The organism is Defluviimonas sp. D31, assembly GCF_033436765.1.
Classification (GTDB): domain Bacteria; phylum Pseudomonadota; class Alphaproteobacteria; order Rhodobacterales; family Rhodobacteraceae; genus Albidovulum.
Window position 1 is genome coordinate 54807 of the sequence record NZ_JAWQFN010000006.1, and the last position, 55934, is coordinate 110740.

Consider the following 55934-nt stretch of genomic DNA (forward strand, 5'->3'; position numbering starts at 1 on the left):
CATCGCCTCTATCCGTCACGCGCTTTCCGTGCGCCGCCGCGGCCCCGCGCGGCACTGAGGGCGCCGGGAAGGCGGCGCTTCGTGCTATCCTTCTCCCTGACCGAAACCGCGAAGGAGGGGCAAGAATGGCTGGAACCGATCCCTGGAACGGCACCGACCGGCTCGACGAGGCGACGCTCGACGTGATGGTGGCACGGCTCGAGGCGCGCGGAGAGAACGCCGAGTTCGTCGGCATGCTCGACGACTATCTCGACGCGATGGAGATCGACGCCGCGGCCACGGTCCTTGATCTAGGCTGCGGCACCGGCCTCGTCTCGCGGCGGATCTGCGCCCGGCCGGATTTCGTCGGCACCTGCCACGGCATCGACCTCAGCGACTACCTCGTGTCGGCAGCGCGCCGTCTCGCGGATGCCGAGGGCGCAGGCGAACGGGTCCGGTTCGAGGCCGGCGACACCCACTCGCTGAACCTCGCCGACGCCAGCTACGACGCCGTCATCGCCCACACACTCTTCAGCCATCTCGACGATCCCGGCGCGGTTCTGAGCGAGATGGCGCGCGTGGTCCGGCCGGGGGGGCGGATCGCGATCTATGACGGCGACTATGCCTCGCTCACCTTCGAGGAGGCGGACCCCGTGCAGTCGCGGCAGAACTCCGACCGGGTGATCGAGGCGCTCGTCACCCAGCCGCGGGTGCTGCGCCAGATGCCGCGGATCGCCAGGCGCCACGGCCTCGTGCTCGACGGCATGTTCTCCTATGTCCTCACCGAGGCCGGCCGCGCCGATTTCTGGGTCAGCGCGGTCGAGGGGTTCCGCGTGCTCGGGCCGCGCTCGGGCGTCGTGACCGAGGCCGAGGCCAACGCCTGGGCCGACGCGCAACTCGCCGCCTCGGAAGAGGGCGTGTTCTTCGGATCGAGCAACTACTACACCTATCTGTTCCGCCCCGCCTGACCGCTTCAGAGGGGCGCAGATTCCGGTTGTGGCCGCCTCCGGTTCCGGTAATTATGCAAGCGTATAATTTCCGCACCGAATCCGGGGAGCCGATGTCCGAACCGCGCCGCAGCTTCACCCGCGAGGATCCCGACAGCCGTCGGGCGGCGCTGATCCGCGCGACGCTGGAACTGATCGCCGAGGCCGGTCCGCAGGCCGCCACGGTGCGGGCGATCGCCGCCGAGGCGGGGCTCACCCAGGGCATGATCCGGCACTATTTCTCGACCAAGGAAGAGCTCGTCAACGCCGCCTACGAGGCGCATATGCAGGCCCAGACCGAAGCCTCCGAGGCCTCCGCCGGCGGTGCCGGCACGGCGCGGGCGCGGCTCGCGCATTTCGTCGCGGGCTCGGTCACGCCGCCGGTCGCCGATCCGCGCGCGGTGTCGCTCTGGGCCGGCTTCATCCACATGATCCGCCGCGTCCCGGCGATGCACGCCACCCACCGCGACAGCTACCTGCGCTACCGCGAGCGCCTGCAACGGCTTCTCTCCGACGCGCTGGCCGAATCCGGCCGGCCCGTGCCCGAGGCCGAGGCGCGCCGCCTCGCCATCGCCTGCAACGCGGTGATCGACGGTCTCTGGCTCGAAGGCGGTGCGCTGCCCGAGGCCTTCGGGTCCGGTGAACTTGAAGGGATCGCCCGCGCTTCGGTCGGCGCGATCCTTGGTCTTTCCCTTTTGCGCGATGAGGCGTCCCTATGAAATATTCCCCGGTTCTCGACCGCCTCTCCGGTCTCGGAGGCGCGAAATGGGAGATCCACGCCCATGCCCGCGCCCGCGCCCGGCAGGGTCATGACGTGATCGAGCTGACGATCGGCAATCCCGACGTGGCCGCCCCCGCCGAGCTGATCGAGGCGGCCACCGCGGCGATGCGCGCCGGCCGCACCCAGTATTCCAGCGGCCGCGGCGAGGAGGGGCTGCGCGAGGCGCTCGCCGCGCGCTACACGGAAAGCGCCGGCCGCCCGATCGGCGCCGATCAGGTGCTCTGCTTCCCCGGCACCCAGACCGCGCTCTACGCCGTCCTGATGGGCCTCGCCGAGCCCGACACCGAGGTTCTCGTCGGCGACCCGATGTACGCGACCTACGAGGGCGTGGTCGCCGCGAGCGGTGCTGCGCTCGTGCCGGTGCCGCTCCGGTCCGAGCGCGGCTTCCGCATCGCCGCCGAGGACATCGCGGCCCGGATCACGCCGCAGACGCGGGCGGTGCTCCTCAACACGCCGCACAACCCGACCGGCGCGGTGCTCCGCCCCGAGGATATCGACGCCATCGGCCGGCTCGCGGTCGCCCACGATCTCTGGCTGATCGTCGACGAGGTCTACGAGGAGCTTGTCTTCGACGGCGTCGCCTTCACCTCGCCGCTCGCGCGCGCCGATCTCGCCGAGCGGGTCGTCGTGGTCTCCTCGATCTCCAAGTCCCATGCCGCGCCCGGCTTCCGCTCCGGCTGGTGCATCGGCTCCGCCGCCTTCACCGAACGGCTGCTGCCCCTGTCGGAATCCATGCTCTTCGGCAACCAGCCCTTCATCGCAGACATGACCGCGCTCGCGGTCTCCGGCCCCTCGGAGGCCGCCGCAGGGATGCGCCACCGCTTCGCGGCGCGGGCGAAATACCTCGCCGAACGGCTCACGCAGGAGACGCGGCTCCGCGTCCACCGCCCCGAGGCGGGCATGTTCGCGCTGATCGACGTCGCCGCCACCGGCATGAGCGACCGCGACTACGCGCTCGACCTGATCGAATCCGGGGTCGCGGTGATGCCGGGCTCGGCCTTCGGCCAGTCGCTCGCCGGCTGGGTCCGTGTGGCGCTCACCGTCGATGACGACCGCTTCCGGCGCGCCTGCGACCGGATCGTGACCCATGCCAACGCCAAGTGCCGGATAGGAGCCTGAAATTGACGACGATTGGTGAAGCTTTGGTCCGCGCCCTCGAGGCGCGCGGAGTCGACGTGGTCTTCGGCATCCCCGGCGTCCACACGGTGGAGCTCTATCGCGGGCTTGCAGGATCCTCGATCCGCCACGTCACCCCGCGCCACGAACAGGGGGCGGGGTTCATGGCCGACGGCTTTGCCCGCGTCTCGGGCAAGCCCGGCGTCGCCTTCGTGATCACCGGGCCGGGGGTCACGAACACGCTGACGCCGATGGGCCAGGCGCGGGCGGATTCGGTGCCGATGCTGGTGATCTCGGGCGTGAACCGGCGAGCGACGCTGGGGCGTGGCCTCGGCTGCCTCCACGAACTGCCCGACCAGCTCGGGCTGACCGCGCTCGTCGCCCGTACCGCCGACCGTGTGGAAAGCGCCGAGGCGCTGGCCCCGGCCCTAGACCGCGCCTTCGCGGGCTTCGCCTCCGACCGGCCCGGCCCGGCCCATATCGAGGTGCCGCTCGACGTGATGGGTCTGCCCGCGCTCCCGGTCCCCGCGCCGGCCGATGCCGCGCCGGTGCTGCCCGATCCCGACGCGATCCGCCGCGCCGCCGCGGCGCTCGGCCAAGCCGCGCGCCCGCTGATCCTCGCCGGCGGCGGCGCGAAGCAGGCCGACGGCGCGCTCACCGCGCTTGCCGAACGGCTCGACGCCCCTGTGGTGCAGACCGTGAACGCCCGTGGCCTGATGCACCGCCACCCGCTCGCGGTGCCCGCGAGCCCCTGCCTCGATGCGGTGCGCGACCTGATCCGCGCCGCCGACGTCGTGCTCGCCGTCGGCACCGAGTTCGGCCCCACCGATTACGAGATGTATGGCGGCGCGATGCCGGTCCCGGCGCGGCTCGTCCGGATCGACATCTCGGCCGGGCAGCTTGCCCTCCACCCGGCCGAGATCGCGCTCCGGGGCCATGCCGAGGCGGTGCTGCCGGCGCTGACCGGGGCGCTGCCGGAACGGGCGCCCCGTGACGGCGCGACGCGCGCGGCTGAGGCGCTCGAAGCCGCCCGCGCCGGGCTCGACCCGGTGATGCTGCCGCAACTCGCCATCCTCGAAGCGGTCCGCGACACGGTTCCGGGCGCGATCTTCGTCGGCGACTCGACGCAGGCGATCTACGCCGGCAACCTGATTTACGACCACGACCGCCCCGGCGGCTGGTTCAACGCCGCGACCGGCTTCGGCGCGCTCGGCTTCGCGATCCCCGCCGCGATCGGCGCAGCGCTCGCCGATCCCGACGCGCCGGTCGTCTGCCTCGCCGGCGACGGCGGCGCCCAGTTCTCGCTGCCCGAGCTGATGACGGCGGTGGACGAGAAGCTGCCGATCGCCTTCCTGATCTGGAACAACCACGCCTATCAGGAGATCGCGGACTCAATGGCGAATGTGGGCGTCGCCGTCACCGGCTGCCACCCGACGCCGCCCGACTTCGCCGCCGTAGCGCAGTCCTGCGCCATGCCCTTCGCCCGCGTTCCGATGACGCCCGAGGCGGTGGCCGCGGCGCTGAAGGACCTGCGCCGCCCTGACGGGCCGGTGATGATCGAGATCGAGGTGGGTTGAACTGGCGGCCTAGCCGCCGTTCTTCCAGCCCTCGATGATCTCCACCGCCTCCTCGGCGCTTTCGACGAAGGAGAAGAGGCCAAGGTCCTCGGGCGAGATCGTGCCGGCCTCGGCCAGGGCCTGCCAATTGATGATGCTGTCCCAGAAGGCGCGGCCGAACAGTAGGAACGGCACCTTCTTCATCCGCCCGGTCTGGATCAGCGTCAGGCTCTCGAACATCTCGTCCAATGTGCCGAAACCGCCGGGGAAGATGCAGATCGCCTTCGCGCGCATCAGGAAATGCATCTTGCGGATCGCGAAGTAGTGGAAGTTGAAGCAGAGGTCGGGCGTCACATAGACGTTCGGCGCCTGCTCGTGCGGCAGCACGATGTTGAGGCCGATCGAATGGCCGCCCGCATCCATCGCGCCGCGGTTCCCGGCCTCCATGATGCCGGGGCCGCCGCCGGTCACGATCACGTCCTCGCGGCCGTAGCTCCTGAGGCTCTTCTCGGTCATGATCCGGGCGAGCTTGCGCGCCTCGGCGTACCATTTCGCAAGCGCCGCCGCGCCGGTCGCCGCCTCGGTCTTGCCGCCCGCGGCGGTCTCGATGACAGGCGGCTCGGGCTGCTCGGCGGTGCCGGTCGGATCAGGGATCCGCGCGCTGCCCATCATCACGATCGTCGACTCGATGCCGCGCTCGTCCATGATCATCTGCGGCTTCAGAAGCTCGAGCTGCAGCCGCACGGGGCGCAGTTCCTCGCGGCACATGAAGTCGGGATCGGTGAAGGCGAGCCGGTAGGCCGGCGCCCGCGTCTGCGGCGTGTCGGGAATGCGGTCGGCGGTCTCCACATCCTGGTGGCTGTGGCGAAACGGGTGGCGGCGGGGATCTTCTTTCATGAGCGTCCTCGAGGTCCTGTTACCCTAAGGCGTAGCCCCTTTGCAGGCTGGATGCCAGCATGGCCGCGCAAGATGGCGCAACTGTGACGCGCATGGTCGCATTGCTTCGCGGGCCGAGCCGCCCTATAGGCCATGGTCACGCGACGTCAGATTCCGAGGGAACGCCCATGTCCAATGCCGCACTTGAGACCGCCATCGAAGCCGCCTGGGAGGCGCGCGACACGATCACGACCGCGACCGGGGGCGAAACCCGCGAGGCGATCGAGGCGACGCTGACCGCGCTCGACAGCGGCACGCTCCGCGTTGCAGAGCGTCAGGCCGACGGCAACTGGCATGTGAACCAGTGGGCCAAGAAGGCGGTGCTTCTCTCGTTCCGGCTCAACGACATGGAGCCGATCTCCGGCGGCAACGGCGGCACCACCTGGTGGGACAAGGTGCCGTCCAAGTTCCACGGCTGGGGCGAGCATGAATGGCGCGCCGCGGGCTTCCGCGCGGTGCCCGGCTCGATCGTCCGCCGCTCGGCCTTCATCGGCAAGGGCGTGGTGCTGATGCCCTCCTTCGTCAACATCGGCGCCTATGTCGATGAAGGGTCCATGGTCGACGGCTGGGCCACCGTCGGCTCCTGCGCGCAGATCGGCAAGAACGTCCACCTTTCCGGCGGCGTCGGCATCGGCGGCGTGCTGGAGCCGATGCAGGCTGGACCGACGATCATCGAGGACAACTGCTTCATCGGCGCCCGGTCGGAAGTCGTCGAGGGCTGCATCATCCGCGAGGGCTCGGTCCTCGGCATGGGCGTCTTCATCGGCAAGTCGACGAAGATCGTCGACCGCGAGACCGGCGACGTCTTCTACGGCGAGGTGCCGGCGGGGTCGGTCGTGGTCGCGGGTTCGATGCCCTCGAAGGGCGGTATCAACCTCTACTGCGCGGTGATCGTGAAGAAGGTCGACGCCCAGACCCGGGCCAAGACCTCGATCAACGATCTCCTGCGCGACTGAGGCCGGGCGCGGGAAGAAAATTCAGTAATTTTCTTCCCGAAAATCCTTGAAGGATTTTCGGTAGGCGCGGTTGGAGAGCAAAATGACCGACAAGCCGAAACGACCCCAGCAGGTCTACACCCTCGTGGTCGAGGTCGGCCGCAAGGCCGGCGACGGGTTGCCCAAGGGCGCGAGTGGCGCGGCGCTGATGATCTATGCCTCGGGCGTGGACGAGGACGAGGCGGTGCGGGAGACGGTGGCGATCCTCAAGCAGGCCGACATGGCGCCGCTGGACGTCACCGGCTACGGCACCGCCGAGGAACGCGCGGCCCAGGGCCACGAGATCGAGGACGACGAGCGCGCGCTGATGGAGCGCGCGCTCGCCGAGAACTCGGTGATCGTGGCGCAGGTGACGCCGTTCTTCGACAAGGGCTGAGCCATCGCCCAGGCCGGGCGGCGGATGCCTCCGGCGGGGATGTTCCGGTCAAGACGAAGATCGTGCCGGGGGGCGGGATGCCCCTTGGCCTTTCGCCTCCGGGCGCTCATATAGGGGGCGACACGAGACAACGGGGGCAGACATGCTCGAATTCGGCCAGAAACAGGACGCTCCGGCGGCCGGGGACCTGATCCGCGACGTGACCGAGGCGGATTTCATGAAGGAAGTCATCGAGGCGAGCCGCGAGGTTCCGGTGATCGTCGACTTCTGGGCGCCCTGGTGCGGGCCTTGCAAGACGCTCGGGCCGGCGCTTGAGGCCGCGGTGACCGCGGCCAAGGGCAAGGTCCGCATGGCCAAGGTCAACGTGGACGAGAACCAGATGATCGCGGCGCAGCTGCGCATCCAGTCGATCCCGACGGTCTACGCCTTCTGGGAGGGCAAGCCGGTGGACGGGTTCCAGGGCGCGGTCCAGGGCTCCGAGATCAAGGCCTTCGTCGACCGGCTCACCGGGCTCGCCGGGGACGGCGGGCTGTCCGAGGCGCTCGACGCCGCCGAGCAGATGCTTGCCGAAGGGGCTGCGGCCGACGCCGCCGAGACCTTCGCCGCGATCCTCGGCGAGGAGCCGGAGAACGCCCGCGCCTATGGCGGGCTGGTGCGCGCCCATCTCGCCGTCGGCAACGAGGCCGAGGCCGAGGGGCTGCTCTCTGCGGTGCCGGCCGCGATCGCCAACACGGCCGAGATCGACGCCGCCCGCGCGCAGCTCGCGCTCGCCCGGCAGGCCGCCAGCGCCGGGCCGGTCGCGGAACTGCTCGACCGGGTGCTCTCGCATCCCGACGACCACCAGGCGCGGTTCGACCTCGCCCAGGCGCTCCATGCCGCCGGCAAGGTCGAGGGTGCGGTCGAGGAGCTTCTGGAACTGTTCCGCCGCGACCGCGAGTGGAACGACGGCGCGGCGAAGGCGCAGCTCTTCACCATCTTCGAGGCCTTGAAGCCGACCGACCCGATCGTGCTCAAGGGCCGCCGGAAACTCTCGTCGATGATCTTTGCCTGAGGATGCCAAGCCGCTAGGATCGGGTGCATGAAGCTCCATGGCGACCTGCCGGACAAGATTCCGCTCTTCCCGCTGCCGGGGGCGCTTCTGTTGCCCCGCGCCCGGCTGCCCCTTCAGATCTTCGAGCCGCGCTATCTCGCGATGCTCGAGGACACGCTGAAGACCCGCCACCGGCTGATCGGGATGATCCAGCCGCGCCCCGGCCCCGACGGCCAGCCGCTCCTGGCCGCGATCGGCTGCGCCGGGCGCGTGACCGGCTTTTCCGAGACCGATGACGGGCGCTACATGATCACGCTCACCGGCGTCTCGCGCTTCCGGCTCAAGCGCGAGATATCGGGCTTTTCCCCCTATCTCTCGGCCGAGGTCGGCTGGGACGGCTTTTCCCGTGACCGCGGCCCGGCCGAGCGTGACGCGGGCTTCGACCGCGACGATTTCCTCGCGCTCCTGCGCCGCTTCTTCGAGGCCGAGCAGCTCTCGACCGACTGGGACAGCCTGAAGGATGCCGAGGACGAGCTCCTGATCAACTCGCTCTCGATGCTCTGCCCGTTCGAGCCCGAGGACAAGCAGGCGCTCCTCGAGGCGCCGTCGCTCGCGACCCGGCGCGAGACGCTGGTGACGCTGATGGAATATGCGCTGCGCGGCGGCGGCGAGGAGATGATGCAATGAACGACGAGGTGAAGGTCGACCGCCGGATGCTGGAGGCGCTGGTCTGTCCGCTGACGCAGGCGCCGCTCTCCTACGATGCCGAGCGCCAGGAGCTGATCTCCAAGCCCGCCGGCCTCGCCTTTCCGATCCGCGGCGGCATCCCGATCATGCTGGTGAGCGAGGCGCGCAAGCTCGGCTGAGGGCAGGCGCCGCCCCGGGGCGGCGCCGAGGCGTCAGGCGGCTTCGTCGCCAAGCGCGGCGTCGTCGCGAAGCGGGAAGAGCAACTCGTGGATATCCACATCCGGGGCGCCGACGACCCGGTAGGCGGAGGGGATCGTCCGGGCCAGTTCGGATTGCCGGAACGCCGCCATCGCCTCGCGCGACGCCCAGATGTAGAACCCGCCGTAGTGGTTGGGCTTGTCGAGCTTCAGGTAGAACTTCTGCACCAGCCCCTCGATGGCGCGGAACTGCGGCGCGCGCTCCTCGGCAATCGCCATGACCTCGGCTTCCGTCAGCGTCGTTTCGAACTGCACGAACTGGATGAACATCATCTCTCTCCCTTGTTTCGGTGGTGGCGACCGGGCCGTTCCGGTCTTGGGAAAAACCTGCCATGCTCGGGGGCGACCGGGAATTCGCCAATCCCGAAAGCCCGGTTTGCAGGAATGGACAGGCCCCGGACGATGCCCAAGACCACCGACTTGCAGGACACGCGGCGCGCGCTCGAATGGAGCGATCTCGCGATCATCCTCGCGATCTGCCGGGCCCAGAGCCTCTCCGGTGCCGCGCGGCTTCTCGGCAAGACCCACAGCACCGTCTTCCGCAACATCAACGCGATCGAGGAAAAGACCGGCGTGCGGTTCTTCGACCGCTTCGACCACGGCTACATGATGACCGATGCGGGGCGCACCGCGATGGGCTATGCCGAGCGGATCGAGGGCGAGTTTCACGCGCTCGGCCTCGAGGTCTTCGGCCAGGACGCGCGGCTGAGCGGGCGGCTGCGGATCACCTGCCCCGAGGCCTTCGCCGAGGATCACGCGCCCGGCCTCGTCGCGCGCTTCCTCGCCGACCACCCCGACATCCAGATCGACGTGACCCCCGGCCACGGCGCGCTCGACCTCAACCGCCGCGAGGCCGAGATCGCGATCCGCGCCACCAGGGCCCCGCCCGAGACGAGCTTCGGCCGCAAGATCTGCGCCTTCCGCTTCGCGCTCTACGCGACCGAGAACTATATCACGTCCGCTCCCGACCGCCCGCTCGCCGAGCATCCGTTCTGCCTGATCGAGGGCACGGCACCCTGGCTCGTGCCGACCGTCTGGAAGACGAGGGAGGAGGGCGAGGACCGCGCGGTCTTCCAGTGCCGCGCCTCGCGCGCGGTCCAGAACGCCGCCGCCGAGGGGCTCGGGCTCACCTTCCTGCCCTGCTATGTTGGCGACGCCGACCCCCGGCTCCTGCGGATCTCGGACCCGATCCGCAACCTCGACATGGAGCTCTGGGTGCTGACCCATCCCGACCTGCGCAACGCCGCAAGGGTCCGGGCGATGATGGCGTTCCTCTACGAGGCGCTCGGCGCCGAGGCCGATCTCTGGGGCGGGCTTCGCGGCAAGACATCGGCCTGGAACCTCCTGCCGCGCGAGGCGACCTGACCGCCGGATCGAGCCGTCCACGCGGCCGGCGCCGCCGCAATGGGCCGCAAAATGGCACCACGGCCGGCATGGTCCTGCCATCCCAATGCCGGGATTCGGGCGCAGCGTTAACCGAGATGACAGTCTGAGGAGACTGGTGATGAAACTTGAAGGCCAAGCGTCCCACCTTGCAGTTGTCAGCGGCCCCTTCGTTCCGCCGCACTATCCCGGCGCGGAAGAAGCGCGTGACGAAGCCATTCGCGAACTGCAGGATCTCTGGTCCGATACCGTCGATCTCGCGAAGCGGCCCGGCGTACTCCGCCGCCTCCACGCGCTGCTCAACGCCTGATAGCGGGATTCTGGCGGAACGCCCGCGCGTCCGGCCTCAGAGCCTCTGCCCGCGCAGCAGCCGCGGCGGATCGCCCGCGAGCCCCGCCGCCTGGCGGATGAAGGCGCGGCGCAGGCCCGGCACGCTGCCGACGAGCCCCATGCCGACATCGCGGGCCGCGCGCAGGAGCGGGTTGTCATTGGAAAACAGCCGGTTCACCCCGTCCATGCCAAGCGCCAGCGTGGTCGCGTCGAAGCGCCGCCAGCTCTGGTAGCGGTCGAGCACGTCGCCCGCGCCGATATCCTCGCCGCGGCGATGGGCGTCGACCAGCACCTCGGCCAGCGCGCCGGCGTCGCGGAACCCGAGGTTGAGCCCCTGTCCCGCGATCGGATGAACCCCGTGCGCCGCGTCGCCGACGAGCGCCAGCCGCGGCGCGGTGTAGCTCGTCGCGAGCGTGAGGTTCAGCGGATAGGTGAAGCGTCCGCCCGCCAGCTCGATCTCGCCGAGGAAGTCGCCAAAGCGCGGCCGCAGCACCTCGAGGAAGTCGGCGTCGTTCAGCTCGGCGATGGCGCGGGCGGCGGCATCGGTCTCGCTCCAGACGATGGAGGAGCGGTTGCCCTTCAGCGGCAGGATCGCCAGCGGCCCCGAGGGCATGAAGAACTGCTGCGCGATGCCGCCATGCGGGCGCTCATGCGCCACCGCGCAGACGATCGCGGTCTGGCCGTAGCCCCAGCCGGTGCGGCTGATCCCGGCCCGGACCGCGGTGCCCGAGGCGCGCCCGTCGCAGCCCGCGAGCACCCGCGACGTCAGCGTCCTGCCGTCCGAGAGCGTCACCGCGATCCCGGCCGGCCCCGCCTCCTGCGCGGTCACGGTGGTGGCGGGCAGGTGGGTGAGGTTCGCTTCCGCCTCCATCGCGGCGAGGAAGGCGGCATAGAGGTGCCGGTCCTCCAGCATGAAGCCCATCGGGCCTTCCTCGATCTCGGCCGCCTCGAAATGCAGGAAGAACGGCGCGGGGCCCTCGCCGGGCCGCCCGTCGCTCGCCTTGATCTCCAGGATCGGCTGGGCCTCGGCCGCGACCCGGTCCCACACGCCGATCGCCGCCAGAAGCCGCTTCGAGGCGATGGCGAGCGCATAGGCGCGGCCGTCGAAATTACTCTCGGCCCGCGCCCGCGCCGGCTGGGCGTCGATCACCGCGACCTTCAGCCCCGCCTGCGCCAGCGCAAGCCCGAGTGCCGGGCCGTTCAGCCCGCCGCCGGTAATGATCACGTCCGCATCGTAGGTCATGGCTCAACTATCCGCTCCGGCGCGGGATTGTCCATGCGTCACATTCCCGGCCCCGGCGGCGCCGGGATCCGCCATGAGGCTCTCGGCGCGAAATGCCGTCGGGGTCTTGCCGGTCCACTGCCGGAACGCCCGGTCCAGCGCCGGCAGGCTGGAAAACCCGACCCGCTGCGCGATCTCGGCAAACGGGATCCGGCTTTCCGACACGAGCTTCACCGCGAGGCTCCGCCGCGCCTCGTCCCTGATCCGGCGGTACGAGGTCCCCTGGGCCGCGAGCAGCCGCTGGATGCGGCGCGGATGCATCCCGCAGTTCCGCGCGAACTGCGCGAGCGGGTCCGTGTGCTCCAGGTTCTCGGCCACGAGGTTCCGGAAATACGCGACGGTCGTCGCCGCGCCGGGATCGTCGCCGAACTCGCCCCGCGATATCTCGGCCAGCGCCCAGTCGAGCTTGAATGGCCGCGTGAGCCACTCGGTCGGAAAACTGATGCGCAAACCGTTGATCGGCGACGTGATGAAGGCCGACCGTGGCAGGAAACCCGGCGGCACCGCGTCCCGGCTCGGCGCGGTGACGATGAGGCGCTTCGGATCGAAGCCCGCGCCGAGGCCGAGCCTGAACACGGTGACATAGAAGCAGACGACGATCGCGTCGATCTGCTTCAAGGCTCCGGACACGCGCAGCGTGCGCTGGATCTCGAAGCTGGCGGCGTCGGCCGTGACGTGAAGGGAATAGCGGACGTTGTCGAACTGCGCCGCGACCTCCGTCACCGCCCGCGAGAGGAAATCGCCGAGCGTCACGGCGTCGTGCGCGGCATCCCGGAGCACCGGGGTGCCGTGATGCGCCACCTCGACCGCCACGGTGGCGCCGAAATAGGGATCGCCTAGCACCGCCGCCATGTTCTCGATGGCGGCGTAGAGCGTGGAGGCCTCGATCAGAAGTTGAGGATTCGTCAAGGCTTCGAGTGGAAGTTGGTTGCCAAGCACGACATCCTCGGCTTGACCGCCACGCCGGGCGAAGGCGGTTGCGAACGGGATCAGCAGCGCCGCCCGCGTGAATTTCGGATCGGTCTTTCTGCGCGCCCTGACGACCATTTTCCACATGCCATGACTTATCCTGATGCGACAAGATTCTGCGTGCACCGGCACCGGATGTAAACGGTCAAGTCGAGCGCCGTGCTAGCCATGTCGATAGTTCCTCCCCAGCGGGCATCGGGCATGGAGCATCGGGATGCGGTTTTCGTTAACGGGGAGATGGTCGGGCAGGTCGGCTTTGACCCAGGATAATCAGCACGGAGGATTTCATGCGCGCGGTTTTTTCCCTTCTCTTCTTCCTCTCCGGCACGACGAGCGCACTCGCCTATGACCTCGTCATCAGCGGCGGTCGAGTGATCGACCCCGAGAGCGGCCTCGACGCGATCCGCAACGTCGCCATCGACGGAGACCGGATCGCGGCGATCAGCGAGTTCCCGTTGCACGGCGATGTCATCGTCGACGCGGCCGGGCAGGTCGTCTCCCCCGGCTTCATCGACCTTCACGCCCACGGCCAGAACATCGGCGACTACCGCATGCAGGCGGTTCAGGGCGTCACCACGATGCTGGAGCTGGAATCCGGCGTCCTGCCCATCGGCGAGTGGTACGAGACCCAGTCGGCCAAGAGCCTGCCCATCAACTACGGGGCGGCATCGGGCTGGACCTTCGGGCGCATCGCGGCCTTTTCGGGTACGGACCCCCTGTCCACCACCGCCTATTTCCAGGATGCCCAGAGCCGCAACGACTGGAAGAACGAGGTTGCGACCCCCGAGCAACTGGACCGCATCCTCTCCCTTGTCGAGCGGGGACTCGACGAGGGCGGCCTCGGGATCGGCATCAATGCCGGCTATGCCCCCGGCTACGGCCAGAAGGAATACTTCGCGCTCGCCGAGATAGCGCGGGATCACGGCGTCGCCACCTATACCCATGTGCGATACGCCAGCAATATCGAGCCGCAAAGCTCCTTCGAGGCGATCAAGGAACTGATCGGCAACGCGGCGATCACCGGCGCCCACATGCACATCTGCCACATCAACAGCTCGTCGCTGTCGGACATCCACGCGATGCTCGACATGGTCGAGGAGGCGCAGGCCAACGGCATCAATATCTCGGTCGAGGCCTATCCCTACGGCGCGGCCAACACCGTCGTTGGCGCGGCGATGTTCAGCGGTGACGACTGGCGCGAACGCATGTCCTCGACCTCCGAGAACTTCCAGCTCGGCAAGGACCGGCTGACCGAGGAACAGCTCGCCGACTACCAGGCGAACAATCCCGGCACCTTCGTCACCTGGCACTTCCTCGACGAGCACGAGCCGATGGATCTCGCGCTTCTCGATGCCTCGGTGACGCATCCCGCCGTGCTGATCGCCTCTGACGAGGTGTTCTGGTCCTACTTCACCGACGACGGGAAGGTCCTGAACTACGAAGGCGACGAATGGCCGCTGCCCGAGAAGGTGTTCAGCCATCCCAGATCGTCGGGCACCTTCGCCAAGGTGCTGCGCTCCTATGTCCGTGAACGCGGGCTGATGTCGCTGAGCGAAGCGATCCGCAAGATGTCGCTGATGCCGGCGCAGACGCTTGAGGACTTCGTGCCGCAGATGCGCAGCAAGGGCCGGCTCCAGATCGGCATGGACGCCGATATCGTCGTCTTCGACCCCGACACGGTGGCCGACCGCGCCACCTTCGAAAACGCCAACCAGGTGGCGGTCGGCGTGAACACGGTCCTGGTGAACGGGGACTTCGTGGTCCGCGACGGGCAACTCGTTCTCGATTCGGCGCCGGGAAAGCCGATCCGGCGCAGCACTGACTGATATCATTATGAGCGTTCGCCATGTGCAAGACGCATGAAATCGCTCGTCGCGAGTTCAACGCCGGCGTCGCGGCGACCGCCGTGGCGCATCCCGCGCTCCGCGATGTGCCAGCTGCTTGCGGTCCGATCAGTTCAGCGCGTTCTTGAAGATCCTGCCGTCTTTCATGATCAGGTCGAAGTTGTCGTCCGGATTCGCGACGAGGTCGATATCCGCGAGCGGGTTTCCGTCGACGAGGATCAGGTCGGCATAGGCGCCTTCCCGGATCACGCCAAGCTTGCCCTGCTGGTACGGCAGCCGCGGCCCGGACAGTTCCAGAAGCTCGGCATTGGTCGAGGTCGCCATCTTCAGGATCTCGTGGGGCGTGACCAGTTCTTCAGCTTCGCGAGGAAGGCGTCCTGCTTCTCGGCCAGCTTGGCATCGAAGAGCATGTCGGTGCCGAAGGCGATCTTGACGCCCATTTCCTTGGCGAGGGCATAGACGTTCGCCGTCCCGTCGGTCACGTCGATCCATTTCTGGGTGCTGACGGGATCGTTGAAGGTGAAGGCGTCCTCGTCGTTCAGGAGCGGCTGGGCACTGAGCCAGACATCGCTATCCTTCATCATCTGGAGCGTTTCCCGGCTGAGCAGGTTGCCATGCTCGATCGACTTGATGCCGGCCCGGATGGCCATCTGCGCGGCCTCGTCGGTGAAGATGTGCGAGGCGACATAGGTGTTTTAGGAATTCGCCACGTCGACGAAGGCCCTCAGCTCCGCCTCGGTGTATTGCGACACGTCGAGCGGATCGTAGACCGACGACACCCCGCCGCCGCCCGAGATCTTGATCAGCGACGCGCCCATCCGCATCACCTCGCGCGCCCGGAGCGTCACCTGGTCGACGCCATCGGCCATCGCCATGAGGCCCGCGCTGTACCAGTACCACTGGGAATCGCCCTGGTTCACCGGCACGGCCTGGTAGGGGCGATAGTCGAAATGACCGCCCGTCTGGCCGATCGGCGGCCCTGCGGGCACGATGCGCGGTCCGGGGATCTCGCCGGCGTCGATCATCTTCTTCGTGGCGAAGGGATTGCCGCCGACATCGCGCACCGACGTGAACCCGCGCATCAGCGTCCGCTCCGACCCCATCGCCCCGCGAATGGCGATTTCGAGGACGTCGCCGGTGACGACGGTGCTTTGCGCCGCGCAGCAGTAGGACGTGTGCCAATGGACGTCGATCAGCCCGGGGATCATCGTCCGTCCGCCGCCGTCGATGACCGTGCCCCCGGCCACCGCGAGCGGCTCGGTCGACACCGCCGTGACCAGGTTGCCGGTGACGACGACATTCGCGTTCTCGATCAGCGCCTCGTTCGTGCCGTCAAAGACGTTGACATTGGTGAAGAGGATCGGCGCGCCGTCCTGCGCGGATGCCGCGAAGGCAGCCCCGGAGAATGCGCATGACTAAAGCAGAGATCGAAACGAGAAACCCATATGACGGTCCTTCTGGCTTGAAAGCGATTCGGTGAACGCGCCCAGCAGACTGGCCAGATTTCCCTTTTGAATCAATCCCTGCCCTGTGTTGCCGCGAGGGCAGGCCAGCCCCGGAACCGCCTGCCGCAGGACCACGCGCCCGGCTCCGCCGCCGTTGCCGGCAAGACCGCGTGCCCTTCCCAACGACCGGGCCCGGCGCTACCGTCATTGCGTCAACGACGGAGGCATCCATGGCGGAATGGCGGCGGATGAGCGCGGGCGATCTCGGCCGCGCGATCGGGCGGGGCGAGATCGACCCCGAGGAGCTGACGGCGGCCTTCCTCGACGCGATCCGCGCCCACCCGCAGCGCGACCGCATCTATGCCCGGCTGACCGAGGCGCGCGCCCTCGAAGAGGCGGCGGCGGCGGCGAAACGGGCGAGGGCCGGCCAGCGGCTCTCGCTCCTCGACGGGGTGCCGGTCTCCTGGAAGGACCTTTTCGACACCGCCGGCACCGCCACCGAGGCTGGCTCGCGCCTCCTTGAGAACCGGGTGCCGGAACGCGACGCCGCGGTGCTCGCCAATGCCACGCTCCAGGGCCTCGTCTGCCTCGGCAAGACCCATATGACCGAGCTCGCCTTCTCCGGCCTTGGCCTCAACCCGATGACCGCGACCCCGCCCAACGTCCACGACCCGGCACTCGCCCCCGGCGGCTCCTCCTCCGGCGCCGCCGCCTCGACCGCCTTCGGCCTCGCCGCGGCCGGGATCGGCTCCGACACCGGCGGCTCGGTCCGGGTGCCCGCCGCCTGGAACGACCTCGTCGGCCTCAAGACCACCTCGGGCCGGCTCTCGCTCAAGGGCGTCGTCCCGCTCTGCGCCCGTTTCGACACCGTTGGCCCCCTCACCCGCACCGTCGAGGACGCCGCCCTCCTCCTCGCCGCGCTCGAAGGCGCGAAACCCGCCGATCTGACCGCCGCGACGCTGAGGGGCGCCCGCCTCATGGTGCTCGAGACCACCGCGCTCGAGGATCTCCGCCCCGAGCCGAAGGTCGGCTTCACCCACGCGCTCGAACGCCTGAAGGACGCCGGCGCCGAGATCACGAAAGCCGCCTTCCCCGACCTCGTCGAGGCGATGTCGCTCGCCGGCATCCTCTACACGACCGAGGCCTACGGCACCTGGAAAGCCGCGATCGAGACCGCGCCCGAGAAGATGTACGGCCCCGTCCGCGACCGGTTCCGCGCCGGCGCCTCCCATTCCGGCGCCGATTACGTCGCCGCCTGGCACCGGCTCGACGCGATCCGGACACGCTGGGCCGCGCGCACCGCCCGCTACGACGCGGTGCTCGTGCCGACCACGCCGAACCTGCCGCCCGAGGCGGCGCGGCTCGAATCCGACCGCGACTATTTCGTCACCGAGAACCTGCTCGCCCTGCGCAACACCCGCATCGCCAACCTGATGTGGATCCCGGCGCTGACCCTGCCCACGGGGCTGCCCGCGACCGGGATCACGCTGATGGGAACCGCCTTCGGCGAGGCCCGTCTCCTGCGCCTCGGCGCCGCCGCCGAGGCGGCCCTGCGCTGAGGACGGAAAAGCCACATTCCCGCGCCGCGGGGCAGCGAAAATCGCCGCTTTTTCTGGACCAAGGCGGCGGCTGCGGCTAATCTGAACTGCAAATGGGGCGCAACGACCCCATAGATTGAGGCAGTAATGGCGTTTCCCGAGCGGTTTTCGAACCTGCCAGATTACGCGTTCCCGCGCTTGCGGAAGTTGCTCGACCACCACGCACCCGGTGGCGAGCCCATTGCCATGACCATCGGCGAGCCGCGCCACCCGATTCCGGACTTCGTCGGCCCGATCCTGCAGGCGCATCTTTCCGACTTCGGCAAGTATCCCCCGAACGAGGGCGCGCCGGGCCTGCTCGCTGCGATCGCCGGCTGGCTGCGGCTGCGCTACGGCGCCGATCTCTCGCCCGAGCGGATCATGGTCCTGAACGGCACCCGCGAGGGGCTCTTCGACGCCTGCATGGCCCTCTGCCCCGAGGTCAAGAACGGCCGCCAGCCCGTGGTGCTGATGCCGAACCCGTTCTACCAGCCCTATGCCGCCGCCGCGCTGTCGGTCGGCGCCGAACCCGTCTTCGTCCCGGCCGGCGCGGCCACCGGCTTTCTGCCCGACTACACCGCGCTTCCGGCCGACATCCTCGACCGCACCGCGCTCGCCTATCTCTGCTCGCCCGCGAATCCGCAAGGCTCCATTGCCTCACGCGACTACATCGCCGAGGTTCTGGCACTCGCGGAAAAGCACGATTTCATCCTGCTCGCGGACGAATGCTACTCCGAGATCTGGCGCGACCATCCGCCGGTCGGCGCGCTCCAGGTCGCCGACGAGATCGGCGCCGATCCCGAACGGGTCGCGGTCTTCCATTCGCTGTCGAAACGCTCGAACCTGCCGGGCCTGCGCTCGGGCTTCGTCGCCGGCGGGCCGGAGGCGATCACCCGCTTCCGCCAGCTCCGGAACTACGGCGGCGCGCCCCTGCCGCTGCCGATCCAGCACGTCTCGGAAAAGGCATGGTCCGACGAGGCCCATGTCGAGGCGAACCGGGCGCTCTATCAGGAAAAGTTCCGCATCGCCGACCGCATCTTCGCCAAGGTTCAGGGCTACAAGGGACCGGACGGCGGCATCTTCCTCTGGCTGCCGGTCGAGGACGGCGAGGAAGCGGCACTGAAACTCTGGCGCGAGACGGGGGTCAGGGTGCTCCCGGGCGCCTATCTCGCCCGCGAGGTTGCGGGCTTGAATCCGGGGAAGGGTTACATCCGCGTTGCGATGGTGGCCCCAAAAGAAGAAATGCGGCGCGGGCTCGAGATGCTCCGCGACTGCCTCTACGGTTGAGGACGAGGGCAATGGCATCGTACCAGGCAAGACAGCGCGATCCGCTTCTGGATCAGAACCTCCAGGCTGCGCTCGAACGGCGCGGCAAGGAACTCCTGGGGCTGGCGCTTCTGGTCATGGCGGTGATGACCGCGATGATGCTCGCGAGCTACTCGCCCGACGATCCGAGCTGGCTCGCCGCCACCGACTCGCCCGCCCAGAACCTGCTCGGCACGTTCGGCGCCTCGATCGCCTCGCCGCTCTTCGTCATTGCCGGCTACGGCTCCTGGGGCATCGCGCTGGTCTTCGCCGCCTGGGGCCTGCGCTTCGTCAGCCATCGCGGCGAGGAACGCGCATTGTCCCGCGTGATCTTCGCGCCGATCGCGGTGGCGCTGATGGCGGTCTATGCCTCGACCCATGTCGCGGGCGAGGGCTGGGCGCACAGCTTCGGCCTCGGCGGGCTCTTCGGCGACACCGTGCTCGGCGCGATTCTCGGCGTCGCGCCGGTCAGCGCCGCCTTCGGCCTCAAGGTGATGTCGCTCCTCGTCGCCGGCGCCGCGCTCGCGATGGCGCTCTTCGTTCTCGGCTTCGATCTGCGCGAGCTTGCCGGGATCGCCCGGTTCCTGCTCGTCGGCACAATCGTCGGCTATGACTGGCTGATGCGCGCCGCCGGCCGCGGCGCGGTCGCCTCGGTGCGCGGCGCTCAGGCGCTGCAGGACAAGTCCCGCGCCCGCCGCGAAGCGGCCGTGGAACGCGCCTCCCGCTACGCCCCGGAGGACGAGGAGGAGGACGAGGAGATCGCCGTCGCCCCGGTCCGCCGCGCCCGCGCCGCCGAGGCGCTCCGCGCAGACGTGCTCCGCGCCGAGCCGCGCTTCGCCGCCCCCGCCCCGGCGGCCCCGGCCCCGCGGGAGAAGCGCGGCTTCCTTGCCCGCGTGACCGGCCTCGCCCGCCGCAGCGCCGAGCCCGAGTACGAGCCCGAGCCGGAGCTGATCGAACCCTATCCGGCGCATGGCGGCTGGAACGCCGAGGCGCCGAGCCCCGACCGCATCCGCGCCCGCATCGCCGACGCGGTCCGCACCCGCACCGTCCATGTCGCCGACGGCGAGCCGCGCCAGCGGGTCGAGCCGCCGCTGACCGCCCCCGCCGCCCCGGCCCCCCGCCGCGGCATCGAAGAGCCGCCGATGACCGCCGCGCCGCGCTACATGCCGCAGCCCCGCCGCGCCGCGCCCGAGCCCGCCCCGGTTGCCGACCTCGACCTCGACGACGAGGACAGCTTCGACGCCGCCCCGCCGCTCACCGCCGAGCCGCTCTTCGACACCGAGGACCGCCCCGGCCCCGCCGAGCGCGACGACACCTTCGCCCTCGAACCCACCGCCCCGCGCCCGATCGTCCAGCACGGCGCCCAGAAACCCCCCGCCCCCTCGCGCCAGGCCCTGGCCGAGGCCCAGCCGCGCCTGCGCTTCGACGACACCGCCCCGACCTACGAGACCCCGCCGCTCTCGCTCCTGGCCTCCCCCACCTCGGTCCAGCGCCGCCCGCTCTCCGACGAGGCGCTGCAGGAGAACGCCCGCATGCTCGAAAGCGTCCTCGACGACTACGGCGTCAAGGGCGAGATCGTCTCCGTCCGCCCCGGCCCCGTCGTCACCATGTACGAGCTCGAACCCGCCCCCGGCCTCAAGGCCTCCCGCGTCATCGGCCTCGCCGACGACATCGCCCGCTCGATGTCCGCGCTTTCCGCCCGCGTCTCCACCGTCCCCGGCCGCACCGTCATCGGCATCGAACTCCCCAACGCCTTCCGCGAGAAGGTCGTCCTGCGCGAGATCCTCTCCGCCCGCGACTTCGGCGACTCTGGCCTCCGCCTCCCCCTTGCCCTCGGCAAGGACATCGCCGGCGAGCCCATCGTCGCCAACCTCGCCAAGATGCCCCACCTTCTCATCGCCGGCACCACCGGCTCGGGCAAGTCCGTCGCCATCAACACGATGATCCTCTCGCTCCTCTACAAGCTCACGCCCGAGGAATGCCGGCTCATCATGATCGACCCCAAGATGCTGGAGCTCTCCGTCTACGACGGCATTCCCCATCTCCTCTCCCCCGTCGTCACCGACCCCAAGAAGGCCGTCGTCGCGCTGAAATGGACCGTGGGCGAGATGGAGGAGCGCTACCGCAAGATGTCGAAGATGGGGGTGCGCAACATCGAGGGCTACAACGGCCGCGTCCGCGAGGCGCTCGCCAAGGGCGAGATGTTCAAGCGCACCGTCCAGACCGGCTTCGACGAGGAGACCGGCGACCCGGTCTTCGAGACCGAGGAGCTGATGCCCGAGGCTTTGCCCTACATCGTCGTCATCGTCGACGAGATGGCCGACCTGATGATGGTCGCGGGGAAAGAGATCGAGGCCTGCATCCAGCGCCTCGCCCAGATGGCCCGCGCCAGCGGAATCCACCTGATCATGGCGACCCAGCGGCCCTCGGTCGACGTCATCACCGGCACGATCAAGGCCAACTTCCCGACCCGGATCTCCTTCCAGGTCACCTCCAAGATCGACAGCCGCACCATCCTGGGCGAGATGGGCGCCGAACAGCTCCTCGGCATGGGCGACATGCTCTACATGGCCGGCGGCAGCCGCATCACCCGCATCCACGGGCCCTTCGTCTCCGATGAAGAGGTCGAGGAGATCGTCAACCACCTGAAGAGCTTCGGGCCGCCCGATTACATGTCCGGCGTGGTCGAGGGCCCCGACGACGAGAAGGAGGCCGACATCGACCTCGTCCTCGGGCTTGGCGGCAACACCGACGGCGAGGACGCGCTCTACGACCAGGCGGTGCAGGTCGTGCTGCGCGACCGCAAGGTCTCCACCTCCTACATCCAGCGCAAGCTCGGCATCGGCTACAACAAGGCCGCCCGGCTCGTCGAGCAGATGGAGGAGGAGGGCCTCGTCTCCCCCGCCAACCATGTCGGCAAGCGCGAGATTCTGGTGCCGGAGCAATAACGGCTCTTGTTTGCAACCTAGTTTTTTGCTCTACATTTGGTTGAAAAATTCGGAGTAAAAGCATGTCAGGGTTGCGTGTTCGGCAGATCAAAGACAACTTAACAAAACTTTTCGCGGAACATTTGCAGGATGGTGATTTGCCAAAGGACGGAGAGGCTCGCGAAAGCGCCCTCTTGAGTCGCTGTCTTGCCGCGTTCGCGATATATCAAATTGCGGACTGTACACCTGCCGAGGCAGCTGCAGCGGTATGGGATGGTGGCGATGATAATGGAATAGACGCTGCATACTATGACGCTTCAGAGCGGCAGGTAATAGTTGTGCAGTCCAAGTGGATCCATGCAGGAAGTGGCGAGCCTTCGGCAGCTGACATTGGAACCTTTACAAACGGCGTCAGAGACCTTGTCGAGGATCAAGCAGAAAACTTCGCTGATCGTCTTCAAGACCGTCTGTCTGTAATCGCTAGTGCCCTAGCGCAGCCGGGCACATCTATACACATTGTGGTGGTCACCACTGGAGCAAGCTCGCTTGCGGAACACGGAACTCGCCATCTGAAGAAGTTAGTTAAAGAGATAAATGGCGACGACACAGTAGACGAAAGTGTTGCAAGCTATGAAACGCTTGGTCTGACTTAGGTATATGCGGCACTGGCGACAGATGAATCCAGAGGGAAAATCTGCTTAGATGCAACACTTCTTGAGTGGTCATTTATTGCAACGCCGTATCCAGCATATTTTGGCGTGATTGATGGGTACCAGTTAAAATCATGGTGGGCGACTCATGGCAAGCGACTTGTTGTAAAAAATATTCGCTATGCATTGGGAAAAACTGACAAAAACGAGCAAATTTTCGAAACTGCATCCAAAAATCCAGAATATTTTTGGTACTTTAACAATGGGATTACACTAATTGCGGATCGTGCAACTCGTGCGCCCGCAGCGGCATCGTCCCACTCGTCTGGCACGTTTGGGTTGCAGGGTGCTTCTATTGTGAACGGTGCGCAAACTGTATCAACAATTGCGCGGGTCATTGAAGACGCCCAGTTGGGGAAAGTTAAAGTTCCAATCCGGGTAATATTACTGGAGAAAGCTCCGGAAGGATTTGGCACAAGTGTGACACGAACCAACAACCTTCAAAACCGCGTCGAAGGCAGAGACTTTGTATCCCAGGACTCGGAGCAACATCGCATTCAGCAAGAAATGAGAATCGAGGGGATAGCATACGATTTTCTGCGGAGTGAAGAGACATCTTCCAGCGGAAATTCTTGCGAGTTGATCGAAGTCACTACCGCTCTGGCTTGTTCGTCGGGTGATCCCAGCCATTTCATTGCTGTAAAAACAGGCGTTGGTCGCTTCTTTAACGATTTATCGAAGGCGCCTTATAAAGCGCTCTATAATCCTAACACAAGCGGCGCAAAAGCGTTCAATTGCGTTCGAGTCCTCCGGAAGATCGACGAGTGGATAACGACGAAAAAGGCAACCATCGGAAAGCGCTCAGGGTATCCTTGGGGTGTTCTAGTTCACGGCAACCGAGCTTTGGCGGCTTTGGTCTTCAAAAAACTCGACAAGAAAAGCTTAGATGTGCCGATTAAAGATTTTAGAACTGACTATGGTGATGAGATTGAAGCAATATGCGAAGAAATCTATCCAAACCTAATCGAAAAACTTGAAAAGGATCGTCCAAACAAATTCTTAGCTGTTCTTTTTAAGAGTCCGGCAAAAGGCCGCGAGATATACGAGGCACTCTAAACACCGAATGCAAAGCAAGCGCGGGGTGCGCCGATCTGCACGGGCGCGCGGGTTCAACCACCACCCAATCTGGTGCGGCAACCGCCCTACCGCTTCCCCATCCGCGACTCCTTGAGCCGCTTCAGCCCGGCGTTGCGCGCCCGTTTCGTCCTGTCCTCTGCCGCCGCCGCCTCGGCCGCCTCCTTCGCCGCGAGGTGGTCCATCAGCTCGCGCCGCAGGGTGACGTATTCCTCGTCGAGCGTCGGGCGGTACTCCACCCCCTCGGGCCCGGTCAGGAGCCCCGCGAGCCGGGCGAGCATGAAGGTTCTCAGCACCGCGTTCATCCGCGTCAGATGCCCGCGCCCCATCGCCCGGAAGAAGGCCACCACATCCGCGTCCACCCTGAGCGTCAGCCGCGTCTTCGCCGGCACCGCCGGCCCTTCGAGGATCGCGCCCCAGCCGGCCGGGATCCGCTCCGAGCCCGTGAGCCCCCAGCGCAGGTCCTCCTCGAGCCCCCGCATCGTCTCGGCCAGCTCGTGGTAGCGCGCGGCGCGGGCCGCCTCGGTCTTGCTGCGGCTTGCGGTCATGGGCCCTCCCTGGCTGCGGCCAGTCTCGCGCCAAAAGGTCAAGGCGCGGTTGACGGGCCGCGCGCCGCGCCCGAACGCATGAGAATGCCGCTGTCGGGACGGCGTGTGTACGCTCGCGGTACGGTGATGGGACAGCGGCTGCACGTTATGGCATAACCGCGCGGCCTGACCTAGATAGGGCCCATGATGAATCCCCTGCGCCTCCTCTTCGCCCCGCTCGCCCTCGCCCTGACGGTCTCCCCGGCCCTCGCCGAGAAGATCCCGCTCGCGCAAATCTCCAGCTATCTCAACAGCTTGAGGACCGCCGAGGCGCCGTTCCAGCAGACCAACGCGGACGGCTCCACTTCCTCCGGCACGGTCATCATCCGCCGCCCCGGCCGCATGCGCTTCGAATACGGCCCCCCCGACCGCACCCTGGTCCTCGCCAGTGGTGGCCAAGTGGCTGTTTTTGATGGAAAATCCAACCAACCCCCGGAACAGTACCCGCTGAAGAAGACCCCCCTCAACCTGATCCTCGCCGCCAAGGTCGACCTCTCCCGCGACAAGATGGTCGTCGGCCACACCGAATCCGGCCCCCTCACCATCGTCACCGCCCAGGACCCGCAGAACCCCGAGTACGGCACCCTGCAACTCGCCTTCTCGGCCAATCCTGTCGTTCTAAAACAATGGGTTGTGACCGACGAAGCCGGCGGCCGGACCACCGTCGTCCTCGGCCCGCTCGAGACCGGCAAAAGCTACCGCCCCTCGACTTTCTCGATCCACGCCGAAGCCGAGCGGCAGAAACGCCGGAAGTGACCCCTCAGAGCCGGTCGCAGGAAATGAGCTGTCGCTGGTACAGATCCGCCCTGCGCCCAACATCCGCCGCAACCCGCAGCAACCAGGCCTTCTTGAGGTGGCTTCCCCTCGCATAGCCTGTCTGACCCTCGTGATAGGCGAGGTACTGGCTCTGCGCGTCCCATTTCGACAGGCCAAGCTTCTTCTCGGAGCGGTTCATGTACCAGCCCATGAAATCCGCCGCGTCGTCGATCCTGTTTCGCTTCGCCCCCCGCCGGCCGGTGTCGCGACGGTAATCGTCCCAGGTGCCGTCGAGCGCCTGGGAATAACCATAGGCCGAACTCTGCCGGCCGGCCGGAATGAAGCCGAGCGCGTAGCGCCGCTTGGTGCGGGCATTGCCTATGAACTTCGACTCCTGATAGATCGTCGCCATCTGCACATGTACCGGAACGCCCCAGCGCTCCTCGGAGCGCTTCATGGCGCCATGGTATTTCGGCCGCTGTTCGAGGATCGAACAGGCATTGTCGAGATCGCGCGGCGCGGAATAATTGCCGCCGCAGGACACCAACAGCAATAGGACCCCCAAGCGGAGAATTCTGCTCATACTGCCTCGCTCGATCTCATTTTTTTGAGAAAGCTTACGTCATATCGTTCTGGGAGGAAATCCCCAAGCGTTGCGCCCATGGCTGGTTTCTGGCCCTCGCCGACCGCTGCGGATCCGATCATCACGCGGCGAACCGGAGGTGCCGCGTGCCCATGCCCGGAAGGCAACGCTCTGAAAAACTGTTATAATGCAGTTCACAGACTGTTTCCGCTCCTTTTGGCCTCTGCAATAGACAGGCACTTCGCCAGAGGGTACCTTTAAAGGAGGGGAACGGCGTGATGCTTAAGACGAACGCGAAATATGATCTCGGCCAGGTGGTGCGGCATCGCAAGCATCCCTTCCGTGGGGTGGTGTTCGATGTGGACGCAATGTTCTCCAATACGGAGGAGTGGTACGCGGCGATTCCCGAGGATAGCCGTCCGGTGAAAAACCAGCCCTTCTACCATCTCCTGGCTGAGAATGAGGAGAATTACTACGTCGCCTATGTGTCGGAGCAGAATCTCGTGGCCGACCAATCCGGCGAGCCGGTGGATCATCCCGATGTCCACGATCTTTTCGGCGACTTCGAGAACGGCCGCTATCCCCTTCATTTCCAGTTGAACTGACGTCTGCATAGCCACGGATGTGGGGTCGCGTGTGCGGAAGGGCTTCTTCGCACGGATCGATAGTTCGCGGTGTTCGGTTTCCCAGGCACGCTCCCGACGGAATCAGTGACGATTATGCCGAGTTCGGTGTCGCCGTTCAGGACAACGATCCGAACCATAAGACCGGCGACTTGGCGACCGAAGTGTGCCGCCGGCCATGCCGACCCTGCGGCGCAGCCCCCAGGTTATGTCCGGGTCGAAACGGATCGTAAGAGCCCCCCAATGCTGGAATGCTATACTGCGGCCGCCCCGGCTCTGGTCCCGCAGGTGGGGCGCGGCAGCCGAAGACCTTAATGCCCGAGATTATTTCTCGACCTGCGTGCGACGCGCTGGGGCGAGACCGATGCGCCCGAACCGATGGGGGACGTGCTCGACATGGTTTTGTCAGTGGATGAGTGTGAAACCCGAGTATCTGCGACTCTGCTCAACCTCTTCATTGCGGATCTACTGGTATTTCTTCGAAGTGTGGCGGACCTCGTTCGTAACCCTAGTTGCCTCGGTACATGCCGTCTCGGCCACTCCCAGGCGGGAGCCCCATACAAAGAGATCGAAGGAAACCCCAAGCCCAAGGGATGCGATAGACGCCCCCCAAAGGTGCCGGTCTCATCAGGCATGTGTACGGGGCAATCGCCGTTTCGATGTCCAAAGGTGTTTGTCAACATTGCGCATCTCGCCGACAGACCGATCAGCAGATGCTCCGACCGCTGGCGGTCTGTGATCGAGAGCCCCGCAACTCAATTGCGTCGCCGTCGGACAGACGTAGAGAATCGCCCGCTCCGATCACCTAGATATCTCCCGTTCTCATTTCGCCCGATGATATCCTGCTAAACTTGGCACCCATCTTTGCCGATTCCCCAGACCACACCGGCGCCACGAATGTCGCTGCGAACCAGGCCACAAACATAATCCGTACAACGGTTGGATCGGTCTCGATGCGAGTCGCGCCAAGGCTTTGTTTTTTGTAGAAAATGCATCCTGGGAGCGTAGCGCGTGCAAGTGAAACAGATCGGCACCTGGCGATTCAAAATGCGCAGCGTCCGCCGATGGACTGTTGGGAGCTTTTCCACCGAAGCGCGAATGCCGGGGCAAATAACCGAGCGCGCGCTTTGATTAAGGAAAATAAAGTCCTCGACGCCGCGCAATGGGTGGGGGCTGTTGAACGCGGCGCCGAGGGAAGCTTTTAGCAGCTACAAGACAATACTTGCTCTCCAATCGGGCCGTGGTTGGGTCGCTTTGCGGCATAATTGCGGCGGCGGCCGAGGGTCATCCTGTCAGCGGTAGCCGGAACGTCAGGAAATTGCGGCCGTCCTCGCGGCGATAGGCGAGGTCTGTCGCCAGCGTGCAAATGAGCGACCATCCCCAACCTCCCTCGGGGAGCTCGTCAAGCTGCGCCGGAACAGGCTGCATGCGCCCCTCGGGCAGCTCGTGCGCAGGCATTGCATGCCCGGAATCGACTATCCGGCAGCATATCCACGCCGCTTCCCGGCGCAGGCACAGCTCCACCGGACCGGAGGGGTGTCCGTCATAGGCGTGCTCGACAATGTTGTTGAGCACCTCCGCGAGCGCGAGTTCCAGCTTGCCCGCGTCCTCCGGGCTGAGGTCGCGCGCGATCTCGACCACCGCCTGTCCAAGCGCTTCACGTACGGCGCGGGGATCGGCCTCGAAGCAAAGCTGAAACCCGACACCGGCCGACAGCACGGAAGACATCCCCCGGGGGGTCCGATGCGGAGTACCGAGCCCGCCGTCAGAGACCATGCCCGGCGCCCTGGAGAGCGGCCGCGACGCTGGCGTGAATCGGGAACACGCTGTCCATGCGGGTCAAGTGGAACACCCTCCCGACGTTGGGTGTGAGACCTGCCAGCTCCAGCCGGTGCACCGGCGCGAGAAATTTCATCACCGACACGATCGCGCCGAGGCCGGAACTGTCAACGAAGGTCACTCGGCCGAGGTCGAGAATGATCCGCCCGCCGGCCCCCGCCGTCAGATCCCGCATCCGGTCCTTGAACTGGATAGCGACGGCAGCATCTATTCGCTCTTCCTCGACGTTCACGACGAGCGCCTCCGCGACGGACTCGGCAGTCAGTTTCATGATCAGGCCTCCAACAGGTCTCTTGAGGCTAGACGCCAATCCTTACTATTCGGTATGCCTTGGTCCGGAAGCGGAACCGGAAGGACCGATGATGGAAGATGTAGTGATCGCCGGCGCGGCGCGGACTGCGATGGGCGGTTTCCAGGGGGCTTTCGCGGAGTCCGATGCTGCGACGCTGGGTGGCGCCGCAATCGCCGCGGCCCTGGCCAATGCGGGCGCCGCTCCTGGCCTCGTCGAGGAACTGCTGATGGGCTGCGTCCTGCCCGCGGGCCAGGGCCAGGCCCCGGCCCGCCAGGCGGGGTTCAAGGCCGGGCTCCCGGAGGCCGTGCCGGCCACGACGCTCAACAAGATGTGCGGGTCGGGCATGAAGGCGGCAATGATGGCGCATGACCAGATCGCGCTCGGCACGACGGGCATCATGGTCGCGGGCGGGATGGAGAGCATGACCAACGCGCCCTATCTCCTGCCGAAGATGCGCTCCGGCGCGCGGCTCGGCCATGCCCAGGTCATCGACCACATGTTCCTCGACGGGCTCGAGGACGCTTATGACAAAGGCCGCCTCATGGGCACCTTCGCCGAGGATTGCGCCACGGCGTTCCAGTTCACCAGGGAGCAGCAGGACGACTACGCGCTCGCCTCGCTCTCTCGTGCGCTTGAAGCCCAGAAGTCGGGCGCGTTTTCGGGCGAGATCACGCCCGTGACGGTCACGACCCGCAAGGGCGAGAGCGTCGTCGCGGCGGACGAACAGCCCGCCACCGCGCGGCCCGAGAAGATCCCGCAGCTGAAACCCGCCTTCCGCAAGGACGGCACCGTGACGGCGGCCAACTCCTCTTCCATCTCCGACGGCGCGGCGGCGCTTGTTCTCGCCTCGCGCCGTGCCGCCGAGGCGGCCGGGCTGAAGATCCGCGCGCGGATCCTCGGGCACGCGTCTCACGCCCATGCCCCGGCCGAGTTCCCGACCGCCCCGGTCCCGGCAGCACGGAAGCTCCTGGACCGGCTCGGCTGGTCGGTTGCCGATGTCGATCTTTGGGAGGTGAACGAGGCCTTCGCCGTCGTGCCGATGGCCTTCATGCGCGAGTTCGGCCTCTCGCATGACATCGTCAACGTCAATGGCGGCGCCTGTGCGCTCGGCCATCCGATCGGCGCCTCGGGCGCGCGGATCATGGTGACGCTTCTGAACGCGCTGGAGAAGCGCGGGCTGAAGCGGGGCGTCGCCGCGATCTGCATCGGCGGCGGCGAGGGCACCGCCATCGCCATCGAACGCCCGTGAACTTCACATTGCCTGAGATACTGCGGGAAGGCCGGGGCGCGGCAGCGCCCGGCCGGTCGCCAAAAGGAGCACAGATGAACGTCGACTATCCCACGCTCACCGCGGTGATCGCGAGCCTCGCCGAGGGCGAGACCGACGAGGTCGCGCTGATGGCCACGGTGGCCTGCGAGGTGCACCATTCCGACAACCGCTTCGACTGGACCGGCTTCTACCGGGTCACGACACCGGGGATGCTGAAGATCGGCCCCTACCAGGGCGGTCACGGCTGCCTCGCGATCCCGTTCGAACGCGGTGTCTGCGGTGCGGCCGCGCGCTCGGGCGAGGTCCAGATCGTCGACGACGTGGAGGCCTTCGCGGATCACATCGCCTGCTCCTCGACGACCCGGTCGGAAATCGTCCTGCCGGTCTTCGCGAAGGACGGGCGGCTGATCGGCGTCTTCGACATCGACAGCGATCAGCCCGGCGCCTTCACTGAAGAAGACGGGCGCGGGCTTGCCGCGATCCTCAAGTCGGTTTTCGGCCATCTGTGACGCGGATCGCGCGGCGTCGCGCCGGCCGGCGTGAGAACGTCGCCGCATGAGCGACACCGAACATCACCACGGCAGCTGCCTTTGCGGTGGCGTGACCTTCGAGACCGACGGCCCCATGCGCGACGTCTGGGCCTGCCATTGCGGCAAGTGCCGGCGCACCAGCGGGCATTTCTGGGCGGCGACCTCGGTGCCGCTCGACCGGCTTCGCATCACCTCGGACGAGACGCTTTCCTGGTACGACAGCTCCGCCGATGCGCGGCGCGGCTTCTGCCGCCGCTGCGGCGCGAGCCTCTTCTGGAAACCCGCCGGTCAGGACCGCATGGCGATCGCGCCGGGCGCCCTCGACGGGCCGACGGGGCTGAGGCTCACCCGCAACATCTACACCGAGGATGCGGGCGACTATTATTCCTGCGAGGGCCCGCAGCCGGACGCGCCGGCCGAGCGGCCCGGCCATCTCGACTGCGCCTGCCTCTGCGGCGGCGTGGCCTTTACCGTGCCCGGAGCGGCGGGTCCGATCACCGCCTGCCACTGCACGCAATGCCGCAAGCTCTCGGGCCACTACGCGGCCTCGTTCGACGCCGACGAGAACGCCGTCACCTGGCGGAACCGCGAAACCCTTGACGAATACCGGACCCCCGGTGACGGGCGGCGCGGCTTTTGCACCCGCTGCGGCGCGAGTCTCTGGTTCCGTTCGGCCAGGGGCGAGTTCTCGGTGGAGGCCGGGTCGGTCGTGGGGCCGACCGGCGGCTGGCTTGCAGAGCATATCTTCGTTGCCGACAAGGGCGATTACTACGAGATCGACGACCCGGCGCCGGGCGCGTGACGCAGGCCGTCAGAGCCTCCGGCTCGGCACCCAGGCGTAGCCGTTCTCGCACAGGATATAGCACTCCCTGAGCCCGTGCGGCTTGTCCGTCGGCGGCTGCAGGATCGTGACCTCGGGAAAGGCCGAGGCCCGCTCGGCGGCGGCGTCCGGATCGGTCTCGTAGAGCCGGATCTCGACGCCGGCGCCGCGCGGGCCGGCCTCGGGCAGAAGTGCCGGCAAGGGGTGCGCATGGTAGGTCGGATCGGCGTGCAGCTGGAACAGCTCGCCGTGGTAGGACATGATGGCGAAATCCCGGCTGAGCCGGTGCGCGGTCATGTCGAAGACCGCGCCGAGGAAGGCCGCCAGCCGCTCCACATCGCGGACGAGGAGATTGAGCCCGATGCCGGACAGCGAACGCCCAAATTCCTCGGCCTTGACCGTCTCGTAATCCATCGGGCCGCCCTCCGTCGTGACGACGCTCGCAACATCTTCCGGCGAGGTCAATCCCGCGCGGGATTGACCGGAGAGGCGCTTTCGGTCAGGGCTGGCGGCAAGCCGCAACGGAGCCAGGCGATGTGGGATCTGATTCAGACCTTTCCGACCGAGAGCCTGATCGCCTTCACTGTGGGCGGGCTGATCCTCAACGTCGCGCCTGGGGCGGACGTGTTCTTCACCACCGCCTGCGGGTTGCAGGGCGGGCCGCGGGCCGGCGCGATGGCCGGTCTCGGCGTCGGTCTCGGCGTGGTCTGGCATGTGACCCTCGCGGTCCTCGGCCTCTCGGCGCTGATCGCGGCCCATCCCGGCGCGCTCGGGGCGATCCGCTGGATCGGCGCGGCCTACCTCGTCTGGCTGGCGTGGAAAAGCTGGCGGGCAGCGGGGCCGGAGGGGCGGGTGCGCGGCGTGATGTCGCCCTGGCGCGCGGTGGCGCGCGGCTTCCTGTCGAACGCGCTCAATCCCAAGCCGGTGCTCTTCATCCTCGCCTTCCTGCCGCAGTTCACAGACTCGGCCTACGGGCCGATCTGGCAGCAGGTCCTGCTGCTCGGCGGGATCTTCACCTTCACCGCGACCCTTGTCACCGTCGGCTATGGACTCGTCGCCGGCGTGCTTGGCGCCCGCATCGGGGCGCGGCTCAACGCGCTCAACCGGATCGCGGCGGTGATGTTCGCGGGACTTGCAGCGAAACTTGTGACGGAGTGAGACGATGGCCGAGATAACCCTTCTCGATGGCGGCATGGGCCAGGAACTGCTCGCGCGGTCGGGCGACAAGCCGACGCCGCTCTGGGCGACGCAGGTGATGCTCGACCATCCCGGTCTCGTGCGACAGGTCCATGCTGACTATTTCGCCGTCGGCGCGACGGTGGCCACGACCAACACCTACGCGATCCACCATGACCGGCTGGTGAAGGCCGGGCTCGACGACCGCTTCGCCAGTCTCCACATGCAGGCGCTGGCCGAGGCTGCGGCGGCGAGGGCCGAACACGGATCCGGCCGCATCGCGGGCTCGCTCGGCCCCCTCGTCGCCTCCTACCGGCCCGAGACCCACCCGCCGCATGACGAGGCGGTCGCGAAATACGCCGAGATCGCCGGGCTCCTCGCGCCGGTCGTCGACATGTTCCTTGCCGAGACCGTCGCCTCCCTCGCCCATGCGCGCGCGGTGCTCGAGGGCGCCAGGGCCGGAGGCCGGCCGGTCTGGATCTCGGTCACGGTGGACGACGAGGACGGCGCGCGGCTGCGCTCGGGCGAGCCGGTCGCGGCGCTCGGCCCGGTCCTCGCGCGCGGCGGGGCCTCGGCGGTGTTGGCCAACTGCTCGGCGCCCGAGGCGATGGCCGCGGCGCTCGAGGAACTCGGCCGCTTCGGCCTGCCCTTCGGCGCCTATGCCAACGGCTTCCAGCAGATCACCAAGGCGTTCCTCAAGGACAGCCCGACGGTCGACGCGCTCGCGGCCCGGCCGGAGATGACGCCGGCCCGTTATGCCGACTTCGCGATGGCATGGGTCGGGATGGGCGCGACGATCGTCGGCGGCTGTTGCGAGACCGGTCCGGCGCATATCGCCGAGATCGCCCGCCGGCTGAAGGAGGCGGGGCACCGCATCGTCTGATCCCGCGGCCGGAGCGCGTCTGTCGGCGGCGAAGCCTCCGGCGGGGATGTTTGGAGCAAGATGAAGGGGGCTGCGCGGCGCCCGCGACCGTGCTACCGGTGCGCCCCATGAGTGATGCCGCCTACAATCCACCCGCCGAGCCGCTGAACGTGATCCATGCCGATCACGCGATCCTCGTCATCGACAAGCCCGCGGGGCTCCTCTCGGTGCCCGGAAAGGGCGAGGATCTGGCCGACTGCCTGATCGCGCGGGTGCAGATGGTGTATCCCGAGGCTTTGCTCGTGCATCGGCTCGACCGCGACACGTCGGGCGTCATCGTCTTCGCCTTGACCCGTCATGCGCAGCGCGAACTCTCGGCGCAGTTCGAGGGGCGCAAGACGAAGAAGACCTACCGCGCGAGGCTCTGGGGCCATCTCGAGCCGAAGGAGGGCAGGGTCGACCTGCCGCTGATCGTCGACTGGCCGAACCGGCCGCGCCAGCACGTCAACCACGAGACCGGCAAGCCGGCCCAGACCGACTGGAAGGTGCTCGGCCACGACCCCGATGGCACGACGCGGGTGCGGCTCATGCCGATCACCGGGCGCAGCCATCAGCTGCGCGTCCACATGAGGGAACTCGGCCACCCGATCCTCGGCGACGCGCTTTATGCGGAGGGGGATGCGCGCGACTTTCCGCGGCTCATGCTTCATGCCGAGAGCCTGCGCTGCAACCATCCCGAGACCGGGCGCGGCATGACCTTCACCGCGCCCTGTCCGTTCCGGTGATCACCCGGCGGCACGAGGCCGGCGGAACGCGGTCTTCGGCGCTCTATTCGGAGTGCGGCGCCTATCGGTACCTGCTCCGGCGCGACTGGGGGTCGGGCGGGCACATGCTCTTCGTCCTCCTGAACCCCTCGACGGCGACCGAGGAACGGAACGATCCGACGATCGAGCGATGCGAGCGTAGGGCGCGGGCCATGGGTTTTGCCGGCTTCGCGGTCGCGAATATCTTCGGCTACCGCGCCACGGATCCGCGCGAGCTGAAGCGGTCGGCCGCGCCGGTCGGGCCGCAAAACGACGCGACGCTTCTCGACGCGGCGTCCGGGGCGGCGCTGGTTCTCTGCGGCTGGGGCGTGCACGGCGCCCATCTGGGCCGCGGAGCCGAGGTCGAGGCGGCCCTGCGGGCGGCGGGGCGGCCGCTCTGGCAGCTCGGGCTGACCCGCGACGGCCATCCGCGCCATCCGCTCTATGTCGGCTATGCGCGCCACCCCGAGCCCTGGCGCGAGACCCCGGCGCCGGAAAATGCCGAGAATTGAATCGGCCTCGGGTTTCTTGGCCCCGGCTTAAGGAATCGGCGCTTCACTGGCATCGGGTGTGCCGGCCGTGGGGATTGCCGGACGTGAAGATCGGGTGGATGGCATGTTCATATTGGCCAGCCTCGTGGGGCTGATGATGGTAGGAGCCGCGGTTGACTTCAGCGGCATATTGAAGCCGGGCGACGACGCCGATGCGGGCGATCCGCCGCCTGCGGACGAGGACGCCGCGTCGGAGAACGGGATCGAGGGGACGCCTCTGGACCTGATCGTCTCTGGCACGGACGACGCCGAGACGGTTTCGGGCGGCGACGGAGAGGACCAGATCGGCGGCTATGGCGGCGGCGATCTGATCGCAGGCAGGGAGGGGCGCGACGACCTGCACGGGCAGGAGGGCGAAGACACGCTTCTCGGCGGCGGCGGTGACGACACCCTGCACGGCGAGGACGGAAACGACGTCCTGCATGGCGACGATGGCGATGATCTGCTTTTGGGCTACGAGGGCGACGATACGCTCGACGGCGGTGCGGGCGACGACTCGCTGATCGGCGGCGGCGGCGCCGACCTGCTTTACGGCGGCGATGGCGACGATGCGTTGCAGGGCGCGCTGGGCGACGACACTCTCGTCGGAGGGGCCGGTCAGGATACGCTCATGGGGGGCGATGGCAACGATGTCCTCGACGGGCGCGCGCCCCGGGGATGTGATCCGGACACCGACGGGCGCGACTATCTCAATGGCGGCGCGGGGGACGACACGATCCGCGTCGGAGCGGGCGACTGGGCCGAGGGCGGCACCGGGGCGGATACGTTTGAACTCGCCGACTGGCTGGGTGACAAGGAGGGCGTCACGACGATCGGCGATTACAATCCGGAGCAGGACCGGCTGGTCCTCGTCTACGACCCGGTCCGGCATCCCGATCCGGAGGTCGCGGTCGGACCCTCGGCGAAGGTGGAGGGCGCGATGGAGATCCGCATCGACGGCTCGGTTATCGCCCACGTTCTCGGCTACCCCGCGCTGGCGTCCTCCGATATCACGCTGATACCGGAACGAGCGAAGGGCGCGGCTTGACGACCGGGCATTTCCCGCTTTCCTTTTAAGGCGTTTTCCCCTATACGCGCGCATCCGCCGGAAACGGCGGGTGCACTCCACGGGCCCTGCTGGACGACATCCCGGCTTGCGCCATGACCCTTTGAAATCGAAAGGAGACCCCGATGTCGATCACCGTTGAAGAAAAAGCCCGCGTCATCAAGGAATTCGCGACCGCCAAGGGCGACACCGGTTCGCCGGAAGTCCAGGTTGCGATCCTCTCGTCGCGGATCGCCACGCTGACCGAGCACTTCAAGACCCACGCGAAGGACAACCATTCGCGCCGCGGCCTGCTGAAGCTCGTCGCCCAGCGCCGCAAGCTTCTCGACTACCTCAAGAAGAACGACGAAGCGCGTTACGCCAAGCTCATCGAGCGCCTCGGCCTGCGCCGCTGATCGCGGTTCGCTTGACGGATTGGAACGCCCGTGCCGAAAGGCGCGGGCGTTTCTCTTCGATCCGCCCGCAAACCGCTGCGGCGGCCTGTCGCCCGGAATCCGGCGGGCGAAGCGTGAAACCCCGGCAGGCGACGCCGCCTTGCCCTGTATGCCTGTGAACGGCCAAACTGTGGCGGCGGGTCGGACGGTTTGCGCTCCACCGCGAAAGACGGAAGGATGCGGCAAAAATGGATGCCGCCGCGAAACGAAAAAGCCAGCACGCGAAGCTTCCGGTTCCCCGTATCCGGCTCAAGCACGACTCGCCCGTAGGGCTTCGCGATCAGGTGCAGTCGGAGATATCGCGGTTGATCTCGACCGGCGCGATCGCGCTTGGTGCGCGGCTGCCGTCCTGCCGCCAGCTGGCCCAGGACCTCGGCGTGTCGATCAACACGGTGCTTGGCGCCTATTCGCGGCTCTGCGACGACAAGCTCATCGCGTCGCGGCCAAGGGCGGGTTACTTCGTCTGTGACGAGCTGCGGATCCCGGTGACTGCCACCGACGACGGCGACGACACCGGACCCGCGAAGGCCGACATCCTCGGCCGGATCGGCCGCCGCCAGCCATCGCGCGGAACCTATATCCTGCGCCCGCCGAACTGGCAGGAGTTCCGCTATCCCTTCGTCTGCAACCAGATCGACACTGGCCGCTTTCCCATCGCCGAATGGCGCGAATGCACGCGGCTCGCGATGAACCGCCGCGACCTCGGCATCTGGTCGAGCGACAACCAGTACTGGGACGCGCCGGAACTGCTCGACCAGATCTGCAACCGGCTGCTGCCCCGCCGCGGCCTCACCGCGCGTTCGCAAAACGTGCTGGTCACGCTCGGCGCGCAGCAGGGGCTCTACCTCGTCGCGAGCCTGCTCCGGGGTGCCGGCCGGGTCGTCGCGATGGAGGATCCGGGCTATCCCGACGCCCGCAACATCTTCGCCCAGCTCTTCGACGAGGTCCGCTTCATCCCGGTCGATGCCGAGGGAATCGTGGTCGATGACAGGCTGCGCGGAACGGATCTGGTCTATGTCACGCCGAACCGGCAGTTCCCGACCACGGTCTCGCTTTCTCAGGCGCGGCGCCGGGCTCTGCTCGCGCTGGCCGAGGCCGAGGATTTCCTCATCATCGAGGACGATTACGACTGCGACGTCGATTTCCGCACGAGTCCGCCGCTACCGCTCTACCAGATCGACCGCAGCGCGCGGGTGATCTACACGACGAGCCTGTCGAAGAGCCTCGCGCCGGGGCTGCGGCTCGGCTTTCTCGTCGCGCCGGAGGAGCTTGTCACCGAGGCCCGCGCGCTGCGCGGCATGATGATCCGCCATCCGCCGCTGGTGCTGCAGCACACCGCCGCACTGTTCCTCCGGCTCGGCCATTACGACGCGCTCTGCTCGCGGCTGCATGCCGCCTTCGAGCGGCGCTGGTCGATCGCTGGCGCGGCGCTGGCGCGCGATTTCTCCGACTTCGGCATCGTCGGCACGACCGGCGGCACGAACTTCATGCTGACCGATCCGACGCGGCAACGGCCGGGCGCCGGGATCGTTCGCCGGGCGCTCGATGCGGGCGTCGTGGTGGAGGCGGTGGAACCCTGTTTCTTCACCGGAAGCGAGGGCGGCTTCGCCTTCCGCCTCGGGTTTTCCAGCGTGCCCGCCGCCGATATCGAACCCGGCCTCGCGGTGCTGCGGGGCGTGATCGACGACCTCTGATCTGTACCCACAGTTTAGCCGGCTCTGTACCTGTACCAGCCCGCGGCTCTGCTGATACCGATTGCGGTGGAGGCAGGCTCGGTCCTATCAGGCGGGCTTGGATGTGGGATTAAGGCCGGGCGCGCGGGAGCGGCGCGACGGCACCACGAACGGGGGGATCGGCACGATGCCGTTGGACGCAAGCGGAGCGTTCCTGAGCTTCAGGAACGTCAAGAAGAGCTATGACCAGAAGACACTGGTCGTGAAGGATTTCAACCTCGACGTCCAGAAGGGCGAGTTCATCACGCTGCTCGGCCCGTCGGGCTCGGGCAAGAGCACGGTCCTGATGATGCTGGCCGGGTTCGAGGGCGTGACTTCGGGCGACATCGTGATTGCCGGCCAGTCGGTGACCAGGACCGCGACCTACCGGCGCAACATCGGCATGGTGTTCCAGAACTACGCGCTCTTTCCGCACATGACGATCGCGGAGAACCTCGCCTACCCGCTCCGGGTCCGCAAGATGGACAAGGGCGCGGTCAAGGACCGGGTCAACGAATACCTGCGGCTGATCGAGATGGGCAGCTTCGGCGGCCGCTATCCGGGCCAGCTCTCTGGCGGCCAGCGCCAGCGCGTGGCGCTCGCCCGGGCGCTGATCTTCGAACCCTCGCTGATCCTGATGGACGAGCCCCTCGGCGCGCTCGACAAGAAGCTGCGCGAGCAGATGCAGTACGAGATCACCCGGCTCCACGAACAGCTCGGCTTCACCGTGATCTACGTCACCCACGACCAGACCGAGGCGCTGACGATGTCGAGCCGGATCGCGGTCTTCAACGACGGCGTGGTGCAGCAATGCGCGGCCCCGGCGCAGCTCTACGAGCGGCCGTCGAACGCCTTCGTGGCGGACTTCATCGGCGAGAACAACTTCATCCCCGGCAAGGTCGAGCGGATCGAGGGCGGCAAGGCCCGGGTCGCGGTCGCCGGCGGCGGCACGATCACCGCCGACGCGGCCGAGGGGCTGAAGGCGGGCGCCGACTGCGTGCTCTCGATCTGGCCAGAGAAGCTCTTCATCAAGCCGACCAGCCACGCCTACGACAACGAGCTCGTGGCCGAGCATGTGACCCATCACTACGTCGGCGATTTCGTCCGCTTCTACTTCCGCGTTTCGGAAGGGACCGAGATCACGATCAAGGTGCTCAACGATCTGGCGGCCCCGGACCTGAAGGCGGGCGACAAGGCCTCGCTCGTCTGGCTCGCCAAGGACTGCATCGCGTTCCCGGCCTGACCGGCGCGGCTATCGGATTCACAGGGAGGAGACCCATGAAGACCAAACTGAAACTGCTCGCCGGCACCACGGCGCTGGTTCTGGCCTCGCTCGCCCAGGCGCAGGCGGAAAGCATGACCGTCGTGTCCTTCGGCGGCGCCTATGGCGCGGCGCAGAAGGAGCACATGATCGACCCCTTCGTCGCCGAGACCGGCAACGAGATCCTGTTCGAGGACTATTCGGGCGGCATCGCCGAGATCAAGGCCCAGGTCGAGGCCGGCAACGTCCAGTGGGACGTCGTCGACATCGAGACCATCGACCTCGAGCGTGCCTGCTCGGAAGGGCTTCTGGAGGTCATCCCGCAGGACATCCTGCCCGCCGGCGATGACGGCGTCGCGGCGGCCGAGGACTTCGTGCCCGAGGCGATCGCCAGCGAATGCGGCGTCGGCGTCATCGTCTGGTCGATCATCTTCGCCTACAACGGCGCGGCCGAGGGCGAGAAGCCGGCGACGATCGCCGATTTCTTCGACACCGCGAAGTTCCCCGGCAAGCGCGCGCTGCGCAAGCGGCCGCAGGTCAACCTCGAATGGGCGCTGATCGCCGACGGCGTCGCGCCGGCGGATGTCTACTCGGTGCTCGCGACCGAGGAAGGCCAGGCCCGCGCCTTCGCCAAGCTCGACACGATCAAGAACGACATCGTCTGGTTCGACAGCTGGTCGCAGGCGCCGCAGCTGCTCAACGACGGCGGCGCGGCGATGGTGCAGTCGGCCAACGGCCGCATCTTCTCGGCGATCAAGGAGGACGGCAAGCCGTTCGAGATCGCCTGGGACAGCCATGTCTACGACCTCGACGTCTGGGCGGTCGTGGCCGGGTCGAAGAAGAAGGACACTGCCTTCGAGTTCATCTCCTACGCCACCGGCTCCAAGCCGCTCGCGGGGATGGCGGACGTGGCCTACGGCCCGACCCGCAAGTCCTCGACCCCCTATGTCGACCCCGCGGTCAACGAGGACCTGCCCACGGCCCATCTCGACCAGGGCTTGAAGGCCGACGGCATTTTCTGGGCCGATTTCGGCGAAACGCTCGGCGAGCGCTTCAACGAATGGCTGCTGAAGTAAACTGACGCTCCCCGACTGGCCGCGTATCGCAAGAGATACGCGGCCACTTTTCCCGAGATCCACGCGAGACGGACATGACCCCCAGCGCCCTCGACGCGACCGATACCGCCTCCGCGCGCCGCGAGCTTCGCCGGCGCAAGCTGACCGCGTTCCTCTTCGTCGCGCCGCTCCTCCTCTTCCTCGTCTTCGCCTTCGTCGCGCCGATCGCGACGATGCTGGTGTGCAGCGTCTACCACCCGGTGGTGTCGGAACTGATCCCCGAGACTTTGGAGGCGCTGAAGGACTGGGACGGCGAGGCGCTGCCCCCGGCCGAGACGCGCGCGGTCTTCGCTGCCGACCTCAAGCGGCTGGCGGGCGAGCGGCTCTCCGGCAAGCTCGCCGAGGAGATCAACCGGGCCCTGCCGGGCAGTTCCAGCACGATCAAGTCCTCGGCCCGCAAGCTCGGCCGCATGGACGACGCCGAGCTCGCCTCGGCGGGCGGCGCGATCCTCGCCTCGGCGAATGCCGCCTGGGAGGATCCGAAGATCTGGAAGGCGATCCGCGACTCGGGCGCGGCCTATACGCCGGACTACTATCTCACCGCGCTAGACCTCGAAATGGCCGAGGACGGCGGCGTCCAGCCGCGCGACGGCGCGAAGATCTATGTCGACCTCTACACCAAGACCCTGCGGATCGCGCTCTACATCACGGTGCTGACGCTGATCGGCGGCTACCCGCTGGCCTATTACCTCGCCAATGCGGAATCGAAGAACGCCAACATGCTGATGGTCTTCGTGCTCCTGCCGTTCTGGACCTCGCTTCTGGTGCGCACGACCTCGTGGATCGCGCTCCTGCAGACCAGCGGCGTCGTCAACTCGGTCCTGATGGGAACGGGCATCACCCGCTCTCCGCTGGAGATGCTCTACACCCAGTTCTCGACGGTGCTGGCGATGACGCACATCCTGATGCCGTTCATGATCCTGCCGCTCTACTCGGTGATGAAGGGCATCGACCCGAGCTACATGCGCGCGGCGATGTCGATGGGCAGCAAGCCGATCCCGGCCTTCCTCAAGATCTACCTGCCGATGACCCTGCCGGGGCTGAGCGCCGGGGTGCTGCTCGTCTTCATCATCTCGGTCGGTTACTACATCACGCCGGCCCTCGTCGGCGGCACCGACGGCCAGATGATCTCCAACATCATCGCCTTCCACATGCAGCAGTCCAACAACTGGGAGCTCGCGGCCGCGCTCGGCTCGCTCCTGCTCGCGATGATCCTCGTTCTCTACTGGGTCTACGACCGCTTCGTCGGCGCGGGCAACATCAAGCTGGGATGACGACCATGAAGCACCTGCCGGCCTACTTCACCTTCTGGCACATCCTTGGCCATTACTCGCTGAAATGGACCGCCTATCTGGTCCTGGCGTTCCTGATGCTGCCGATCGTCATCATCGTGCCGCTGTCCTTCAACGCCGAGCCCTACTTCACATTCACGGACGGCATGCTCGCGCTCGATCCCGCGGCCTATTCGACGCGCTGGTACCAGGCGATCTTTTCGGATGCGAACTGGCTCCTGTCGATCAAGAACAGCTTCCTGATCGGCGCGCTGGCGGCGACGCTCTCGACCGTGCTCGGCACCATCGCGGCGGTCGGGCTGTCGTCGCCGGTGATGCCGTTCAAGCGGCTGATCACGGCGCTCCTCCTGTCGCCGATGATCGTGCCGCTGATCATCATCGCGGCGGGGATGTTCTTCTTCTACACCCGCTTCAACCTGGTCGGCTCCTATGCCGGGCTGGTCATCGCCCATGCCGCGCTCGGCGTGCCCTTCGTGATCATCACCGTGACGGCGACGCTCTCGGGTTTCGACCGCTCGCTCTACAATGCCGGGATCAGCATGGGCGCCTCGCCGGTCAAGGTGTTCTGGGACGTGGTGATTCCCCTCATCCGTCCGGGCGTGATCTCCGGCGGGCTCTTCGCCTTCGTCACCTCGTTCGACGAGGTGGTGCTGGTGCTGTTCCTCGCCGGGCCCGAGCAGCGCACGATCCCGCGGCAGATGTTCTCGGGCCTGCGCGAGCAGATCAACCCGACGATCCTCGCCGTCGCGACGCTCTTGATCCTGATCTCGATCGCGCTTCTCGTGACGCTCGAGATCCTCCGGCGCCGGTCGGAGCGGATGCGCGGCACCGAGTTCTGATAACCGGGGCCGATGCGCTGCCCCCGTAGATCGGTCGCGAACCCGGCGCGCCCCGTCGCGCCGGGTCAAGCCCCGGTTGCACCCGGCCTGTATCATCATGCTCTCGCCGCCGCCAAAGCTCGGCGAGAATGAGACCGACAAGACGCTGTCCCGACGCGGCGGGCACTGCCCCGCGCGCCTGACCGACCCGAAACCGCACCGCCGGGACCGCCGGCGCCGCCCAGACGCCCGGAACCTTCCATGTTCGCCGCTTCCGACCTCCGCGATGCCTTCTCGCTTTCGCGCGCCAAGACCCTCCGCACAGGTGTTCTCTCCGCGATCGTCGTTGCCTTCGCCGCACGCTTCCTCTCGGAGCATTACGGCGCCCCGGCGATGCTGATGGCGCTTCTCCTCGGCATCGCGTTCCAGTTCCTGCACGAGGAGGGCCCCTGCCGCGCCGGCATCGACTTCTCGGCCCGTACGCTCCTGCGCGCGGGCGTGGCGCTCCTCGGCCTCCGGGTCAGCTGGCAGCTGCTTTCCGGCCTCGGCGCCGGGGCGGTGGTGCTGACGGTCCTCGGGGTGGCGCTGACCATCGGCGCCGGGGTCCTCGGCGCGCGGCTCCTGGGGCGCGGCGTGCGGTTCGGCGTGCTGACCGGCGGCTCGGTCGCGATCTGCGGCGCCTCGGCGGCGATGGCGATCGCGGCGGTTCTGCCGCGCAACGAGCATTCCGAGCGCAACCTTGTCTTCACGGTGATGAGCGTGACCGTTCTCAGCACCCTGGCGATGATCGTCTACCCGATGATCGTCTCGGCGCTCGGCCTCGACACTCACGCGGCGGGGCTGTTCCTCGGCGGCACGATCCATGACGTGGCCCAGGTGGTCGGCGCCGGCTACATGGTCTCGGACGAGACCGGCGACGTCGCCACCGTGGTCAAGCTCCTGCGGGTCTCGATGCTGGCACCGGTGGTGTTCATCATCTCGCTGGTGGTCAATCTGAAGGGGCTCGGCGGGACGGACAGCCAGCGCAAGACCCCGCTCCTGCCGGCCTTCGTCGTCGCTTTCCTCGTGCTCGCGGCGGTAAACTCGGTCCTCGGAATTCCCGAGGCGTTGGCGAACGTCGCCAACGAGCTGTCCCGCTGGCTTCTCCTGATCGCGGTCGCGGCGGTGGGCATGAAGACCTCGCTGAAGCAGGTCCGCGAGGTCGGCGGCCAGGCGATCCTGCTCGTCGTTTGCGAGACGGTCTTCCTCGGCCTGCTCTTCCTCGGCGCGCTGGTGCTGCGTCCGGGCCTGTAAGCGGCGCCCCCGAGCCGGGCTCGGAGGCGCTTGAGAGGGCCGCGCGGCGGGAATCAGGCCGGCTGTTCCGGGCGCGTCCCGAGCGTGACACTCGTGTCGAGGGGCTTGCCGGCGCGCAGGAGGCCGAGCTTCACCTCGGTGCCCGGCGCGTCGGTGGCGATCATCCGGGTCAGGTCGCGCGGCTCCTTCACCGCCGTGCCGTTCACGCTGAGCACGATGTCGCCCCGCGTCAGCCCGGCCTTCGCCGCCGGCGTGTCGTCGGTGACGTCGGTGATCAGCACGCCTTCGGCCTTCACCAAACCGAGGGCCGCCGCGATGTCCTCCGAGACCGGCTGGATCTGGACGCCGAGCCAGCCGCGCTCGACCGTGCCGTCGCCGGCGAGGTCGGCCACCACCTTCGCGGCCGTCTCGGAGGGTACGGCGAAGCCGATCCCGACCGAGCCGCCCGAGGGCGAGAAGATCGCGGTGTTGATGCCGACGACCTCGCCTTGCGCGTTGAAGAGCGGACCGCCCGAGTTGCCCTTGTTGATGGCCGCGTCGGTCTGGATGTAGTTGTCGAACGGGCCCGAGTTGATGTCGCGGCCGAGCGCCGAGACGATGCCGGCGGTCACGGAATTGCCGAGGCCGAAGGGGTTGCCGATCGCCACCACGTCCTGGCCGACCTTGAGCCCGGTGGAATCGCCGAAGGCGACCGTGGGCAGCGCGTCGCCGTCCTCGACCTTCACCAGCGCGATGTCGGTCGCGGCGTCGGCGCCCACGACCTTGCCTTCGACCTTGCGGCCGTCGGCGAGCGTGACGGAGACCTTGTCGGCGCCGTCGACGACATGGGCGTTGGTCACGATCTGGCCGTCGGCCGAGATGATGAATCCGGTGCCGACGCCGTGCATCTCGGGCCCGTTGCCGTCCGGGGTGCCGGGCATGGGCATCGGCATGCCGAACCGCTGCATGAACTGGTCGAGCGGGAAGCCCTGCGGCATGTTCTGGCCGTAATACTCCGCCGGATCGGCCTTCTTCGTGACCTCGATATAGACCACCGCCGGCGCGACCTTTTCGACGAGGTCGACGTATCCGCCCTGCGGCATCGCCGAGGCGGCAAAGGCGGGGGCGGCGAGCATCGGCGACAGCGCGGTCAGCGCGGTGGCGCCCATCAGGGTGCCGAGAACCAGCGCGGGAACCCGGCTTCGAACTGTCTTGTTGGCGGTTTGCATGTCGCATCTCCTTGGAACTGTCCGGTGCCAGGACCGGGGGATGGAGAAGATCTGGGCTCGGGACCTTTCCTGCGCCCGACACGAAGATTGCAAATTCGACAGGTTTCTCACGAACCGGTCAGATGCCGCGCGTCCGGAATTCCGACAGATTTGTAATCCCGGCTACAGGAGCGGGTCGGGCCCCCGCGCGATGATCCCGCACGCAACCCGCGGGGACCGTCTTTCGAATGGGGCGCGGAATGACTAGGTTTCCCGAGAATGGAACCGGCGCGGACGCCTCGAAGGATGCCATGAAACTCCTGCTGATCGAAGACGACCAGACCACGGCCGCCTATATCGTCAAGGGCCTGCGCGAGGAGGGCCACGTCGTCGACCACGTTGCCGACGGACGGGACGGGCTCGTCCAGGCGATGTCGGGCGGCTATGACGTGATGATCGTCGACCGGATGCTGCCGGGGCTCGACGGGCTGTCGCTGGTGCGCGCGCTCCGGTCCGCCAAGGTCACGGTTCCGGCGATCTTCCTCACCGCCGTCGGCGGGGTCGACGACCGGATCGAGGGGTTGCAGGCGGGCGGCGACGACTACCTGGTCAAGCCCTTCGCCTTCGGCGAGCTTTCGGCGCGGATCGCGGTCCTCGCGCGGCGCGCGTCCCAGCCCATGACCGAGACGGTCCTGACCGCGGGCGATCTGCGCATGGATCTCATCGCGCGCACGGTGACCCGTGCAGGCCGCACGATCGACCTACTGCCGCGCGAATTCGCGCTCCTGGAACACCTCCTGCGCCGCAAGGGACGGGTCCAGACCCGGACCATGCTCCTCGAAGCGGTCTGGGACCTGAGCTTCGATCCGCAGACCAACGTGGTCGAGACCCATGTCAGCCGGCTCCGCGCCAAGGTCGACAAGCCCTTCGACCGCGAGCTGATCCACACCGTGCGCGGCGCGGGCTACAAGATCGAGGCCTGAGGGGTGCGGTCCGGGCTCATCCGCGCCCTGCGGCACAGCGCCGGCTCGACGCCGATGCGCCAGGCGATCGGGCTCGTGGCCGTCGTGGCGGTGGTGAACCTCGTGACGCTTGGCCTGGCCTATCTCAGCCTCCGCAGCGCGATCGAGACCGGCATGCGCGCGAACCTCAGCCAGCACATGGCGGGGTTCCAGGTCGCGGCCTCGCCCAGCGCGCTCGAGATCCTCGTCATGGCCGAGGCCAATGCCGCAGATCCCGCGCAGCGCGTCTTCGCCTATATCGCGCCGGATGGCCGCGTCACCGGCAATGCCAAGGCGGTTCTGACCGGGGGCGGCGTCCAGATCCGCCGGATGCCCGAAGGCCGGCCGCTGGGCGAACACGGCTACTTTCCCCTGATCGAGCGGATGGCGGGCGGTATTCTCATCCTCGCCGAAAGCCGGACGCCGATCCACGAGCTTGGCAGGACCTTCCTCGCACTTCTGGCGCTCAGTCTCGCGCCCACGGTGCTGATCTCGCTCGGCGCTGGGGCGATCATCGCGACCCGTGCGCGCCGGCGCGTCGACCTCATCGAGGCGACGCTCGGCAAGCTGTCCGAAGGCGCGCTCGACGCCAGGATCCCGGTCGAGCCGGGGCGGCGGGACGACCTTGCCCGCATCGGCGCGCAGGTGAACCGGATGGCCGCCGCGCAGGAGGCCGCGACCGAGGCCCTGCGCCAGGTCTCGGCCGACATCGCGCACGACCTGAAGACGCCGCTGCAGCGGATGGCGGTCCTGCTCCACGACCTGCGCGACCGGCTGCCCGAGGAAAGCGCCGAAGCCGCCCTCGCCGACCGGGCCATCGCCGAGGCCGACGGCGCGGTCGGCATCTTCCACGGGCTTCTCCAGATCGCGCAGATCGAAGGCGGCGGCGCGCGTGCGAACTTCACGACCGTAGACCTCGCGCGCGTCGCGTCCGAGATGGCCGAGCTTTACGCTCCGACAGCCGAGGAAGAGGGCCGCAAGCTGACACTGCACCTGCCCGACGGCCCAGCGACGATCAGCGGCAACAAGGGGCTCATAGGGCAGGCCCTGGCAAACCTCATCGAGAACGCGCTGCGCCACACCCCGCCCGGCACCGACATCGGCATCGCCGTCCGCCGGACCGCCGACAGCGTAGCGCTGGAGGTCGCCGATCGCGGTCCCGGCATTCCCGAAAGCGAGCGCCAGAACGTCCTGCGCCGCCTCTACCGGCTGGAGCAGAGCCGCACCACGCCCGGAAACGGCCTCGGGCTGGCGCTGGTGGCGGCGACCGCTGGTCTTCACGGGGCGCAGCTTGACCTCAAGGACAACGCGCCCGGCCTGAGGGTCACGCTTTCCTTTCCAGCGGATACGGCAGCCGCCACGCGCGCATAGCGCTCCAACTGCGGCCGGCAAGCCGTCCGCGCCTCCTGGACTTCGATGTCTCCATTCATCTCAGCGCCACTCCAAGCCAGGAAACGAAGCGGAAAGTTTTGGCACCGGACACACCGGTTGTCGGTCCAGAGCCGACTCGGAATGCCGGTTTTGGGCAGGACGCCGCCGACAAACAGCACCGCAATAGGAAAATGCACGCACGCGTGATGTTCTCCCTCTTGCATTCTACAGCGCAGCGAAGAAATACGGCGCTGAGTCAGGAAGTTGGGATGTGTTCCTTGGTCAGGCCGATTCGCGAAGTTCGCATCTGCAGCACGCGCCGCAAGCTCGTCACGGGCTTGCTGTCATCTGTCGCCCTGGCGGCACTGGCCCCTTCCTTGCCGGCCTTCGCCCAGGAAAGCTCGACCGAGACCACCGGCGCCGCGCCCGCGGGCGTGGCCTTCTCCTTCGACTGGCTGACCGACGAGATGCGCGCCGCGGCCGCGGTCGCGCCGAAGCCCGCGGAGGCCGTCGAAGGGTTCCTCGCCGAGCTCGACTACGACGACTACCAGCGGGTGGGCTTCCGCCGCGACCGGACGCGCTGGGCGGACCAGAAAAACGCGCCGTTCCACCTCAACGCCTTTCACCTCGGCTGGCTCTTCAACGAACCGGTCCACCTCTCCGAGGTGACCGAGGGCACCGCCACGCCGATGCGGTTCTCGACGGCGGATTTCGACTACGCCAACGTGAAGACCGAGATCCCCGCCGATTTCGAGATGCCGGGCGTCGCCGGGTTCCGGCTCATGTCGCCGCTCAATCGCGCCGACCACTATGACGAGGTCGCGGCCTTCCTCGGGGCGAGCTACTTCCGGGCGCTCGGACGCGACACCGTCTACGGCCTGTCCGCGCGCGGGCTGGCGGTCAATACCGGCATGCCGAGCGGCGAGGAGTTTCCCCGGTTCACCGATTTCTGGATCGAGCGCCCGGCGTCCGGCGCCGACGAGGTGGTCGTTTACGCGGCGCTTCAGTCGAAGTCGGTCACCGGCGCCTACCGCCTCGTCCTGAAGCCGGGCAGCACGACCGTCGTCGATGTGACCGCGCGGCTGTTCCTGCGCGAGGACGTGGAGCAGCTCGGGATCGCGCCGCTGACGTCGATGTTCCTGTTCGGCGGCGCCGATCCGGGCGCGTTCGACGACTTCCGCCCCGCGGTGCACGACAGCGACCACCTCGTGCTCAATACGCGCGACGGTGAGACCTTCTTGCGCCCGCTCGTGAATCCCGCCCAGCTCGGCAATTCCTACCTCGGCGCACAGAACCCGGCGTCTTTCGGGCTGGTCCAGCGCGAGCGTGATTTCGACCAGTATCTCGATGCGCAGGCGCATTACGAACGGCGTCCGTCGCTGATCGTGGAACCGCTCGGAGACTGGGGCCAGGGCTCGGTCCGGCTGCTGGAAATCCCGTCGGATCTCGAAGGCAACGACAACATCGTCGCCTACTGGGTTCCGGCTGCGCCCGCCCGAAAGGGCGACAGCCTCGAGGTGTCCTACCGCCTGCACTGGGGCGTTTCCCCCGCCGGCGACCGCTCGAAGGAACGGGCGCGGATCCTGCGCACGCGGGTCGGCAAGGGCGGCGTCGCGGGCGTTTCCGGCACGACCGACGGGAAGAAGTTCGTCGTCGATTTCCGGGGCGGCCTGCTCGCCGACCTTCCGGGCGACGCCGACATCACCCCGAAGGTGACGGTCCTGCGCGGCGAGCTCACGCAGGCGATCCTCTCGCCGATCGCGGGCACGGGCGACTGGCGCCTCGTCATCGAAGCGGTGCCCGCGGGCGACCAGAGCACGATGGAAATCCAGGCCGCCATTACCGGATACGGACAAAACCTGAGCGAGATATGGCTCTACCAGTGGGTGACCGAATGACCGAGACGTTGCATCAGGCACGAACCGAAACGGTCCTGATACCCGAGGACCCCCGGTTCTGGGGTCCGCCCGAAGCACCGCTGGACATGCCGCGCCAGGAGCTCGAGCGCCGCTCCGGCCGCTTCGATCTCGTCCAGCTGTTCCGGCCGTTCCTGCCGGGTCAGCACATCTGACGCCCGGCGAGGGGCTGACGTGACATCACGAGCTCATCTCTCGCCGGACGCCGCCACGGTCCGGATCCGGACGCTGGCGATCGGCTTTGCCGCCGCCGCCGCGGTCGGCGCGTCGGTACTGATCACCGACGCCGGATTGCAGGACGGGTTCCAGGTCTGGGACGCCATTCGCACCGGCCTGATCCTGCTGACCACCGGCTGGCTGGCCTGGGGCGCCGCGCTGGCGCTGACCGGGCTCCGGCCGCGCCGGCGCTCCGCCACGATCGCATCGGTGAATTCGGATGCTGCGACGGTGGTGCTCGTTCCGATCTGCAACGAGGATCCGGTCGCGACCTTCGCAAGGATCGCCGCGATGGACCGCTCGATCCGTGACGTGGGGCTGAAGCTCGACATCGTGATCCTGTCCGACACGCGCTCCGCCGAGGGGCAGGCGGCCGAGCATGCGGCGTACCGCCTGCTGATCGCCGAAACCGGCGGCGCCGATCACATCTACTACCGCAACCGCAGCGACAACCGCGGGCGCAAGGCCGGCAACGTCGAGGATTTCATCCGCAGGTCCGGCGGCGCCTATGACTATGCGGTGACGCTCGACGCCGACAGCCTGATGTCCGGCGAGGCGCTCGCCGCTATGATCGCGCGCATGGATGCGGATCCGAAGCTCGGTCTCCTCCAGACCCTGCCGCGGATCATCGGCGCGCGCAGCTTCTTCGGCCGCGCGATGCAGTTCGCCGCGGCGTTTCACGGCCCGGTCTTTACCCGCGGGCTCGAACGGATGCAGGGGGCGACCGGCCCCTACTGGGGTCACAACGCGATCATCCGCGTCAACGCCTTCGCGCAGTCCTGCGGCCTGCCGGAACTGTCCGGAAAGCCGCCGCTCGGCGGTCACATCCTGTCGCACGACTATGTGGAAGCCGCCCTTCTCGCCCGCGGCGGCTGGCGCGTGCTGGCCGACAGCGGCATCAGCGGCTCCTACGAGGAGGGGCCGGAAAACATCCTCTCCTACGCCAAGCGCGACCGTCGCTGGTGCCAGGGCAACCTCCAGCACATGCGGCTTCTCTTCGCGCCGGGCCTCGCCGGGTGGAGCCGCTTCGTCTTCGTCCAGGGCATCTTCGCCTATCTCGTCTCGGTCCTCTGGGCGGTGTTCCTGGTCAGCACCGTGGCGGGCACCGTGCTGGCGCCCGAGCCGGACTACTTCCCCAACACCTACCAGCTCTTCCCGGTCTTCCCCTCCGACCGGAGCCGCGAGATCACGGCGCTGGTGCTCGGCATCATCGGGCTGCTGATCATGCCCAAGTTCGCCATCCTGACGAAATCCGCCATCACCGGGCGCACCCGCGAGTTCGGAGGATCGGCGCGCGCGCTTGGATCGGTGGCGGTCGAGATCCTGCTCACCTCGGCGCTCGCCCCGGTCATGCTGATGTTCCAGTCGCGGGCCGTTTTGCAGGTCCTCTCGGGGCAGGATGGCGGCTGGCCGGCCAACGCGCGCGGCGAAGGCGCGCTGACGCTCGCGGAGGCGGCAAGGGCCTCCGGCTGGATCGTCGCGACCGGGCTGATCGTCCTCGCGCTGACGTGGCAACTCGCCTTCGACCTGCTGCCCTGGCTGCTGCCGGTGGCGCTGCCGATGATCGCCGCACCGCTGCTGATCTCGTGGTCGTCGCAACCCGTCGGCCTGCGCCACTTCAGCGTTCCCGAAGAGGAAGCCGCACCGCCGGTCCTCGCCAGCTTCCGCGAGATTCACGGCCGCTGGCTCGGGACCGTTCACGACACCACGGCCGCCGAAACCCTGCCGAACGAGGCGCTTCATGTCCCAGCCTGACACGCAGACCGCAGGCCGCACCCGGCGCCCGCGCGATCCCCGGATCGACCTGTTCCGGGGCCTGCTCCTGGTGATGATCTTCATCGATCATGTGCCGGGCAACTGGTACGAATACCTCACGCTCCGCAACCTCGGCTTCACCGACGCGGCCGAGAGCTTCTTCGCCATGTCGGGCATGGCCGCCGGGCTGGCCTATACCGCAGGAATCGTACGCTGGCGCGAGATCGGGGTCTGGGCCGGGATCGCTCCGGTCTGGAAGCGGGCCTGGGTGCTCTACCTGAGCCACATCTTCCTGACCATGGCCGGCATCGCGATCTTCGCGGCGGCGGCCGAGATGTACGGGCTGACCGAGCTTCTGACCAAGAACAACCTGCGGCAGGTGTTCGAGAACACCTCGCAGACGCTTCTCGGCATCGTGGCGATGGGGCACCAGATCGGCTATGTGAACATCCTGCCGGCCTATTCGGTGCTGCTCCTTGCGGCGCCTTTCGCCATCCATCTGGCCCTGCGCGCGCCGCGCGCGCTTCTGGCCGTCTCCATTGCGCTGTGGTTCGCCACCGGGCTCTTCCGCCTCAACATCCCCGCCTATCCCAACCCCGGCGGCTGGTTCTTCAACCCCTTCGCCTGGCAGCTCATCTTCACCGTCGGGCTCCTGACGGGCGTCGCCCTGCGCGACGGCGAACGGTTCGTGCCCAAGAGCCGGGCGCTGTTCGGTCTGGCGGCGGGCTGGCTCGTCTTCGTCTTTGCCTGGCGCTATGTGCCGGAAGTGGGATCGACCATGAACGGCGTCATGGCACGGCTGCAGTCCTACGGGCTGCCGTTCCACATCACCTCCCACGACAAGACCTATCTGCCGATGCTGCGGCTCCTGCACGTCCTGGCGCTCATCTACGTCGTATCGTGCCTGCCGGTCATCGCGCGGCTGAGCGCCCACAGGTTCGCCGAGCCGCTGCGCCTGATGGGCCGGCAAGGTCTGCTCGTCTTCTCCGCGGGCACGCTGCTGTCGCTCGCAGGGCAGGCGCTGCTCCGCTATTTCGACGGCGTGGCGATCGTGCCGTGGCTCTACATCCCGGCCGGCACGCTGGCGCTCTGGGGCATCGCCTGGCTCGGCGACTGGAAACGCCGAGCGGCGCAGCCTTCTGCCTCGAACGGCGACAAGTCCGACGTGCTTTCCGCGACGCGGTCGGCGAAACCGCGGTTCTGGCGCGGACGCGCCGCGCCGCAGCCGACGACGGGATACGACGTTCCCGCCGTCGCCGGATAGCCCTGCGAAGATACCCAACGAAGACGCCGCCTAACCCCGTTCCCGCCGCCGCGTCAGCGACCAGATCCCGAACGCCGCCGCCGCCAGCGTCACCGCCGCGGCGGCGAGCGTGAACCGCCCGAGCGCCGGCGCCACCGCCGCCCCGTCGAGCAGCGCGGGCGCCAGAAGCACCCCGAACGCCACCGCGAGCGCCAGAGCGACGCCGGCCATCAGCGGGCGCAGCGCCCGGTTCCGCGCCGCGCGGCGGGCGGCGCGCAGCAGGCCCGCGATATCCTGCTGCACGGCCATCAACGCCGGCACCACGAGCAGCACGAGGAACATCCCGAAGCCGAGCCCGTAGCAGAGCGTGATCACCGTCGGCTTCAGGAACTGCGCCTGCCGCGAGCCCTCGTAGAGCAGGGGCGCGAGGCCGAGCACCGTCGTCGCCGTGGTCAGCATGACCGGCCGGAGCCTGTCGGCCACAGCGTCGACCACCGCCTCGGCGAAGGCGCGGCGGCGGGCATAGTCGTCGACCGTGGTGATCAGCACGATCGCGTCGTTGATGATGATCCCCGACATGCCGATCAGCCCCACGACCGAGAACATCGACAGCGGCAGTTCCCAGGCCGCGTGGCCATGGATCGCGCCGATGAGCCCGAAGGGGATCACCGCCATCACGACGAGCGGCCGGGTCCAGCTCGAGAAGATCCAGGCCAGCACCGCATAGATCCCCGCCAGGGCCGCGGTCAGCCCGAAGAGCGCGTCCGAAAGGAACGTGTCCTCCTCCGCGCGCAGCCCCGAAAGACGGTAGGCGACGCCGTAATCCTCGGCGAGCCGCGGCAGGACCTCGGTCTCGAGCGCGTCGGCGATCTCGGTGGCGCGTTCCGGCGAATCCTCCGAAAGATCGCCGGTCACCGAGACCACCCTTTGCCCCATCTCGCGCCGGATCGTCGAGAAGCCGCTGCGGGCCGTCACCGTGACGATGTCCGAAAGCGGCACATAGGCCCCGGCCGCGCTGCGCAGGAGCGTGCGGTCAAGGAAGTCCGCGCTGAGTTCGCGTTCCGGCAGTTCCACCCGGATCTTCGCGGTGCGGGTGCCGGCGGGGAAGGTCGCGGCCTCGATCCCGCTCAACCGGTTGCGGAGCTCGCGCCCCAAAGCCTCGACCGTGAAGCCGAGCGCGCGGCCCTGCGGCGTCAGCTCGAGCACCAGTTCGTCCTTGTCATAGGGCAGGCTGTCCTCGAGCGCCGAGACCTCGGGGAAGGGGGCAAGCGCCCGCTTCAGCGCCTCGGCCGCCGCCTTCAGCGTGTCGGCATCCGCCCCGCTCAGCTGGACGTCGAGCGCGGCACCGCCGGGCCCGTGGCGCCAGCTGCGGTAGGACAGCTCCTCCAGCATCGGATGGCCGGGCGCGGCCTCCTGCAGGTCGGCGGTGAACTCGAAGGCCGACCAGCTCCTGAGGTCGGGATCGACGAGGTCTATCGAGATCGAGCCGAGATGGTCCGGGTCCTTGGTCTCGGCGCTGGCGAGCCGCGGCCAGGAATTGGCGCCAACCTCGGCGATCACGTAGTCGAGCGGCTCGACCCCGAACTCGTCCCGGTACTTCGCGGCGACCGTCTCGACGCTTTCCTGGAGCGCGCGCATCACCTCGATACTATCCTGGCGGGTGGCGCCTGGCAGCATCGCGAAATTGCCGGTGATCGAGGCGCGTTCCGGCCGGTCGAAGAACCGCCAGTAGACATCGCCGCGAATGAACTGACCGACCTCGAAGGCGAGCAGCGCCAGCGCCGCCGCGAGCACCGGATAGCGCGCGGCGATTACCGCGCGGGTGAGCCGGCGGAACAGCCGGTCGCGGACCCAGGCAAGGCCGCTGTTCATCACCCGGCTCGGCGCGTCGTACCAGTGCCCGCGCGCCGCTTTCGACAGCGAATGGGCCATGTGGTTCGGCAGGATCAGGAAGGCTTCGAGCAGCGAGGCGATGAGGACGACGCTGATGGTGAAGGGAATGTCCTCGATCAGGTCGCCGAAGCGGCCCGAGATCGCGGTGAGGCCGAGAAACGCGATCACCGTGGTCACGGTCGAGGAGAAGACCGGCGCCGCCATCCGCCGGACCGCGGTCTCGGCCGCGGTGAACGGCGCCTCGCCCAGTTGCCGGACCCGGAAGTCGGTGTGCTCGCCCACCACGATCGCGTCGTCGACGACGATGCCGAGCGTCAGGATCAGCGCGAAGAGCGAGATCATGTTGAGGGTCAGGCCCGAGGCATGCATCAGCGCCACCGCCGCGAGCATCGCCACCGGGATCCCGGCCGCCACCCAGAAGGCGGTCCGCGCGTTGAGGAACAGAAAGAGGAGTGAGACCACCAGCGCGAGCCCCATCGCGCCATTGTTGAGCAGGATGTCGAGCCGGGCGCTGATATCGTCGGACCGCACCCGGATCAGGTCGATCGTCACGCCGGCGGGCAGCGACGGCCGCATTGTCTCGGCCACCGCCTCGACAGAGCGCTGGATCGCGATCGCGTCGCCCTCGGCCGAGCGGTCGACGCGCAGCACGACCGCGGGCGCGTCGCCGACGAAATAGGCATGGACATCGGTGCCGCCCGCGACGTTGATCCGCGCCACGTCGCCAAGCGTCAGCGCGGTGCCGTCGGGCTCGGAGCGCAGCACGATCGCCCGAAGCGTGTCGGGGCTCCGCCGTTCGGTCCCGGTTCTGAGCCGCGCCGCGCCGCCGCCAAGCTCGCCCGCCGGATCGGCCTCGGCCTCGGCGCCGACCCGCTCGGCGATCCCGGAAAGCGTCAGGTCATGGCGCATCAGTTCGAGCGTTGGCACCTCGATCACCACCTCGGGCGCGGCGAGCCCCTCGACCGAGGCGCGCGTCACCCCGGCCTCGAAGAGCCGCGCCAGAAGCTCGTCGGCGAGCCGCGTCAGCTGGTCGGGCGCCACAGGCCCGGTGAGCACGAGGTTCGTGACCCGGTCGCGCCAGGCGCTGCGCCGCACCTCGGTCCGCTCGGAGTCGTCGGGCAGGCCGGTCACGGCGGCGACCGCCGCCTCCACCTCGTCCACCGCGCGGCCGAGATCCCAGTCGGGCTCGAATTCCAGCGTCACCGTGGCCACGCCCTCGCGCGCGACCGAGGACACCTCGGCCACGCCCTCGACCGCGATCAGCGCCGGTTCCAGAAGCTGGACGATGCCGCGGTCGACATCCTCGGCCCCGGCCCCCTCCCATTCGGTGGTGACGGTGACCTCCTGGATCACCACGTCGGGGAAATACTGCGCCCGCATCCGCGGCAGGGCGGCGAGCCCGGCGGCGATGAAGAGCACGAGGACGAGGTTCGCCGCCGTCGCGTGGCGGGTGAAATAGGACAGGATCCCGCCCGCGGCACCCAGCCTGTCGCGTGGCGCGGCCACGGCCTCAGCCCCCCATCCGCGATTCGAGGCGCTCGACGATCTCGGCCGGCACCCGGTCCTCGCGAAGCCTGGCGAGCACGCGCGCCTTGGCCTCGTCGGCCATCGCGGTCGAATTCTCGACGAAGGCGATGAGCGCCGCGCGGCGCTCCGGCGTGAGGTCGATCAGCGCCTCGCCCGCCACCCCGGTCGCCGCCCCGCCGCGCACCGGCCGGACCTTGATGCCCGCGCCGAGGAGCGCGGTGCGCTCGACCACGATCTCGCGGCCCTGAAGCGCGTCGACGGCGAGGATCACGTCGTCGCCCTGGCGCCGGAGCAGCTCGACCGGCACCGCTTCGAGCCGGTCGTCTGGTCCGAGCGCCAGCACCGTGCCGTCGGAGCCGACCGCCACCGCGGGCACCAAAGCCACGCCGTCGAGCGGTGGCTCTGCGATCCTTATCGTCACGAAATCGCCCGGCCGGAAGCCCGGCGCGTCGCCGAGCGTGGCGAAGACCAGCCGCCCGCTGGCACCCTCCCCGACCGCCGCATCGACCCGCGCCAGCCGCCCCCCGGCCGTGAGATCGGCACCAAAGACGTCGAGCGCGGCCCGGACCGGCAGCGGCCGCAGCCGCCCGGTCTCGTCGATCAGCCGCGCGTATTGCG

56 protein-coding genes (2 of these 56 cut by a window edge) are annotated in these 55934 nt (G+C 67.9%); 41 read left to right on the plus strand and 15 right to left on the minus strand.

Annotated features, from left to right (window positions below; all coding sequences use genetic code 11):
- From R5H32_RS12190 to R5H32_RS12210, 5 genes are all read left to right on the plus strand, one after another.
- A protein-coding gene (locus tag R5H32_RS12190) for a hypothetical protein (RefSeq protein ID WP_318338958.1) crosses the window boundary here: on the plus strand, positions 1-58 show its 3' portion. It extends 188 nt beyond the left edge of the window; 58 of the gene's 246 nt are visible here — the last part of the coding sequence; its start codon lies off the left edge, out of view; the stop codon is at positions 56-58.
- A 67-nt stretch (positions 59-125) separates the two neighbouring features.
- The gene (locus R5H32_RS12195; protein WP_318338959.1) at positions 126-947 is read left to right on the plus strand and encodes a methyltransferase domain-containing protein; all 822 of its coding nucleotides are present in this window, start codon (positions 126-128) and stop codon (positions 945-947) included.
- A 92-nt stretch (positions 948-1039) separates the two neighbouring features.
- Positions 1040-1684: a TetR/AcrR family transcriptional regulator gene (locus R5H32_RS12200; protein WP_318338960.1), complete on the plus strand. Its 645-nt coding sequence runs from the start codon at positions 1040-1042 to the stop codon at positions 1682-1684.
- On the plus strand, positions 1681-2865 hold the full coding sequence (locus R5H32_RS12205; protein ID WP_318338961.1) for a pyridoxal phosphate-dependent aminotransferase: 1185 nt from the start codon (positions 1681-1683) through the stop codon (positions 2863-2865). The genes R5H32_RS12200 and R5H32_RS12205 overlap by 4 nt, the downstream gene beginning before the upstream one ends.
- Positions 2866-2867: 2 nt before the next feature.
- A complete protein-coding gene (locus R5H32_RS12210) occupies positions 2868-4439 on the plus strand; it encodes a 5-guanidino-2-oxopentanoate decarboxylase (RefSeq protein WP_318338962.1) in 1572 nt (523 codons plus the stop codon).
- Between the two features lie 9 nt (positions 4440-4448).
- On the opposite strand, the gene R5H32_RS12215 is transcribed toward R5H32_RS12210, so the two are convergent.
- Positions 4449-5315, minus strand: a complete 867-nt coding sequence (locus R5H32_RS12215; protein ID WP_318338963.1) for a TIGR00730 family Rossman fold protein — start codon at positions 5313-5315, stop codon at positions 4449-4451.
- Between the two features lie 167 nt (positions 5316-5482).
- Between R5H32_RS12215 and dapD the strand changes: the two genes are divergently transcribed.
- From dapD to R5H32_RS12240, 5 genes are all read left to right on the plus strand, one after another.
- Complete coding sequence (gene dapD, locus R5H32_RS12220; RefSeq protein WP_318338964.1) at positions 5483-6310, plus strand: 2,3,4,5-tetrahydropyridine-2,6-dicarboxylate N-succinyltransferase; 828 nt, start codon at positions 5483-5485, stop codon at positions 6308-6310.
- An 82-nt stretch (positions 6311-6392) separates the two neighbouring features.
- Positions 6393-6725, plus strand: a complete 333-nt coding sequence (locus R5H32_RS12225) for a hypothetical protein (protein WP_318338965.1) — start codon at positions 6393-6395, stop codon at positions 6723-6725.
- A 142-nt stretch (positions 6726-6867) separates the two neighbouring features.
- Positions 6868-7776, plus strand: coding sequence for a thioredoxin (gene trxA, locus R5H32_RS12230; protein WP_318338966.1), 909 nt, complete (start codon positions 6868-6870; stop codon positions 7774-7776).
- A gap of 27 nt (positions 7777-7803) precedes the next feature.
- Positions 7804-8442, plus strand: coding sequence for an LON peptidase substrate-binding domain-containing protein (locus R5H32_RS12235; protein WP_318338967.1), 639 nt, complete (start codon positions 7804-7806; stop codon positions 8440-8442).
- A complete protein-coding gene (locus R5H32_RS12240) occupies positions 8439-8621 on the plus strand; it encodes a Trm112 family protein (RefSeq protein ID WP_318338968.1) in 183 nt (60 codons plus the stop codon). Before R5H32_RS12235 ends, R5H32_RS12240 begins: the two co-directional genes overlap by 4 nt.
- Positions 8622-8654: 33 nt before the next feature.
- On the opposite strand, the gene R5H32_RS12245 is transcribed toward R5H32_RS12240, so the two are convergent.
- Positions 8655-8969 (minus strand): hypothetical protein, encoded by a 315-nt coding sequence (locus tag R5H32_RS12245; protein WP_318338969.1) that lies wholly within the window; start codon positions 8967-8969, stop codon positions 8655-8657.
- A gap of 132 nt (positions 8970-9101) precedes the next feature.
- Here R5H32_RS12245 and R5H32_RS12250 point away from each other — a divergent pair, with 132 nt between their 5' ends.
- On the plus strand, positions 9102-10064 hold the full coding sequence (locus R5H32_RS12250) for a LysR family transcriptional regulator (protein ID WP_318338970.1): 963 nt from the start codon (positions 9102-9104) through the stop codon (positions 10062-10064).
- A 139-nt stretch (positions 10065-10203) separates the two neighbouring features.
- A complete protein-coding gene (locus R5H32_RS12255; protein WP_318338971.1) occupies positions 10204-10392 on the plus strand; it encodes a hypothetical protein in 189 nt (62 codons plus the stop codon).
- Between the two features lie 36 nt (positions 10393-10428).
- Here the strand turns inward: R5H32_RS12255 and R5H32_RS12260 are convergent, their stop codons facing one another.
- Entirely contained in the window at positions 10429-11655 is a 1227-nt protein-coding gene (locus R5H32_RS12260; protein WP_318338972.1) for an FAD-dependent monooxygenase, read from the minus strand.
- Between the two features lie 3 nt (positions 11656-11658).
- Positions 11659-12750 carry a helix-turn-helix transcriptional regulator gene (locus R5H32_RS12265; RefSeq protein WP_318338973.1) on the minus strand — a complete coding sequence of 364 codons (1092 nt, stop codon included), beginning with the start codon at positions 12748-12750 and terminating at the stop codon, positions 11659-11661.
- Between the two features lie 200 nt (positions 12751-12950).
- On the opposite strand from R5H32_RS12265, the gene R5H32_RS12270 reads away from it, so the two are divergent.
- Complete coding sequence (locus tag R5H32_RS12270; protein WP_318338974.1) at positions 12951-14489, plus strand: amidohydrolase family protein; 1539 nt, start codon at positions 12951-12953, stop codon at positions 14487-14489.
- Positions 14490-14615: 126 nt separating this feature from the next.
- Here R5H32_RS12270 and R5H32_RS12275 read toward each other — a convergent pair whose 3' ends face one another.
- From R5H32_RS12275 to R5H32_RS12285, 3 genes are read right to left on the minus strand one after another with little or no spacing between them, the layout of a single operon-like run.
- Positions 14616-14831, minus strand: coding sequence for a Xaa-Pro dipeptidase (locus R5H32_RS12275; RefSeq protein ID WP_318338975.1), 216 nt, complete (start codon positions 14829-14831; stop codon positions 14616-14618).
- A 2-nt stretch (positions 14832-14833) separates the two neighbouring features.
- A complete protein-coding gene (locus R5H32_RS12280) occupies positions 14834-15157 on the minus strand; it encodes a hypothetical protein (RefSeq protein WP_318338976.1) in 324 nt (107 codons plus the stop codon).
- Positions 15158-15202: 45 nt separating this feature from the next.
- Positions 15203-15775 carry an amidohydrolase family protein gene (locus R5H32_RS12285; RefSeq protein ID WP_318338977.1) on the minus strand — a complete coding sequence of 191 codons (573 nt, stop codon included), beginning with the start codon at positions 15773-15775 and terminating at the stop codon, positions 15203-15205.
- A 407-nt stretch (positions 15776-16182) separates the two neighbouring features.
- On the opposite strand from R5H32_RS12285, the gene R5H32_RS12290 reads away from it, so the two are divergent.
- The 5 genes from R5H32_RS12290 to R5H32_RS12310 all read left to right on the plus strand — a co-directional run bounded on the left by R5H32_RS12290 (position 16183) and on the right by R5H32_RS12310 (position 23527).
- Positions 16183-17511, plus strand: coding sequence for an amidase (locus R5H32_RS12290; RefSeq protein WP_318338978.1), 1329 nt, complete (start codon positions 16183-16185; stop codon positions 17509-17511).
- A 126-nt stretch (positions 17512-17637) separates the two neighbouring features.
- A complete protein-coding gene (locus R5H32_RS12295) occupies positions 17638-18816 on the plus strand; it encodes an aminotransferase class I/II-fold pyridoxal phosphate-dependent enzyme (protein ID WP_318338979.1) in 1179 nt (392 codons plus the stop codon).
- An 11-nt stretch (positions 18817-18827) separates the two neighbouring features.
- Positions 18828-21782, plus strand: a complete 2955-nt coding sequence (locus R5H32_RS12300) for a DNA translocase FtsK (protein ID WP_318338980.1) — start codon at positions 18828-18830, stop codon at positions 21780-21782.
- 62 nt (positions 21783-21844) lie between these two features.
- The gene (locus R5H32_RS12305) at positions 21845-22414 is read left to right on the plus strand and encodes a hypothetical protein (protein ID WP_318338981.1); all 570 of its coding nucleotides are present in this window, start codon (positions 21845-21847) and stop codon (positions 22412-22414) included.
- Positions 22415-22519: 105 nt separating this feature from the next.
- The gene (locus tag R5H32_RS12310; protein WP_318338982.1) at positions 22520-23527 is read left to right on the plus strand and encodes an AIPR family protein; all 1008 of its coding nucleotides are present in this window, start codon (positions 22520-22522) and stop codon (positions 23525-23527) included.
- A gap of 86 nt (positions 23528-23613) precedes the next feature.
- On the opposite strand, the gene R5H32_RS12315 is transcribed toward R5H32_RS12310, so the two are convergent.
- Complete coding sequence (locus tag R5H32_RS12315) at positions 23614-24093, minus strand: BrnA antitoxin family protein (protein ID WP_318338983.1); 480 nt, start codon at positions 24091-24093, stop codon at positions 23614-23616.
- A 183-nt stretch (positions 24094-24276) separates the two neighbouring features.
- Between R5H32_RS12315 and R5H32_RS12320 the strand changes: the two genes are divergently transcribed.
- A complete protein-coding gene (locus R5H32_RS12320; RefSeq protein ID WP_412099018.1) occupies positions 24277-24888 on the plus strand; it encodes a LolA family protein in 612 nt (203 codons plus the stop codon).
- A 4-nt stretch (positions 24889-24892) separates the two neighbouring features.
- Here R5H32_RS12320 and R5H32_RS12325 read toward each other — a convergent pair whose 3' ends face one another.
- Positions 24893-25471, minus strand: a complete 579-nt coding sequence (locus tag R5H32_RS12325; RefSeq protein WP_318338984.1) for a lytic transglycosylase — start codon at positions 25469-25471, stop codon at positions 24893-24895.
- 278 nt (positions 25472-25749) lie between these two features.
- On the opposite strand from R5H32_RS12325, the gene hspQ reads away from it, so the two are divergent.
- Positions 25750-26076, plus strand: coding sequence for a heat shock protein HspQ (hspQ, locus tag R5H32_RS12330; protein WP_318338985.1), 327 nt, complete (start codon positions 25750-25752; stop codon positions 26074-26076).
- A 1302-nt stretch (positions 26077-27378) separates the two neighbouring features.
- On the opposite strand, the gene R5H32_RS12335 is transcribed toward hspQ, so the two are convergent.
- On the minus strand, positions 27379-27822 hold the full coding sequence (locus R5H32_RS12335; protein WP_318338986.1) for an ATP-binding protein: 444 nt from the start codon (positions 27820-27822) through the stop codon (positions 27379-27381).
- A 37-nt stretch (positions 27823-27859) separates the two neighbouring features.
- Positions 27860-28204: an STAS domain-containing protein gene (locus R5H32_RS12340; RefSeq protein ID WP_318338987.1), complete on the minus strand. Its 345-nt coding sequence runs from the start codon at positions 28202-28204 to the stop codon at positions 27860-27862.
- A gap of 91 nt (positions 28205-28295) precedes the next feature.
- Between R5H32_RS12340 and R5H32_RS12345 the strand changes: the two genes are divergently transcribed.
- The 3 genes from R5H32_RS12345 to R5H32_RS12355 all read left to right on the plus strand — a co-directional run bounded on the left by R5H32_RS12345 (position 28296) and on the right by R5H32_RS12355 (position 30827).
- Positions 28296-29474 (plus strand): acetyl-CoA C-acyltransferase, encoded by a 1179-nt coding sequence (locus R5H32_RS12345; RefSeq protein WP_318339129.1) that lies wholly within the window; start codon positions 28296-28298, stop codon positions 29472-29474.
- A gap of 74 nt (positions 29475-29548) precedes the next feature.
- The gene (locus R5H32_RS12350; protein ID WP_318338988.1) at positions 29549-30004 is read left to right on the plus strand and encodes a GAF domain-containing protein; all 456 of its coding nucleotides are present in this window, start codon (positions 29549-29551) and stop codon (positions 30002-30004) included.
- Positions 30005-30050: 46 nt separating this feature from the next.
- Entirely contained in the window at positions 30051-30827 is a 777-nt protein-coding gene (locus tag R5H32_RS12355) for a GFA family protein (RefSeq protein ID WP_318338989.1), read from the plus strand.
- A 9-nt stretch (positions 30828-30836) separates the two neighbouring features.
- Here R5H32_RS12355 and R5H32_RS12360 read toward each other — a convergent pair whose 3' ends face one another.
- The gene (locus R5H32_RS12360; protein WP_318338990.1) at positions 30837-31259 is read right to left on the minus strand and encodes a glyoxalase; all 423 of its coding nucleotides are present in this window, start codon (positions 31257-31259) and stop codon (positions 30837-30839) included.
- Positions 31260-31379: 120 nt separating this feature from the next.
- Here R5H32_RS12360 and R5H32_RS12365 point away from each other — a divergent pair, with 120 nt between their 5' ends.
- The 12 genes from R5H32_RS12365 (at position 31380) to R5H32_RS12420 (ending at position 43207) form a co-directional block, all read left to right on the plus strand.
- Positions 31380-32003 (plus strand): LysE family translocator, encoded by a 624-nt coding sequence (locus R5H32_RS12365; protein ID WP_318338991.1) that lies wholly within the window; start codon positions 31380-31382, stop codon positions 32001-32003.
- A 4-nt stretch (positions 32004-32007) separates the two neighbouring features.
- Positions 32008-32904 carry a homocysteine S-methyltransferase family protein gene (locus R5H32_RS12370; RefSeq protein ID WP_318338992.1) on the plus strand — a complete coding sequence of 299 codons (897 nt, stop codon included), beginning with the start codon at positions 32008-32010 and terminating at the stop codon, positions 32902-32904.
- 107 nt (positions 32905-33011) lie between these two features.
- Entirely contained in the window at positions 33012-33668 is a 657-nt protein-coding gene (locus R5H32_RS12375) for an RluA family pseudouridine synthase (RefSeq protein WP_318338993.1), read from the plus strand.
- Positions 33665-34198 (plus strand): DUF1643 domain-containing protein, encoded by a 534-nt coding sequence (locus R5H32_RS12380; RefSeq protein WP_318338994.1) that lies wholly within the window; start codon positions 33665-33667, stop codon positions 34196-34198. The genes R5H32_RS12375 and R5H32_RS12380 overlap by 4 nt, the downstream gene beginning before the upstream one ends.
- Positions 34199-34301: 103 nt before the next feature.
- The gene (locus R5H32_RS12385; protein ID WP_318338995.1) at positions 34302-35264 is read left to right on the plus strand and encodes a calcium-binding protein; all 963 of its coding nucleotides are present in this window, start codon (positions 34302-34304) and stop codon (positions 35262-35264) included.
- A 143-nt stretch (positions 35265-35407) separates the two neighbouring features.
- Entirely contained in the window at positions 35408-35677 is a 270-nt protein-coding gene (gene rpsO, locus R5H32_RS12390) for a 30S ribosomal protein S15 (RefSeq protein ID WP_318338996.1), read from the plus strand.
- Between the two features lie 227 nt (positions 35678-35904).
- Positions 35905-37410: a PLP-dependent aminotransferase family protein gene (locus tag R5H32_RS12395; RefSeq protein WP_318338997.1), complete on the plus strand. Its 1506-nt coding sequence runs from the start codon at positions 35905-35907 to the stop codon at positions 37408-37410.
- Positions 37411-37576: 166 nt separating this feature from the next.
- Positions 37577-38671: an ABC transporter ATP-binding protein gene (locus tag R5H32_RS12400; protein WP_318339130.1), complete on the plus strand. Its 1095-nt coding sequence runs from the start codon at positions 37577-37579 to the stop codon at positions 38669-38671.
- 35 nt (positions 38672-38706) lie between these two features.
- Positions 38707-39765 (plus strand): ABC transporter substrate-binding protein, encoded by a 1059-nt coding sequence (locus R5H32_RS12405; protein ID WP_318338998.1) that lies wholly within the window; start codon positions 38707-38709, stop codon positions 39763-39765.
- Between the two features lie 74 nt (positions 39766-39839).
- Positions 39840-41078, plus strand: coding sequence for an ABC transporter permease (locus tag R5H32_RS12410; RefSeq protein ID WP_318338999.1), 1239 nt, complete (start codon positions 39840-39842; stop codon positions 41076-41078).
- 5 nt (positions 41079-41083) lie between these two features.
- Positions 41084-41935, plus strand: a complete 852-nt coding sequence (locus R5H32_RS12415; protein WP_263334845.1) for an ABC transporter permease — start codon at positions 41084-41086, stop codon at positions 41933-41935.
- Positions 41936-42175: 240 nt separating this feature from the next.
- Positions 42176-43207, plus strand: a complete 1032-nt coding sequence (locus R5H32_RS12420) for a YeiH family protein (RefSeq protein ID WP_318339000.1) — start codon at positions 42176-42178, stop codon at positions 43205-43207.
- Between the two features lie 53 nt (positions 43208-43260).
- Here R5H32_RS12420 and R5H32_RS12425 read toward each other — a convergent pair whose 3' ends face one another.
- Entirely contained in the window at positions 43261-44415 is a 1155-nt protein-coding gene (locus tag R5H32_RS12425; RefSeq protein ID WP_318339001.1) for a Do family serine endopeptidase, read from the minus strand.
- Positions 44416-44705: 290 nt separating this feature from the next.
- Between R5H32_RS12425 and R5H32_RS12430 the strand changes: the two genes are divergently transcribed.
- The 6 genes from R5H32_RS12430 (at position 44706) to R5H32_RS12455 (ending at position 51917) form a co-directional block, all read left to right on the plus strand.
- Positions 44706-45377 (plus strand): response regulator transcription factor, encoded by a 672-nt coding sequence (locus R5H32_RS12430; protein ID WP_318339131.1) that lies wholly within the window; start codon positions 44706-44708, stop codon positions 45375-45377.
- 3 nt (positions 45378-45380) lie between these two features.
- Positions 45381-46766 (plus strand): HAMP domain-containing sensor histidine kinase, encoded by a 1386-nt coding sequence (locus R5H32_RS12435; protein WP_318339002.1) that lies wholly within the window; start codon positions 45381-45383, stop codon positions 46764-46766.
- A 269-nt stretch (positions 46767-47035) separates the two neighbouring features.
- Entirely contained in the window at positions 47036-48664 is a 1629-nt protein-coding gene (locus tag R5H32_RS12440; protein ID WP_318339003.1) for a glucan biosynthesis protein G, read from the plus strand.
- Positions 48661-48837, plus strand: coding sequence for a hypothetical protein (locus R5H32_RS12445; protein ID WP_318339004.1), 177 nt, complete (start codon positions 48661-48663; stop codon positions 48835-48837). Before R5H32_RS12440 ends, R5H32_RS12445 begins: the two co-directional genes overlap by 4 nt.
- A gap of 19 nt (positions 48838-48856) precedes the next feature.
- On the plus strand, positions 48857-50653 hold the full coding sequence (gene mdoH, locus R5H32_RS12450; RefSeq protein ID WP_318339005.1) for a glucans biosynthesis glucosyltransferase MdoH: 1797 nt from the start codon (positions 48857-48859) through the stop codon (positions 50651-50653).
- Positions 50640-51917 carry an OpgC domain-containing protein gene (locus R5H32_RS12455; protein ID WP_318339006.1) on the plus strand — a complete coding sequence of 426 codons (1278 nt, stop codon included), beginning with the start codon at positions 50640-50642 and terminating at the stop codon, positions 51915-51917. The genes mdoH and R5H32_RS12455 overlap by 14 nt, the downstream gene beginning before the upstream one ends.
- 30 nt (positions 51918-51947) lie before the next feature.
- On the opposite strand, the gene R5H32_RS12460 is transcribed toward R5H32_RS12455, so the two are convergent.
- Together R5H32_RS12460 and R5H32_RS12465 are read right to left on the minus strand one after the other, a co-directional pair.
- Complete coding sequence (locus tag R5H32_RS12460) at positions 51948-55295, minus strand: efflux RND transporter permease subunit (RefSeq protein ID WP_318339007.1); 3348 nt, start codon at positions 55293-55295, stop codon at positions 51948-51950.
- 4 nt (positions 55296-55299) lie between these two features.
- Positions 55300-55934, minus strand: the end of a protein-coding gene (locus R5H32_RS12465; RefSeq protein ID WP_318339008.1) for an efflux RND transporter periplasmic adaptor subunit. The gene runs 823 nt beyond the window's last position; the window shows 635 of its 1458 coding nt (coding positions 824-1458); its start codon lies off the right edge, out of view; the stop codon is at positions 55300-55302.

What these genes read in the sequence shown, in the direction of transcription:
- R5H32_RS12250 (WP_318338970.1), top strand. Translation starts at nt 9,102, where the DNA reads ATGCCCAAGACCACCGACTTGCAGGACACGCGGCGCGCGCTCGAATGG.
- R5H32_RS12360 (WP_318338990.1), bottom strand. Translation starts at nt 31,259, where the DNA reads ATGGATTACGAGACGGTCAAGGCCGAGGAATTTGGGCGTTCGCTGTCC.
- R5H32_RS12260 (WP_318338972.1), bottom strand. Translation starts at nt 11,655, where the DNA reads ATGACCTACGATGCGGACGTGATCATTACCGGCGGCGGGCTGAACGGC.
- R5H32_RS12370 (WP_318338992.1), top strand. Translation starts at nt 32,008, where the DNA reads ATGGCCGAGATAACCCTTCTCGATGGCGGCATGGGCCAGGAACTGCTC.
- R5H32_RS12430 (WP_318339131.1), top strand. Translation starts at nt 44,706, where the DNA reads ATGAAACTCCTGCTGATCGAAGACGACCAGACCACGGCCGCCTATATC.
- R5H32_RS12340 (WP_318338987.1), bottom strand. Translation starts at nt 28,204, where the DNA reads ATGAAACTGACTGCCGAGTCCGTCGCGGAGGCGCTCGTCGTGAACGTC.
- R5H32_RS12420 (WP_318339000.1), top strand. Translation starts at nt 42,176, where the DNA reads ATGTTCGCCGCTTCCGACCTCCGCGATGCCTTCTCGCTTTCGCGCGCC.
- R5H32_RS12405 (WP_318338998.1), top strand. Translation starts at nt 38,707, where the DNA reads ATGAAGACCAAACTGAAACTGCTCGCCGGCACCACGGCGCTGGTTCTG.
- R5H32_RS12345 (WP_318339129.1), top strand. Translation starts at nt 28,296, where the DNA reads ATGGAAGATGTAGTGATCGCCGGCGCGGCGCGGACTGCGATGGGCGGT.
- R5H32_RS12455 (WP_318339006.1), top strand. Translation starts at nt 50,640, where the DNA reads ATGTCCCAGCCTGACACGCAGACCGCAGGCCGCACCCGGCGCCCGCGC.
- R5H32_RS12335 (WP_318338986.1), bottom strand. Translation starts at nt 27,822, where the DNA reads ATGTCTTCCGTGCTGTCGGCCGGTGTCGGGTTTCAGCTTTGCTTCGAG.
- R5H32_RS12350 (WP_318338988.1), top strand. Translation starts at nt 29,549, where the DNA reads ATGAACGTCGACTATCCCACGCTCACCGCGGTGATCGCGAGCCTCGCC.
- R5H32_RS12440 (WP_318339003.1), top strand. Translation starts at nt 47,036, where the DNA reads ATGTGTTCCTTGGTCAGGCCGATTCGCGAAGTTCGCATCTGCAGCACG.
- hspQ (WP_318338985.1), top strand. Translation starts at nt 25,750, where the DNA reads ATGCTTAAGACGAACGCGAAATATGATCTCGGCCAGGTGGTGCGGCAT.
- R5H32_RS12320 (WP_412099018.1), top strand. Translation starts at nt 24,277, where the DNA reads ATGATGAATCCCCTGCGCCTCCTCTTCGCCCCGCTCGCCCTCGCCCTG.
- R5H32_RS12375 (WP_318338993.1), top strand. Translation starts at nt 33,012, where the DNA reads ATGAGTGATGCCGCCTACAATCCACCCGCCGAGCCGCTGAACGTGATC.
- trxA (WP_318338966.1), top strand. Translation starts at nt 6,868, where the DNA reads ATGCTCGAATTCGGCCAGAAACAGGACGCTCCGGCGGCCGGGGACCTG.
- R5H32_RS12445 (WP_318339004.1), top strand. Translation starts at nt 48,661, where the DNA reads ATGACCGAGACGTTGCATCAGGCACGAACCGAAACGGTCCTGATACCC.
- R5H32_RS12205 (WP_318338961.1), top strand. Translation starts at nt 1,681, where the DNA reads ATGAAATATTCCCCGGTTCTCGACCGCCTCTCCGGTCTCGGAGGCGCG.
- rpsO (WP_318338996.1), top strand. Translation starts at nt 35,408, where the DNA reads ATGTCGATCACCGTTGAAGAAAAAGCCCGCGTCATCAAGGAATTCGCG.
- R5H32_RS12355 (WP_318338989.1), top strand. Translation starts at nt 30,051, where the DNA reads ATGAGCGACACCGAACATCACCACGGCAGCTGCCTTTGCGGTGGCGTG.
- R5H32_RS12245 (WP_318338969.1), bottom strand. Translation starts at nt 8,969, where the DNA reads ATGTTCATCCAGTTCGTGCAGTTCGAAACGACGCTGACGGAAGCCGAG.
- dapD (WP_318338964.1), top strand. Translation starts at nt 5,483, where the DNA reads ATGTCCAATGCCGCACTTGAGACCGCCATCGAAGCCGCCTGGGAGGCG.
- R5H32_RS12225 (WP_318338965.1), top strand. Translation starts at nt 6,393, where the DNA reads ATGACCGACAAGCCGAAACGACCCCAGCAGGTCTACACCCTCGTGGTC.
- R5H32_RS12290 (WP_318338978.1), top strand. Translation starts at nt 16,183, where the DNA reads ATGGCGGAATGGCGGCGGATGAGCGCGGGCGATCTCGGCCGCGCGATC.
- R5H32_RS12215 (WP_318338963.1), bottom strand. Translation starts at nt 5,315, where the DNA reads ATGAAAGAAGATCCCCGCCGCCACCCGTTTCGCCACAGCCACCAGGAT.
- R5H32_RS12200 (WP_318338960.1), top strand. Translation starts at nt 1,040, where the DNA reads ATGTCCGAACCGCGCCGCAGCTTCACCCGCGAGGATCCCGACAGCCGT.
- R5H32_RS12240 (WP_318338968.1), top strand. Translation starts at nt 8,439, where the DNA reads ATGAACGACGAGGTGAAGGTCGACCGCCGGATGCTGGAGGCGCTGGTC.
- R5H32_RS12270 (WP_318338974.1), top strand. Translation starts at nt 12,951, where the DNA reads ATGCGCGCGGTTTTTTCCCTTCTCTTCTTCCTCTCCGGCACGACGAGC.
- R5H32_RS12365 (WP_318338991.1), top strand. Translation starts at nt 31,380, where the DNA reads ATGTGGGATCTGATTCAGACCTTTCCGACCGAGAGCCTGATCGCCTTC.
- R5H32_RS12235 (WP_318338967.1), top strand. Translation starts at nt 7,804, where the DNA reads ATGAAGCTCCATGGCGACCTGCCGGACAAGATTCCGCTCTTCCCGCTG.
- R5H32_RS12395 (WP_318338997.1), top strand. Translation starts at nt 35,905, where the DNA reads ATGGATGCCGCCGCGAAACGAAAAAGCCAGCACGCGAAGCTTCCGGTT.
- R5H32_RS12400 (WP_318339130.1), top strand. Translation starts at nt 37,577, where the DNA reads ATGCCGTTGGACGCAAGCGGAGCGTTCCTGAGCTTCAGGAACGTCAAG.
- R5H32_RS12275 (WP_318338975.1), bottom strand. Translation starts at nt 14,831, where the DNA reads ATGGCGACCTCGACCAATGCCGAGCTTCTGGAACTGTCCGGGCCGCGG.
- R5H32_RS12315 (WP_318338983.1), bottom strand. Translation starts at nt 24,093, where the DNA reads ATGACCGCAAGCCGCAGCAAGACCGAGGCGGCCCGCGCCGCGCGCTAC.
- R5H32_RS12415 (WP_263334845.1), top strand. Translation starts at nt 41,084, where the DNA reads ATGAAGCACCTGCCGGCCTACTTCACCTTCTGGCACATCCTTGGCCAT.
- R5H32_RS12300 (WP_318338980.1), top strand. Translation starts at nt 18,828, where the DNA reads ATGGCATCGTACCAGGCAAGACAGCGCGATCCGCTTCTGGATCAGAAC.
- R5H32_RS12195 (WP_318338959.1), top strand. Translation starts at nt 126, where the DNA reads ATGGCTGGAACCGATCCCTGGAACGGCACCGACCGGCTCGACGAGGCG.
- R5H32_RS12325 (WP_318338984.1), bottom strand. Translation starts at nt 25,471, where the DNA reads ATGAGCAGAATTCTCCGCTTGGGGGTCCTATTGCTGTTGGTGTCCTGC.
- R5H32_RS12265 (WP_318338973.1), bottom strand. Translation starts at nt 12,750, where the DNA reads ATGTGGAAAATGGTCGTCAGGGCGCGCAGAAAGACCGATCCGAAATTC.
- R5H32_RS12280 (WP_318338976.1), bottom strand. Translation starts at nt 15,157, where the DNA reads ATGGCCATCCGGGCCGGCATCAAGTCGATCGAGCATGGCAACCTGCTC.
- R5H32_RS12410 (WP_318338999.1), top strand. Translation starts at nt 39,840, where the DNA reads ATGACCCCCAGCGCCCTCGACGCGACCGATACCGCCTCCGCGCGCCGC.
- R5H32_RS12385 (WP_318338995.1), top strand. Translation starts at nt 34,302, where the DNA reads ATGTTCATATTGGCCAGCCTCGTGGGGCTGATGATGGTAGGAGCCGCG.
- R5H32_RS12255 (WP_318338971.1), top strand. Translation starts at nt 10,204, where the DNA reads ATGAAACTTGAAGGCCAAGCGTCCCACCTTGCAGTTGTCAGCGGCCCC.
- R5H32_RS12425 (WP_318339001.1), bottom strand. Translation starts at nt 44,415, where the DNA reads ATGCAAACCGCCAACAAGACAGTTCGAAGCCGGGTTCCCGCGCTGGTT.
- R5H32_RS12295 (WP_318338979.1), top strand. Translation starts at nt 17,638, where the DNA reads ATGGCGTTTCCCGAGCGGTTTTCGAACCTGCCAGATTACGCGTTCCCG.
- R5H32_RS12305 (WP_318338981.1), top strand. Translation starts at nt 21,845, where the DNA reads ATGTCAGGGTTGCGTGTTCGGCAGATCAAAGACAACTTAACAAAACTT.